Below are 57,671 nucleotides of genomic sequence, written 5' to 3'. Positions count from 1 at the left end.
ATCAAGGTCAAACGATCGGATTGGTTGGTAGTACAGGGTTAGCCACTGGACCACACGTTTGTTACAGATTCTGGAAAAACGGAGTTCAAGTGGATCCATTAGGACAAGTTTTACCTAATTCTGAGCCGATGGATAAAAAAGATATTCCTGCTTATAAAGAATATATCCAACCACTGAAAACGGAGTTGGACGCAATGATAAAAGAAAAATTTAATCAATAATAGCTGTTTTAAGTCAAAATGTTACATACAATTGATCCTACTAGTACTGCTGCATGGGGTAAACTACGCGAGCACTTTGAGCAAATGAAGTTTATTAAAATGCAAGATCTCTTTAGAGAAGATCCTAGTAGAGGGAATTCATTTAATATTCAATTTGATGATTTTTTACTTGATTACTCTAAGAACAAGATTACGAAAGAAACGTTATCTTACCTGATTGAATTGGGTGAAGAGGTAAAGTTAAAACAAGCAATAAATGCCTTGTTCACGGGAAGTAAGTTGAATAAGACAGAAAATAGAGCCGTATTACATACGGCTTTACGCGATTTTACTCCAAACGCTTCTATTGTAGTAGATGGAGTGAATGTTTTGGATGAAATACACCAAACAAGAAACCGCGTGCAAAATTTTGTTACAAAAGTGATTGATGGAACCTATACTTCTAGTACAGGTCAATCATTTACAGATGTAATTAATATTGGAATTGGAGGATCAGATTTAGGACCTAAAATGGTTGTGCAAGGACTTGAAAATTATCGCAATCACTTAAAGACACATTTTATCTCTAATGTTGACGACGATTATTTATATGCGGTATTGGATAAATTAAATCCTGAAACTACCTTGGTTTTACTTGTTTCTAAAACATTTACTACACAAGAAACTGTTTTAAATGCCGATAAAGTAGTTCAATGGTTATCTGCTAAAATTAAAAAAGAAGCAATAAGCACACATCTAGTTGGTGTAACGGCAGAGATTGACCGTGCAGTAGCCTACGGAGTGAAAAGTGAAAATGTTTTCCCTATGTGGGATTATGTAGGTGGGCGTTTCTCTTTGTGGAGTTCTGTAGGATTATCTATTGCTTTAGCTATTGGTTATTCCAATTTTGAAAGACTATTGAAAGGGGCAAATAAAATGGATGAACATTTTAGAACGGCTTCTTTCGAAAATAATATTCCAGTTGTTTGCGCTTTACTTAGTGTATGGTATAATAATTTCTATGGATATGAAACAGAGGCTGTAGTTCCTTATAGTCAATTCTTAGAAAAATTTCCAGCTCATTTGCAGCAAATGATCATGGAAAGTAACGGAAAAGATAAAAACCGTGAGGGAAGTTCAATCCAATACGAAACAGGAACCCTGATTTGGGGAGAAGTTGGGGTATCTGCTCAACATGCCTTTTTCCAATTGTTTCATCAAGGAACAAAAATTGTACCCGTGGATTTTATCGGTTTTGTTCATCCTTTTTCTGACAAAGATACCAACCACAATATCTTGATGTCTAACTTTTTTGGACAAACCGAAGCGCTGTTAAATGGAAAAGGTGCTACACAAGAGGGAGAGAATGAAGATCCATTGATTCAAAATTTTAGAGAATTTAGTGGAAACAAACCCTCAAATACACTTTTGATTGATAAATTAACGCCAGAATCGCTAGGAGGACTAGTCGCTTTGTATGAACACAAGACTTTTATACAAGGTGTGATATGGAATATTTACAGTTTTGACCAATTTGGTGTCGAATATGGCAAGGTGTTAGCAAAAAATATTCAAGAGGAAATTATTTCGAATAATGTATTGAAACACGATAGTTCTACCGCGTTTTTGCTGAATTATTACTTGCGAAATAGAAGAGTTTAGAATTCAATAAATTGGGTTGCACGTTAAAATTAATAATTTCGTAACATTTAAGGAGTATCTTTTTGTACATTTGCGGTGAAATTAATTTATCACTTACACTTACAAAATGAGAAACTTGAAGAACTGGATGTTGTTTATCGTAATGGTGATTACGTCAACATCTGCATTTTCACAAAACAAAGTAAAGGGTACGGTTATCGACGGTGAACTTAATATGAGTTTACCTGGTGCAACTGTATTAGTGAAGGGAACACAAAATGGAACATCTACAGATGCAAATGGAGTGTTTACTTTAAATGTAACTGGCGATAAAGGAGAAGTTGTTATCTCTTTTATTGGTTATCAGTCTAAAACAGTGGCTTTCAAAGTTGATGCAAACAAAGTTGCAAACATTGGAAACATCGTTTTAAACCCAGATGAAAACATGTTAGCGGATATCGTTATCATGGGAGTTGCGGACGTTGCTAAAGACCGTAAAACTCCAGTTGCTGTATCTACAATTAAAGCAGCAGAGATTCAAGAAAAATTAGGATCTCAAGAATTTCCTGAAATCTTAAACACAACGCCTTCAGTGTATGCATCTAAAGGTGGTGGAGGGTACGGAGACTCGAATATTAATATTCGTGGATTCGACCAAAGAAACGTTGCTGTATTAATTAACGGTATGCCTGTTAATGATATGGAAGGTGGAGCTGTATACTGGTCAAACTGGGCTGGTTTATCAGATGTTACTTCTGCAATGCAAGTTCAACGTGGTTTAGGTTCTTCTAAGATTGCAATTTCATCTGTTGGAGGAACTATTAACGTGTTAACACGTACTTCTGACGCACACGAAGGAGGATCTATCTCTGCAGGTGTGGGTACAGGTGATTACTTCAAAGGATTAGCTTCTTATAATACAGGTGTATTAGAGAATGGTTTATCTGCTTCAGTATTATTAGGTTATACAAGAGGAAGTGGATATGTTGAAGGTACAGGATTCGAAGGGTATAACTATTACTTAGGTTTAGGGTACAAATCAAAAGATTCTCGTCACAATGTTCAATTTACATTCACTGGAGCTAAACAAGATCACGATCAACGTTCTACTTCAGTTTCTATCGAAAATATCCAAAAATGGAACGATGGGAAAATGGACAAGAGATTTAACCCTGATACTGGATTCTATAACGGAGAGCGTTTTAACTTCAAATCGAACTACTACAATAAACCAGTGATGTCAATTAACTATGACTTCAATATCAACGAAACTTGGACTTTAGGTGCTGTATTTTACGGATCTTGGGGTCGTGGTGGAGGAACTGGAACAATTGGTGGTGGACCAAACGGTTACAGAGATTTCGGTACAGAAGTTAGAGATGCTAACGGACACGTGCGTTTTGACGATATCGCTGCTTGGAATAGAGGAGAGAAAATCGCAGATTGGGGTAATACAGGAAATCCTTTAGTTGATGATCCTAATAACCCAGGTCAACAAGGTCATTATGTAATGGCTTATGATTCAAGAAATAAAAGTAGAGGTGGTTGGGCACGTCGTTCAAGTATCAACTCACATGACTGGTACGGAACCGTAATCAACATGAATGCTAAAGTAAATGAAAACTGGACAGTTGATTTTGGTTTAGATGGACGTATTTACAAAGGATACCACTACCAATTATTAGACAATTTGTTAGGTGCTGACGGATATTATGTAAATAATAATAAAAATAACGGAGGTCAACATTATGTAGTTGGTCAAACGTATGATGCTAAAGCGTCAATGAACCCATGGGTAGACTGGAACAATAGAGAAAAAGTAGGATACCACAATGACGGAAACGTAAAATGGTTAGGAGGATTTGGACAAGTTGAATACTCTAAAAATGACCTTTCAGTTTTCGTTCAAGGTGCAATCTCTAACCAATGGATGCAACGTGTAGATTACTTTAACTACGATCGTTCTACTGAAGCAGGAGCAAAAGATTACAAAACTGACTGGGAAAGTATCTTAGGAGGTAGTATTAAAGGGGGAGCAAATTATAACATCAACGAAAACCACAATGTATTCGTGAATTCAGGTTATTTCTCTCGTCAACCGTTTATGAATAATGGAGTGTATTTGAACAATACAAATACATTAAACCCGAACCTTACTAATGAGAAAGTATTAGGCTTTGAAGCAGGTTACGGATATAGAAGTCATAAATTAAGAGCAAATTTAAACTTGTATAGAACTTCTTGGAAAGATAGAGTAACTCGTGCGACAGGTAGATTTGATACTGAAGAAATTGGATCTAATGGAAAACCAGTTCAAGTTAACGGATATGCTACTTTAGTAGGAGTTGAGCAAATTCACTCTGGTATGGAGATGGACTTCATTTACTACCCTGTAGATAAATTAACTGTAACAGGATCTTTCTCATGGGGTGATTGGAAATATGCATCAAATGTAACAGGTACATATTACAATGAAGAAACAAATGAACCAATTTATGTTGAGCCAGGAAACCCTGCATCAGGATTCAAAACGCATACATTGTATATCGATGGAGCAAAAGTAGGTGGAGCACCACAGTTGATCGTAAACTTAGGAGCTAGCTACGAAATCGTGAAAGGATTAAAAATCGATGGTAACTACAGATACAATGATAACTTCTATGGATCTTTAGCAATTGATAAAGCGGATGCAGAAGGTAAAAGTGGTTCGATGAAGTTACCTGCATTTAACTTATGGGATGCTGGATTATCTTACAGAATGGAAGTTGGTAAAGCAAAACAAAATGCATTAACAATGCGTTTCAACGTGAATAACTTATTCGATACGACTTATATTGCTTCTGCAAGAACAAATATCGAAGCAACTCCAGAAAGTACAACTTGGAAAGGTGTTGATGTTCGTAACGAAGTTATGTTAGGAGCTGGTAGAACTTGGAACTTTACAATGAGATTTAATTTCTAGTAAATTTTCTAAATGATAATATAAAAGGATGGTTAGTAATAACCATCCTTTTTTTGTTGGTGACCTTGCCATTTTTTTGTAAGTTGGGGTACATACAGATTTGTGTATAAACGATATAAAATAAAACAATTTGATGATGAAGAGAAAACACGTAAATAAAGAATTAACGGTTTCCGAAATCTGTTTTGGCGGAAATGTATTTGGATGGACATTGGATGAAAAAGCCTCGTTGCGTATGCTAGATGAACTGCATGAACAAGGCATTAATTTTATCGATACGGCTAATAGTTATTCTCATTGGGTAGCAGGAAATGTGGGTGGCGAATCAGAACGCATTCTTGGAAAATGGTTCGCTGAAAGCAAAAAAAGACAAGATGTGGTATTAGCAACTAAAGTAGGTGGCGGTATGCAAGGGGTTGAACGCGGATTAACGAGACAACAAATCATTGATGGAATTGATGCTTCTTTGACTCGCTTGCGCACTGATTATGTTGATCTATACTATTCGCACCATGATGATTTGAACGTAGGAGTTGAAGAGATTATGGGAACATACCAAGAGCTTATTCAAGCCGGAAAAGTTCGCGCTCTTGGTGCTTCTAATTTAAGTGGGGAGCGCTTGATGGCGAGTAATCAAATAGCTTTAGAAAAAGGATGGACACCTTATATTGCGTTGCAACCTCTTTACAACCTCTATGATAGAGAAAAATACGAATCAGAGTATAAGAATATAGTGTCAGATACAAAACTCGCTGTAATGCCTTATTTTGCTTTGGCAAGTGGTTTTTTGTCTGGCAAGTATAAATCAACAGCGGATCTAGAAGGTAGCGCTCGTAAAATGATGATGGAACACTACTTAAATGATAGAGGATTGCGTATTTTAGATGGACTAGCTCAAATCGCTTCCAAGCATGGGGCAACAAGTGCTGAGGTGGCTATTGCGTGGTTGCTGTTTCAAGAAACGATTACATCACCTATTGTCAGTGCAACGAATGCCGCGCAAATGCAAAGTTTGATTCGAGCTACCCAAGTTAAATTGGATTCAGATGATTTAACGCTATTGGAAGTGTGTAGTGCATGGAACTAGAAGAAAAAGGTTTTCTTCCAGTAAAAATAACAGGTATAAAAAAACGCGTTTGTATAACTATACAAACGCGTTTTTTTTTATTAAAAAGAAACTAAATCAAGCGTTTTGCTTCCAGTTTCTTGTTTGCCGTAATAGTATTGGTCTTTGACCTTGAACACAACTTTGTATTTTGGATCCTTAGGATCAAAATTGTTGTAGTATCTTAAATCGGCTAATTTATCTTCTGGCAGGGTCAAGGTTGGATTAGGCTCTAACTCACGTGTTAGCGCTCCCGTGGCAATCATTGCTGTAGCATTGTAGTATTCATTGAAAATACTTGTTCGATTTGGTGAAACCATCAAATAAGCAAAGATATCTCTGCCAGGAGTTAGCGTTTTTTTCAAGTCTGATACTCCACCAAACGTTAGGATATAACTGTCCTCATAAGGATAAGCCGCAATAGCTTGAGCATTGTAATCCATCATGTTAAACAAAAAACGCTTGGTTTTTGTAAAGGAACTAGCTTTGTCTCGACCAAAAGCATTATCGGATATTTTTGAAATATCACCGATTAAAAAATCTGCTTTTTCCTTTTTGTCTAAACGAAACGTTTTGATGGGTACTCCAGCAAGATCGCGAATAATAAAGTTGATGTACTCTCTCGTAAAACTTGCTTGTATTAGTTTGTCATCAAACATAAAAGAGTTAGAATCAAAAATTAGGGATTTTGATATATCGTAATTTTGGTTGAAGACTTGTGTGTTTGTTTGTTTTGTAAGTAAATTAACAGATAAACAAATTGTTCTTAGTTTGGAGTTGTCTAAAGTAATATACAAGTTGCTGTCAAATACATAGAGTTTTCGTTTTGCAGAAGCTTTTATTAATGAGGTACGTTGATTGGCGACAATAGGAGTTACCATAGACGATTCTTTTCGTGTTTCTTCTCTTAGTACGCTATATAAATCGGTTTTTTCGTTGTGTCTATTGAAAAACTTCTGATCCGAAAAATTTAAAAGTGTACTCGATACAAGCGAAAGATTTGCATCAAACTGTAAAAGCTTTAGGTAATTGGAGTTTTTGACTACTTTGAGTATATAAAAAGATTGTTCATAGGTAATATAAGCAAGAACCTGTTCGTTGTCTTCCTTTATGGAATAAGACTTGGCTGTTGTTGTGCTTTCTTTTAAATCGGTATGTAAGGCGTAAACTTCCTTTTGACTCATTCAAAAGGTAGTTAGGACATGATCATCTTTCATTAGATAGGAAGCAAAAGTTCCCTTTGCTTGATGTAAAGGGATCAGTAAAGATTGTTCAATGTTGAGATCTTTAGATAACTGAGCAAATTGCATGGAAGTCTCTTCGAAAAGGAAAAAGCAGTTTTTTTCGCCTCGGTTAAAATGATAGACAGCATTGATATTGGCTAAATCCGTTGGGATTTTCGCTTCTACAACCTGTGCTTGTCCTACTGTTACAAAGCTTAATAGTATCAGTGTTGAAAAAAATTTAATCATAAGGTGTTTTGGTTATTTAACACAAATATAAACTTTGTTTTAGTCTCTGCAAGCAATAAAAAAGGGAACCGATAGGCTCCCTTTTTTATATTTAATTAATAGTTGCTCCGTTTTTTACACCCTCTTCATCTGGGTTGACGAATACTAATTTACCATTAGCATCTTCTGTCATCAAGATCATTCCTTGACTTTCAACACCGCGTAAAGCTCTAGGCGCTAAATTCGCAAGAACAGTTACACGTTGACCGATGATATCTTCAGGTTTAAAGTGTTCTGCAATTCCCGATACAATGGTTCTCACATCGAGTCCTGTGTCTACTTTTAACACTAAAAGTTTATTGGCTTTCGGCATTTTTTCTGCTTCGATAATCGTTCCTACACGAAGGTCCAATTTAGCGAAATCGTCATAGGTAGCTGTTTCTTTTTGAGGTTCTACTACCGCATTTTCAGCTTTATTTGCTTGCTTAGATGCTTCTAAGCGATCTAGTTGTTTTTGAATTTCTTCATCCTCAATCTTAGCAAATAATAGTTCCGCTTCTCCAATTTGGTGTCCCGCCTTTAGTAAAGGTTGATCAACCTCTACAGCCGACCATGCGATTGGCGTTTCTAAGCGCAAGATTGATTTTAATTTTGTCGCAGTAAACGGCAAGAAAGGCTCCGCCAATGTGCTTAAAGCAGCAGCAATTTGCAAAGCAACATACATTTGTGTTTGTACGCGATCTGCATCTTCCTTGATTAACTTCCAAGGCTCTTCATCTGCTAGATACTTATTCCCTAAACGAGCTACATTCATCATTTCACCCAAAGCTTCTCTAAAACGGTAGCGGTCAACCGAACTCTCAATCACTGCTGGATAGGCTCTTAACTCTTGTAACGTTGCAATATCCACCTCAGAAAAAGCATGAGGTTGAGGAACTACTCCGTTGTAATATTTATTGGTTAATACCACTACACGGTTGATGAAGTTTCCAAAAATAGCAACTAATTCGTTGTTATTTCTCGCTTGGAAATCTTTCCATGTAAAGTCATTGTCTTTTGTTTCAGGTGCATTAGCAGTTAGTGCATAACGCAATACATCTTGTTTGCCTGGAAAATCTTCTAAGTACTCATGCAACCAAACGGCCCAGTTTTTAGAGGTAGACAATTTGTTTCCTTCTAAGTTTAAGAACTCATTAGCAGGTACATTGTCAGGTAAGATGTAGCTTCCTTCAGCTTTTAACATTGCAGGGAAAATCACACAGTGGAAAACAATATTGTCTTTTCCGATGAAGTGAACCAATTTAGTGTCTTCAGATTTCCAGTAAGGTTCCCAATCTTTTCCAACGCGTTGTGCCCATTCTTTGGTTGATGAAATATACCCAATAGGAGCGTCAAACCATACATACAATACTTTTCCGTCAGCTCCTTCCACTGGAACAGGAATACCCCAATCTAAATCGCGCGTCACAGCACGAGGCTTTAAACCATCATCTAACCAAGATTTTACTTGTCCATATACGTTGGGTTTCCAGTCATTTTTATGCCCCTCTAGGATCCACTGACGCAAGAATCCGTCGTATTGATCTAAAGGTAAAAACCAGTGTTTCGTTGATTTTAATATCGGTTTACTTCCTGTAATCGTCGATTTAGGATTGATTAAATCCGTTGCATTTAGTGAAGTACCACATTTTTCACATTGATCTCCATAGGCTTCTTCATTCGCACATTTTGGACAAGTTCCCGTTACAAAACGATCGGCCAAGAATTGTTGTGCTTGCTCATCATATAATTGCTCCGTTACCTCTTCAATAAATTTTCCCTCGTTATACAATTTCTTGAAAAATTCAGATGCTGTTTGATGGTGAATAGAAGAAGAAGTACGCGAATAGTTGTCAAAAGTAATACCAAAATCTTCAAATGATTTTTTGATTATACCATTGTATTTATCGATTACCTGTTGAGGGGTAATACCTTCTTTTTTTGCTTTCATAGAAATAGCCACCCCGTGTTCGTCGCTTCCACAGATGAAGGCAACATCTTTGCCTTGCATTCGCAAGAATCGAGCATAAATATCAGCTGGAACATAAACACCTGCTAGGTGTCCAATATGGATTGGCCCATTGGTATAAGGCAATGCCGCAGTTAGCGTATATCTCTTCGGATCTTGTATCATAAACTATATTCTATATGAAATTAATAAGAATGCAAAAATAAACAATATTGCTGGAAGTTGAATGGATTATTTTGAAGTGTTTTTTTTCGCTTTTTACCCAAATTGGACAACAAAAAAGGCAAAATCAATTTGATTTTGCCTTTTTTACGGATATTAAATAATAAAATAACTACATTATGGTAGTGGTTGTCCCACTTGAATATCACAACGGTGTCCTGGTTGCCCATGTGGAGGATTGATTTTTCCACTACTTGCTGTTTGCCCTTGCTCTTGCATGATACGACCTTTTGCCTGATCATTAACCAAGAAAGGTTGACCTTGACTTGATGGTGCAGGTGCAGGAGTAGCTGATGCTTGCATGCCTCCTCCAGCAGGAGCATCTAATGGTGTTCCTACAGGAATGTCACAACGGTGCCCTGGTTGCCCATGTGCAGGATTCAACTTACCGCTAGCTGCAGCTGCTTGATTCGTTGTGGCTGGTGTACTCGCTACAGGTGTAGTTGTATTTTGTGCAGGGGTAGCTTCTTCTGCTGTTGCAGGAGTAGACGTACTTGCTGGTTGTTCTGTCGAAGCCCCATCAATGGTTATATTAGAGGGCTCTTTACCTGTGTCTTTACAAGCTGTTAAACTTAAAAGCAACAAGGATGATACTGCAAATAAATAGTTCTTCATGATTAGTTAATTGGTTTGTATGGTAAACTTAACTATTTTTAATTGGAATAAAAACGATTAGAAGTTAAACCTTATTCTTTATTTGTGTTTTTTTCTGTACTGCTTTCTTTCAAATCTTCTTTCATTTTGAAAGAAGTCATGCCAGAAGAGCTGTTTTCTTTAGTTCCGTGCATGGGAATTTGAACGGGTTGTGCCGTTGTTGTCGTAGTCGGTTGTTCCAACTTGATACGCGTTGGCTCTTGTGTTTCTTTACTTTTATCTGTACAACTCCACAGTGTGAGAAGTACAAAGGAACTAAAAAAGAGAAATGATGCTTTCATGTAGTTGAGTTTTAAAATAGTATTAGACTATGCCGAGGTTACCTCTTGTATTTCTAAGTTGGTCAATGCAACTTTCTTTTTCTTTAAAAACAAAAGATACACTGCTGAAAAAATCCAAGCAAACCAAAACAGGTAAAATCCCATATGGAAATTGCTCTTCATATATTTGTGTGACGTAGTCGTAAAATCAAGATAGGTATAGTAAGCTGCACCAAGACCAATTAATATCGTGAAGACAGCTACCGTATTGGCTATTTTACTCGGGGTAAAATACTTGAAAAAGGCAAGAATGAGGATCAGAAAAGTTTGAACGGCAAAAAGAAGCAAAGCCGTTTTCCAAGGAGATTTAAAAACCAAATACTCTTTGTATACAAACGTAATACCCATTCGACCGATAAAGGACATTTTCGAAATTAAAAACGCCATAAGTATAGCCAAAAGCGCTTGGATTAAAACCAAGATAAATATATTCTTTCCCATTTGTTACTTTGTGATTTTCCAGCCCGTTTCTTCAGAATATTTCATTTTGAATTTTCTAGTAATAAATTCAGTATGAGGTGATTTGTCTTCTTTAAGAAAATGAAAAGGCGTAGGGCTCTTCTTCAGCATAACCGTTGCTGTTGCCGATTTTTTGCCCTTGGTATCTAATTGAAACCCATTGTCTTTATCGACCAAATACTCAATGGTTTTAATTTTAATTTTATTGTTTTTTTGCTCTAAGACAAAAGGGTGAGCCTTCTCCGTTAGTTTGATGGTTCCTTGCCATAAACTATCTTTAGAGAGAAAGCGTTTCTTTGTTGAAAAATCTGAGAGACTTAGGTAACCGTCATCCGCCAATTGTTGGTATTGTTTGATAAGTTCTCCGTCTTTTTTGGTTCTTAATTTTGTTTCTCCAACTGTAAAGGTCGTGCTTTCATAGATGGGTTGTGTTTCCATATAAGCCTCAATAGCTGTAATTGCCTTAGAGGGATTTAAAGACTTGTTATCACACGAGATAATGGTGGTTGCCAACAAGAGTACGCTGAAAAAGGATAAGGTGATTCTACGCATTTTTTATTTCAAATGTACAAAAAAGTGAACGTCCGCGCTGTATATTTTTTAAATCAGTTTATTTTTTATAAAACAAAGACAATCAGGAAGATAAAAAGAGTGTTGTTAAAGAAAATAAGCTAATTATTTGACTGTTGAAGTTCTTTTTTTTTAGAATAATTCCTACATTGGGTGTTTAAAGTAAAAGAATGAAAAAAATAGGTATTTACACTGTGTTGAGTTTGGCTTTATTAGGCTGTACACCCAAAGAAAAGGATAAAAAAATAGAAAAGGAACTTGTTACAACCGCACCTCTGGTGTTAAGTTTAAAAGAAGCGAAAAAGATCATTGCTTTGCCGTTGCACTGCCTTCAACAAGAGTATCCGAATAAGTTAGGACAGGTTTTAGGAGCTGATGCGGATTTAAAAACACCCAAACAATTGCGTCCTATTTTTTATGGTTGTTTCGATTGGCACTCAGCGGTTCATGGGTATTGGTCAATTATTGAATTGATGAAGCGCTTTCCAGAGCTTGAAGAGCAGCACCATATTCGCGAGCGATTAAACACACTGATTACGGCAGAAAACGTACAAGTAGAAATGGCCTTTTTTGAAGATCCTAATAATAGAACTTTTGAACGTACCTATGGTTGGGCTTGGCTTTTTCAGTTACACGGAACGTTATCTACCTGGGAAGACCCTGATGCACAGCGTTGGGCAAAATTAATAGAACCTTTAGCTGATATACTAATCGAGCGCTACCAAGAGTATTTACCAAAATTGAATTATCCAATCCGCACGGGAACACACGACAATACAGCCTATGGATTATCCCTCTCTCTAGAATATGCACGCTTGATGAAAAAAACTGCGTTTGAGACGCTCTTAATTGAAACGGCTAATCGCCTGTATGCAAAAGATGTTGACTGTAACTTAGCTTTTGAACCGAGTGGACATGATTTTTTATCTCCTTGCTTGGAAGAAGCGCGTTTGATGAGTAAAATACAAGATGAAGCGACGTTTAGAACGTGGTTAACCGCTTTTTTACCTGCTGTTTTTACTGCGGATTTTCAATTAGCTGTAGGGCAAGTATCCGATAGAACCGATGGTCATCTCGTCCATTTGGATGGATTAAACTTTAGTAGAACTACTTGTTTGACTGATTTATCTAAAAAATTACCAGAATTAGCTCATTTAAGAGCCATTGGAAAACAACATTTTGATGCTTCTTTTGGCAACATAACAGATGATGACTATATGGGAAGTCATTGGTTAGGAACCTTTGCACTCTATGCTTTAGTACATCAATAAAAAAAAGGTTTCGCTTGCGAAACCTTTTTTTTATCCTATTCTTAACCCATTTTTTACGGGTTTGTCTAAGCTCATTAGGGTTACTTCTTTTCCTTCTACTGCTCCCATAACCAAACATTCACTCATGATATTGGCAATTTGTTTGGGTGGAAAATTGACCACAGCAATGACCTGTTTTCCAATTAACTCTTCAGGAGTATATAATTTTGTAATCTGGGCTGAGGTTTTTCTCATTCCAATTTCTTCTCCAAAATCAACTACTAATTTATATGCAGGATTGCGGACTTCTTTGAATTCTTCGGCTTGAATAATCGTACCAACGCGCATTTCTACTTTCATGAAATCATCCCACGTTAGCGTATTATTGTTGCTGTTTTCCATAATTTAAGTTTTGTGTAAACTCAAAAATAAGGAAAAATTAAAACATAAAAATTGTCAAATGCGAAAAAGATGAAGTTCAAGAGGTCGATTTTAAAATAAAGTCAACTGTGTATCCTCTTCCATCGGTTGAGATAAAAAAGGATAATAATGAATGATGTCAAACTGTCGACGCTCCGTATTGAGTCGACGAAGAACAACTAAATCACAACAAAAAGAAAGTTGAGGTTGCTCAAACAAAGCATATGCTTGCTGTATTTTGGTGTCATCGAGCTTGCGTCCAATAGATAAGTGAGGATCTGTACATTTATAAGCATTTTTTAGCTGTAAGGTACGAAACAATTTTTGTGCGTATGTCTTTAACTGTGGTTTGGCTAGTGGATCTACCTCCAAAAAAAAAGTTCCATTAGGGTAAGTACCAAAAGAAGATAAATGCGTTTCTACCGGTGTAAATCCGTTACAACAACGGGTAATTTGTTGATGCATGCGCTGAATGTCTTGTTCACTGGCTTGAAATTCAGCAATCGTTAAATGGGCTAATGAATTTTTACTGTTGAACCAACCAATAACTTCTCCCAATTGTAATTTCATCGCTTTGACTTGTTCTATTAAAGCAAGATCAGGTTGAAAACAAAGGGAATATTTATCGCTATACATAATGGTTTACAGTTTACGGTTTATAGTTATCAGTTAACTTTTTGATTTAATGACATATATATTCTTTAATCGATAATCTGGCGAAAAAGCAACTTGCGAAAAATGAAAAAGAAAATCTAAAGGTTATCGGTTTAGTTCTAACACTTTCACACCTCACCATCACATCATCACACCTTTTCAACAATTAAAAAAACGCTCTCAACTGTACGCTTCCCGTGTGAATGGTTGAGGTTGATTCATTGCTTCGGCCTTGGTAATTCAAACTCAAATCTAAGTAATTTGTTAGATTTTTTTGAAACATCAAACGCCAAGTCATGTTTTTTCCTGGTTGTAATCCCTCAAGCATTTGATACCCAATAGGGGAAAAAGCATTTCCAGTAAAGGTATTTTGAAAAAAGGACAATTCTCCATTCACTGTAAATAATTTTACTTGATTGAATGTGAAAGAAGAGCCAAGACGGTGTTGCTGTAAATTTTCAAAATCAGCGGTTTGATTTTTCTTTTCTTGAAACGTGTAGAAAAGATCAACCTGAGCCTGTGAGGAAAATAAATAAGATAACTTGGTTTCGAAACCTTGAATTTTTAACTCGTAGTTTTTACTGGCATAAGAAGGGGATATAGTCTCTTGTTTGGTGGTTTTACCCAAAAGATCAATCAACCATGTTTTTCGAATCAAGTGATTATATCCCAATTGATGGGTTTGGATTTTATTTTCAGTTGATCCATAAGATAACAGATTTTTGTTTTTGGACTTGGTATACATATAAGTTACACTATGGCGTTTTTTTCCGCGGTTATAGTATAAGTAATTGTTGAAATTCTCTAATAAACCAACCATTTCTTCCTTGTCAGTTGTAAAAGGATGTAGTCGGAGCTGGTTGCCTTTTTTTAAGTCTTTTCGATCTATACTATACGATGTTTGATTATAAAAGAAAGCCAAAATCCGTTTAATTCCTGTTGCGTTTTGCCATAAAGCCGCAGGATTTAACGTTAAGGTTTGCGTTAGTTTATTTTGATTGGTTGGTAAGAAAACCTGACTAGGCAAATATAAGCGTACATATTTTCCTAAATCAGGGTAAGGAGCTAGTTCAAATTCTTCCAGTTCTTGAATGCCATTGTTGTTGTAATCAATCCACATGTATTGTCCACGACCTGGTTCAACTTCTAAGTACGTAAATTCTTGTTGGGCAATCGTTCCAGAACTTATTTCATATAATGTGTGAGATTGTACAAAACCTTTAAAATATTGATCGCGGTAGGTTAAGATACTATTGATGGTGTTTTCCGTTGGTTTATCTTCCGCAACAGGACGAACAGAGCGATAGTTTGCATAGAGATTCAAATCACGCGTTTCTGATTTCAACAGTTGAGACTTGACGTAAAAAGTATGCGCTTTTGAGAAGCGTTCAAGTTGATTGTTTTGGATGCTATCGTTGAGCCTGAATTGATAACCTAATTCAATATTTTGCCCTAAAGAGTCTCCTTTTCCTACAAATAAATCAAGAGAAGAATAACGGTGACTCATCGGATTGAGTACTTGTGTTTCCTGAAGTGTTTCTTTGTTTTGTTCAAAGGCAAGACGTGTACCCACATACGTAGATTCCCAGCTGTGTTTAACCTGAGAATGACTCTGTATAAAGGTGGTCTTTTGTAGTAAACCATCGGCTTGCATGAGGCTGTTTTTTGTTTCAATTAGCCAAGGCTTCGATTGCCAGTTGGCCATTAGGTTTTGGCGATAACCCTTATAATCATCACCAAAGTTGAGCTGTTCAAACAGGTATGTGGCGGTTGCTTTACCCGGAATTTTAAATTCAAGACCACCGGTAAGTAAGCTTTGATTGCCTGTGGTATACTGTAAATTCCAATCGCGATCAAATTCAATGGAAAATAGATTTTCTAAGGAATGAAAATTCTTGTGAATAAACTGAACATCTGTTAGCACATTAAGTTGTGCTTGGTCACGTGTCCATAAACGCTGTTTTCCCTTTAGAGCAGTAGCCCAACCGTTGTTTTGTTCCTGATCCAAGGAGGAAAATAGATTGGCATCGTGATTGCTAAAAGCGAGTTCGACATCCAACGACGTTTTTTCTGATGGACGATATGCTGCATTAAATGTGGCAATGGTATTTTTAATTGGAGCAACAAGCTTTACTACAGGAGAATAATTTCCCTGTGGAACACCGTGAATAGGAGCTACATATTCATAAATACGTCCGATGGATTGCGTGCTTTTTAGTATATAATCTCCCTGATTATTACCAACTGCCGTAAAGGTTACTTGGTAGAGCTCGGCATCAGGATTGGTTGAAAAAACAAAATAAGGTTGTCCATCTGTAGTTTGTTCTTTGGTATACAATACTTTATTTTCAGAATAGGTATCTCTATAGGCAGAAGGAGCAATCATTTTGTTGGGATCATTACCAGCTTGTTTGAGGATGTCAATTTGCTCTTCGGTTAAGCTTTGCTGTAGCGTTTGATTTTTTAAATCGGTTTCCGTAAATACGGTAACACCAAATTGCCAAGCTTGCGTTTCGTGTTGGATATTGCCATAGCCAACAAAACGCGTATAGTTGCGGTCAGTATACTGATATTCGATTGCTATTCGCATGTCTGAGGTAATGGGGTAACGCGTTGTAAATCGCAATTCACCCGAATTGTAATCGATCACATAGTCGTTGTCTTCCCCTCGTTGAAGCAGTAAACCATTGACATACACTTTTTCTGAACCAGATACAATTAGGATGTACAATTCGCCATTACTCCCTTTGAGCTTATAAGGTCCTTGGTTGCCTTCTTGCCCCGTAAAAGTACTGCGCGTGTATTGTCCTCTAGCCAATGCTGCCGCCGCTTCGATTGTTGTTTTAGCTTCGTCTTTTTCAAAGACAAAACGCGTAGATAATCCTTGTACTTTTTTGTTGAAGTTTAGAAAACGACGCGCTCTATTTTCTAAGAAAATGTCTCCTGCTCGAATGGACCAATCATCTGAGAATAGTTCAATAAATATTTGATCAAATTCATTTATTTTTTGAGAGTACCCACCATATTGCAAGGGAAGATTGTTGTCTTGAATGGAGGCGCGAATCTTAACGCGATCAGACAAATTTCCTGTGATTTGTAAATCTAAATTCGATGAGGTAACTGCACTTTGATTGGTTCCCATGGTCAGTCCTCTTGATAAGCTTCCCATGGTATTTAACCCTTCAAACGGTACAAAAGCAGGTCGATTGTTGGTCTGATGTTGATAGGTAAAACTACCCGCTTCGTTGGGAACAATACGCGAAGTATCATAGTAACTAATCGGAGAGGTAAGAAAAGAGGGAAGCTCTAAATAGTAAAGAGTTAAAGGAAATGCAAAAGTTGTTTGTAACAACGTAATGGTATTGGTTTTAAAATCAACTTGATAAGCTGATGATGGAACTACTACTTGCTGTGCATCTCGAATTTCAAAATAACTATTGTTTAATGGAGCAGAGGGAAGCTGAAATGTGGTTTGATTTTCTTCCCAAATCTGTTGTTTATACAGCGAGTTTCCTTCTTGTGCAAAAGAACAAGAATACCAAAAAAGGAAAAGAAATAAAAAACGCTGTAGCTTCATCTATGTATAAACTCCATTTCGTCAAAAGTAGTGTATTTATCATAATATTTAACAATGATATCTACAGCCGAAGAATGAAGCGCATAACGGTATGCCGCACGGAAGAATTAACTCAATACTCGATTATTGTTGTACGCTGTTTACTTCAAAAACAATTTTTTTGTGAAAAAATCAAGAGCTATACTGTGCTTTGTAATCTTGTTCTACTTCTTCATACGGGACTTCTTTTCCCTCTTTGTTGTAAAAAGTTTCTTTTCCTCCTTGATGTCGGTAGCGATGGAGCTTGCCGTCTTTGTAATATGTCCATTCATTACCTAGTGAGTCGCCTTTTGAATTGAGCGCCCCATCTTCATAATAGCTGATGTATGCATTTAACTGCAGATTGTCTTTGTAATTCGACTCCGTTTGCAATTGTCCATTTTCGTAATAAAACCTTGCTTTTCCTTGGCGTTGACCTTCTACATAATAATATTCATAGTTTAATTGTCCGTTGTAAAAATAATACCTCCAAAAACCGTTTTCTTTGTTGTCTTTAAATTGGATGTCGTATTCTTTATTTCCATTGGGATAAAAGGTAGTGGCCTGGATGTGTTCCCCCTGTTTATATAGATGAATAGCAGTTATTTGTTTGCCCAAGTAATTGAGAGCTTCACCTGTATAGGGTTCGTTGGAGTCTTTGCTGTAGGATAGTCCTTTAATTTCGACTAAATCATCTAGGGTGTATTCTTTTTTATGACATCCTAGTACAAGGGTTAAAGACATAATAAATAAAGTTGTTTTTTTCATTTTCTCCTTGATGTCGGTAGCGATGGAGCTTACCGTCTTTGTAATACGTCCATTCATTACCTAGTGAGTAGCCTTTTGAATTGAGCGCCCCATCTTCATAATAGCTGATGTATGCATTCAACTACAGATTGTCTTTGTAATTCGACTCCGTTTGCAATTGTCCATTTTCAAAACTGTTGATAATTAAATTGACACTGTAATCTATGGTTTCTCCTGTAAATAGTGTTTGGGTATTTGGTACATAAAATAAACCCTTACTTTTAACTAAATCCTCTATGCCATACTCTTTCTTTTGACAGCTTTGAATTAGGAGTAGAAACAGGAAGGGTGTGATACTATGCCTTATCTTCTTTGTATAAAAATTTCGTGTTGTGTTTGTACAAAGCTGTTTCCTGCGCTGGACAGCAGAGGTAAGGTAACGTAAATATAGAGCTTGCTGTTCTGGCTAATTTTGAAATTAGACAATTTAAACGATTTCATTACCGAAATTCCCTGCTCCACAATCGTTGGTTCAACTAAAGAATAATCGTTATATAAGTAATTGTTTATATTGGGATTGATAAGTAAAGTGATGTTTGTTGGAGCTCCAAGATATTCCTTATACAAATAGCTCAATGTATATCCTTTGAGGTCATTGTTGCCTTTCACGGATACTTGCGCTTGAATATCAACGGTATCATCAGTATACACATCGTAGAATCCATAGACAAAGGAGGTAAACATTGTTGTTTTAACTCCGCGCTCGGTGGTTGGATTGGGATATTTAAGGTTGAGGGAACCTGCAGGAGATAGTTTAGCAGATCCTTCTTCAGAATGAATAAATCTACTGTAAACGATTCTCCTCTCATCTAGATAGCCAAACTTCGTATTGTACGAAGGCATTTTGTAGGGTAAAGTCATCACTTAGTTAGTTATGAAGTTAGATACTAGTGAAGTAGCTTTTTCTAGTAGAAAACTAGGCTAAGTCACTCTTTTCAGGAATGTAATTCCCGAAAAGAGTACTACCATTTACCATGCCAAAAAGCATTTATTCTTTAGTCACCATTTGCATGGTTTCTCTGTTGACTTGTTTCAGCAATAAAGTTTTATCTTGTAAAATGCGATCCGCTGAGGTTTCGTCAAAATGGCGAATCGTATAGAGAGAAACATTCTCGTTATAACTCACGCGGTATTGATCGTTTAGTTTTTGACGCAATTCTTCGAAGTGATTGAACTTGTCTTCCACACAAACCGAAAAGCTAATCGCTGAGTTTTGAATGACATTAACTTTGATGTTGTATTCACAAAACAGTTTAAAGATATCACTGATATTTTGTTCCATGATGAACGAGAAATCTTTCGAAGACAGTGAAATCAACAACTGGTTTTTCTTGACAATAAAACAAGGAATAGCAGGTTTTAAATCCGCTCCTCTTGAGACCGAAGTTCCCGCTAGCGTAGGGTTTACAAACGATTTTACATAAAGAGGAATTTCCTTTTGACGAAGTGGTTGTAGGGTTTTCGGATGAATAACAGAAGCTCCGTAAAATGCTAGTTCAATCGCCTCTTGGTAGGAAATTTGTTCTAATAATGTTGTTTCTTCAAAATAGCGTGGATCCGCATTGAGTACACCCGGTACATCTTTCCAAATGGTAACGCTCTCCGCATGTAAAGCATAAGCAAAGATAGCTGCTGAATAATCTGATCCTTCTCTTCCTAAAGTGGTAGAGAAACCATTGTAATCAGAACCGATAAATCCTTGTGTGATATACAATTCTTTTTTGTCTATGGCTTGTGTAATGGCATCACAAGTGATATCCCATTGCACATTAGCATCGCGGTAGGTTGTATCTGTTTTGACTAAATTTCGAGCATCAATCCACGTGTTGTCAATGGCACAAAATTGTAAATAATGATGTAAAATTGTGGTAGACAACAGCTCGCCATAACTGACAATTTGATCGTAAACAAAATTGTAGTTAGGAGATTTATTGTTGAGTAAAAAAGAAGTTAGCGATTCAAACAAGGCTTCTACTGCGCCATATACATCGTGATTTAAGTCGGTAAACAGCCCGTGTAGAATATCGAGGTGATAGGTTTTGACAAGTTGTACGGATTCTGCCAAATCAAACCGATTCTGAAAGTAATTATGCACGACTACTTCTAGTGCATTGGTCGTTTTTCCCATGGCTGATGCAATGAGTAAACTATCCGCATAACCTACGGTGCGCAGTACATGGGCAACGTTTTTTACATTGTCTGCATCTTTAACTGATGCACCGCCAAATTTGTATATTTTCATGTCCAACTAATTTGTTATAAAGGCGTGAATTCCTTGTTCATCCATTTGTACAGTGTACCAATCTTCCAATACAGTAGCACCAGATTTTTTGTAAAATTCAATAGCAGGGGTATTCCAATTTAAAACAACCCATTCCACGCGTTTGACCTGTTTTTCTTTTGCTATCTCTATTACTTTTTTATACAAGGCTAAGCCAGCACCTGTTCCTCGAGCTTTTTCTGTTACAATTAAATCTTCTAAATGAATGGTTTTTCCTTTCCATGTAGAATAACGGTAGTAAAAAAGTGCCATACCGATAAGTACGTTGTCCTGCTCAGCTACCCACACTTGAAAAAGGGGATGCGAACCAAAACCATCGCGAATTAGATCTTCAGCCGTGATGATTACAGCGTCAGGCTCCTTTTCAAAAGTGGCTAATTCTTGAATTAAATTTAGTACAGCTGGCATATCAGCTGGAGTAGCTGTTCTAACATTCATCTCTTTTGTTGGATTTATGGTTAATAACTTCATTTGAATGACAAAATTAACGATATTTGCACAGCAAATACACAACTAAAGAATCATTTTTCCATGACAACAAAAAGACATCAAACCCTAGGGGAATTTATCATTGATAAACAAGAAGATTTCAAATTCTCTTCAGGAGAGCTTTCTCGTTTAATTAACTCTTTACGACTTGCTGCAAAGGTAGTTAGTCATCAAGTAAACCAAGCAGGTTTAGTTGATATTGTAGGAGCTTTTGGTACAGAGAATGTACAAGGAGAACAACAACAAAAACTAGATGTTTACGCGAATGAGATTTTTATCAATACCTTAGTTAATCGCGAAATTGTATGTGGAATTGCTTCTGAGGAGGAAGATGATTTTATTACCATCCAAGGTAAAAAAGGAGATAACGATAGTAAATATGTGGTGTTGATCGATCCTTTAGATGGATCGTCTAATATTGATGTGAATGTGTCAGTAGGAACAATTTTTTCTATTTATCGTCGTGTAACACCTGCAGGAACTCCAGTGCAAATGGAAGATTTCTTGCAAAAAGGTGAAAACCAAGTTGCAGCAGGATACATTGTATATGGATCTTCTACGATGCTGGTTTATACAACAGGAGCTGGTGTAAATGGCTTTACTTTAAATCCTGCAATTGGAACATTCTATTTGTCTCATCCTAATATGAAGATTAAAGAAGATGGAAGTATTTACTCGATTAACGAAGGAAACTATATTCAATTCCCACAAGGGGTAAAAGATTATTTAAAGTACTGCCAAGAAGAACAAGGAGATCGTCCGTATTCTGCACGTTATATCGGAAGTTTAGTTTCGGATATTCACCGCAATATTTTAAAAGGAGGTATTTATATTTATCCAACAAGTACAAAAGCACCAAAAGGAAAATTGAGATTGTTGTATGAATGTAATCCAATTGCTTTTATCATGGAACAGGCAGGGGGGAGAGCCTCAGATGGCTACCAACGTATTATGGAGATTGAACCGACAGCTTTACATCAACGTGTTCCATTTTTCTGTGGAAGTAAAAATATGGTGGAAAAAGCAGAAGAATTTATGGCTTTACACCAATAAAAATAAAACATTAAAAAAAGGGGTTTTACACGTGTAAAACCCCTTTTTTTAATGTTTCAGCTGTTGAATTTCTGTGATAAAAGTGTCAATGTCAACACCTAGAACTAGAAGAGATAAAGCTTTATTTACAATTAAATCAATATCTCCGGTAAAGCCTAATGCAGCAGTAAATTTGCGCAAAATGTCTTTTTGTTTAGGTCCTAACACATGATTGACATATACCATACGAGCTAAATCATATAAACGCTCAATTCGGTTAATCTCTAAATACGGGGGATTAACAGGGTATTTTTCGGGATTGGCCATGATTTTCTCATAGTCTTCAGCTGTGATATCTAATTTATCCGCTAATTCGTTTAGGAATTTAAGTTCTTCTTGACTGATATCTCCGTCAGCTAAAGCAACGCGTACAATGGAAGCAAAATGTCCTTTGTTACGCTCTTTAAAGTCACTGTCATATAAATCTAAATAAGCCATAATACATTCTTTTTTGTTGTTAATTGGTTTAAGGTGTTAATTAGAAGTAATGTACAAAATTTCTTTAGATAAATGCGTGTATTAATTAAAAAAATAATAGTGAAAAACACAGGTAAAAAGAGGGGTTATCGCACTTTTTTATCCCGAGTAAAGAATCAATTACACCAGGATTCTATATTATTTCAAAAGAGGATAGAGAGTCAAGTGAAACTTATGCGTATTTTTGTCGTATATTAAGAGTTATAAAATGGAGGTTTATGTCAAATCCTAAAGTAACTAAGTATGATAAAGCTTATTTGCGTATTGCACGCGAATGGGGACAATTATCATACTGTAAACGCAAAAAAGTTGGGGCAATTATAGTCAAAGATCGAATGATTATATCCGATGGATATAACGGAACACCTACGGGATTTGACAATTGTTGTGAAGATGAAAACGATCAAACTTATTGGTATGTTTTACATGCAGAAGCGAATGCCATTCTAAAAGTAGCTAGCTCAACCCAAAGTTGTCAAGATGCCACCTTATATATTACGATGTCTCCCTGTCGTGATTGTAGTAAACTAATACATCAAGCAGGAATTAAACGCGTGGTTTATGTAGAGGGGTATAAAGATATGGCAGGTATCGATTTCCTGATTAAAGCAGGTGTTGAGGTTGTTCATATAGATGATTTAGAGTAATAAAGGATATGAAAAGAATTTTTTGGCCCCTAATCATTGCAATATCTATTTCACTAGGAGTACTCTTAGGTGGATTTTTAGTGTCTGCCTCTCAACGAACTCAAGGTAATTTCTTTACCAATCACAATAAATTAAAACTAAATCGACTACTTGACTTTATCGAACAAGAATATGTGGATCAGGTCGATACAGATTCTATTGTAGACCGTACGGTTACTACAATATTAGAACAATTAGATCCCCATTCTGTTTATATAGGGAAAGAGTTGATGAAAGAGGTTACAGAATCCATGCAAGGGAGTTTTGTAGGTATTGGGGTACAATATTATCTGTATCAAGATTCTTTAGCCGTAATTAAACCTCTTGAAGGAGGACCTTCTATTCAAGCGGGTATTTTGGCTGGTGATCGCATTCTAAAAGCAAACCAACATCCGTTGTATGGCAAAGAAATTTCTTCAGATACGATCTCCTCAGTACTTAGAGGAGAAGAAGGAACAGCTCTTACACTAGAAGTTTATCGTAAAACCACTAAGGAAAGAAAGAATATTGTAGTAAAACGAGAACCGATACCCCTAAAAAGCGTAGATGTTGCGATAAAGTTAGACAGTCAATATGGCTATATCAAAGTCAACCGATTTGCTAGTACTACTTACGAAGAATTCCAAGCGGGGTTACTCCAATTAATTGAGGAGGGAATTGAAGGGTTGATTATTGATTTACGCGATAATAGTGGAGGCTATATGGATCAGTCGAGTAAGATTTTAAACGATTTTTTGTTGACGGATCAAATCATAGTGAAAACGATTAATCGAGGAGGACAAGAAAAAGTAACCAAGGCAAAGAGCACCAATTTATTTACAACAAAACCACTGTATGTTTTAGTGAATGAAAATAGCGCTTCAGCGAGTGAGATTATTGCAGGTGCTATTCAAGATAATGACAGAGGAACGATTGTCGGACGACGTACATTTGGAAAGGGATTAGTTCAACGCGAATTAATGTTAGGTGACGGCTCAGCCATTCGATTGACAACGGCTCGTTATTATACTCCATCGGGTAGGTCTATTCAAAAAAATTACAAAAACGGTATCGAAGATTATAACAATGATTTCCGTTCGCGTTACGAACACGGCGAATTGTATGCAGCAGATAGCATCAAGGTAGCAGATAGCCTCCAATTTAAGACGTTACAAGGTAGGATTGTTTATGGAGGAGGGGGAATTGTGCCAGATGTGTTTGTGCCAATTGCCAGAAAACACGGAGAAGAAGCCATCGTGATGATGATGAAATCTGGTATGGTGAGCTATTATGTCTTCCAAGAGATAGATAAAGAACGTCAAAGGTATAAGGAGATGACAACCGAACAACTCATCGAACACCTTCAAGCTGATAAAAAAGAATATAGTGACTTTAAAGCGTATTTAGAAAGTAATAAGTTGTTCTTTAAATTTGATCGCCATAAAGAATTAGTAATGCATTTTCTGATTGCTGAATACTTGAATCAATTAAAAGATCAAAAGGATTATTATCAATGGTTGTTGAAAACAGATCCGATGGTTTTGAAAGTAACTAACAGTTAACGGTTATCGGAAGTTTGTCGGCTAAAACCTATTTTTCATTTTCTAGAAAAATAATATATTTCAGTAAACTTTACCCATAACAGATCACTCATAACAGATCACTCATAACAAAAAAAAGGGGAATTTCTTTTCGAAATTCCCCTTTTTGTATATTACCAAATTTTCACTCGATCTTCTGGTTTGATGTAAAGCTTGTTTGTTTCTTTAATATCAAATGCTTCGTAGAAAGCATCAACATTTTGTAAAGGAACAAAGGCTCTATAGTAACCTGGAGCGTGTGGATCTGTTTTTACTTGATTTTTAACAGCTTCATCACGTGCTTTCGTTCTCCAGATTGTACCCCAAGAGATAAAGAAACGTTGTTCTGGTGTATATCCATCGATTAATCCTGGATCACCGTTCTCTTTTAAGTAGATTTTCAATCCGTCGTAAGCAGCATTTACACCACCTAAATCTCCAATGTTTTCACCTAAAGTAAATTTACCATCTACAAAAACACCTGGAAGTGGCTCTAAAGCACTGTATTGAGAAGCTAATTTATCACCTAGTGTAGTAAATCTTTCTAAATCAGCATCTGTCCACCAGTTGTTCAAGTTACCATTTTTGTCGTAACGAGCACCTGAATCATCAAAGCTATGAGAGATTTCATGTCCGATAACAGCACCGATACCACCGTAGTTGATCGCCTCATCTGCTTTATAGTCATAGAAAGGAGGTTGTAAGATAGCTGCAGGGAATACGATTTCGTTATACAATGGGTTGAAATATGCATTTACCGTTTGCGGCGACATTCCCCAACGAGATTTATCTACAGGTTTACCATAGTCTTCTCTATTTTTAGCTACTTCCCATTTCGATGCATTTCTCATGTTTTCGAAATAGTTTCCTTTATTAGCAGGAGATTTGATATCCATTTTAGAATAATCTTCCCATTTGTCAGGGTAACCAATTTTAACGGTAGTCGTAGCTAATTTTTCTAAAGCTCCTTTTTTCGTTTCTTCAGCCATCCAAGGTAAGTTTTTGATGCGCTCACCAAATGCTGTTAATACGTTTTTGATCATTGCTTGTGCTTTCGCTTTCGCTTCAGCAGGGAATTTTTTAGCCACGTATAATTGACCTAAAGCTTCTCCAATTGTGTTGTTTACAACAGCAAGAGCTCTTTCTTCAGCTGGTCTTTGTTCTTTAGCTCCTTCTAATGTTTTAGAATAGAACTCCCAGTTTGCAGTTTCCATCTCTGTAGATAAAGTACTTGCATAACCGTTTACTAACGTCCATTTTAAATACGCTTTTACATCATCGATGTTTTTAGCTGATAAAATGTCGTTTAATGCTTTCATATATTTAGGTTGATCTACAACAACTTTGTCGATGTTTTTCAATCCTGTAGCTGCAAAATAAGCAGTCCAATCTACTACTGGAGCAATTTTTTGTAGCTCAGCAATCGTCATTGGATTGTATGTTAAACGGCTATCACGACGCTCTACTCTTGTTAAACGAGGTTCAGCCATCTTTGTTTCGATTGCCAGTACGCGTTTTGAATCAGCTGTTGCCTCTTCCTTTGACTCACCAGCCATTTCTAACATACGAGCTACGTGTGCCACATATTGGTCGCGTTTTTCTTTCATGTCTGCATCTTGCAATACATAATAATCGCGATCAGGTAACCCTAATGAACCTGTACCTAAATAAATGGTATTTTCATTTGAGTTTTTCATATCTGCATACACATAGGAAGAGTATAATCCCAACCCACCTTCGTCTGCTAAATCATTGATTAATTTAGTAACGTCAGCCGGATTTTGAATCGCGTTGATTTGATCCAAGTATGGTTTTAATGGAGTTACACCTACACTGTTACGCGTAGCATTGTCTAAGTAAGACTCAAACAAAGCAACTGCTTTAGCTTGATCCGATTTAGCATCTAGATTATGAGCTGCTGCTGCTTCTTTTAAAATAGCTAGAGCGTCTTTATCTGTGTTTTGTCTTAATTCATCAAAACTTCCCCAACGCGTTCTGTCGTTTGGAATTTCTGTGTTATCATACCACGTACCGTTTACAAAACGGAAAAAGTCATCACCAGGATTTACACTTAGATCCATGTATTCTAAGTTAATTCCGTGATTTTCTTGATCTGCAACTTCTTCAGTTTTTTTGCCATCTTTACAAGCAACTAATGAAGCTAGAGCAAGACCAGAGGTTAATAATACTCTTTTTTTCATTTTTATTTCAGTTTTTACTTTAATTCAAGTTTAAACAAAAATAGAAAATATCTTTTTAGTAATTTCTATTTGGACCTATAAATTGATTTTTTGGGAATAAATCTTCCTTTTTCTATTGATTTGCTGGTTTTATACAATTATATAGGGAAGGAATAAGGACATTTTGTAAGCGATGGTTTTAAGCTCCCTTTAACGTATTTATAGGTTGGAATTTGTAAGTTTGTAGGAAACTCAAAAATATCATGTTTCAATTTTTTAAACGCTATAGATATTTCTTTCTATTTTTCTTTTTGATGAGTTGTGGAATTCTCGTTTTGTTTTACAATGCATTAAAATATAGAAAGAGCTTGCCAGTATACACACCTTCAATGGTTAATCCAGAAATGGTAGATAGTTTAATTCAGCACGAGGCAAATAAACAAAGGCATCGCATTGCTCCATTTACTTTTATCAATCAAAATGGAGATACTATTACCAACAAAGATTACGAAGGACATATTTACGTGGCAGATTTCTTCTTTACTACATGTCCTACTATTTGTCCAATCATGGGCGATAACATGGAGTGGCTTCAAGAAAAGATTAAAGCTGTACCCGGAGTGAAGTTATTATCACATACGGTCACACCGGATATAGATAGTGTACCTGTATTAAAAGAATATGCGTTAAAAAGAGGGGTAGATGATGCGGTTTGGAATTTGGTCACTGGAGATAAACGCGATATCTACTTTATGGCAAGAAATTCTTATTTAGCCGTGAAGACAGGATCACCGGATGAAATGTATGATATGGTACACACAGAGAATTTTATTCTAGTGGATAGTGAAGGACGAATTCGCGGGTTTTATGATGGTACAAATCTCGATACCAAAGACCCTGAAAATAAGAATATGCAAGAGTTGTGGGAAGACATCCAGTGGTTGTATGAACACGAAAAGAAATCGAAGTAAAAAATCAATAATAGAACAGGAATAGCCAGGTCGAATTTTCACCTGGCTATTTTTTTAGTTGGACGAAAAATCCTTGAAAATAGGGTGTGTACAAGACGTTGATTTAGTAGTATTTGGACTAATTAATCCCAAAATAGTGTTCGAATTCTTTTTTTATTCCTTACTTTTGCAATGTGAATTAAATCTAAATAAGGTGAATACAACGTTAGACTTATTGAAAAGAAATGAAAAGGGCGTTATTGCTGATTTTGATATGCATAAAGTTCCTTTAAAATTATTAGAAATGGGATGTTTACCAGGTAATGCTGTTGAGCTTTTGGAAGTAGCTCCTTTAGGAGATCCTATTTATTTCTGTATCAATGATACACATCTATCGATTCGCAAAGAATTGGCAAGGGAAATTGTGGTTAGCTTAGAAGGTAATTTCAAATAGTAGGAGAACGAGTAGATGAAAAAAGATATTAAAGTTGCCCTAATAGGTAATCCTAATGTGGGTAAAACCTCTGTATTCAATGCTTTAACAGGTTTAAATCACAAAATCGGTAACTATCCTGGTATTACGGTAGATAAAAAGTCAGGTACAACTAAATTAAACGATGAGGTAACCGCTACAATCATCGACTTGCCTGGAACTTATAGTATCAACGCAAGCTCGGAAGACGAACGCATTGTATTGGATTTATTGTTTGATCCGACTAATGAGGATTATCCAGATGTAGCCGTTGTTGTTGCCGAAATCGAAAACTTAAAGCGAAATTTATTGCTGTTCACCCAAGTGAAAGAATTGGGCTTCCCAACGATCTTAGTCATTAATATGGCAGATCATATGGAAGAAAAGGGAATTAGCATCCAAGTAGCTGCCTTAGAAAAGAAATTGAATACCAAAATTGTTTTAATGAGTGCCAAAAAGAAATTGGGTATTCAAGAATTAAAACAAGCGGTAGTTGATTATAAAAATTACTCCATTGAACCTTGTTTAAATGCAACGGATGTTGATCCGGATTTCTTTGGAAAATTAGCCTTGACTTTTTCTAACTTTTCGGTATTTAAATTGTGGATGATTTATTCACAAGATATCACTATTGGAAACATTGGAAAGAAAGATATAGAAGCCAAGGGCATTCATTTGTCTGACAGTGAAATTAAAAAATTACAACATAAAAAAACCATCAAGCGCTATCAGTTTATCAATGATACGCTGAAGGAAACCTATACGCGTGATACATCCAAAGCTACGGGACTCCGCTCTAAAGTGGATCGAATTCTAACGCATAAAGTATATGGATATTTGATCTTCTTCGGTATTATGATGTTGGTATTCCAAGCGATTTTCGAGTGGTCTAGTATTCCGATGGATTGGATTGACGAACAATTTGCCAATTTGAGTTCATGGGTACACGAAGTAATGGAACCAGGTAAATTAACCGATCTGATTGCCGATGGTATCGTACCGGGTATTGGAGGGGTAATGCCATTTATTCCGCAGATCGCCATCTTGTTTATGTTTATCTCTATTTTAGAGGAAACAGGATATATGAGCCGCGTGGTTTTCTTGATGGATAAATTAATGCGTCCGTTTGGATTGAGTGGAAAATCTGTAGTGCCTTTAATCTCAGGTAATGCTTGTGCAATTCCAGCGATTATGTCTGCACGTAATATTGAGAACCCTAAAGAGCGATTGATTACGATCTTAGTAACGCCGTTTACGACTTGTTCTGCTCGTATTCCTGTATATATTATTATCATTGCATTAGTTATTCCAGAAACGCGTTTATTTGGATTTTTAAGTTTGCAAGGATTGACGTTGACGTTGTTTTACTTCATCGGATTTTTAGCGGCTTTAGTGTCGTCATGGGCATTGAGTAAATACATTAAAAGTGAACGCAAGTCGTATTTTGTTATTGAAATGCCAAATTACCGCACACCAATTATCAAAAACGTCGTGGCGAATATGTACGAAAAGACTAAAGCTTTCGTCGTAGGAGCAGGAAAGATCATCTTTGTGTTGTCTATTATCATTTGGTTTTTAGGGGCGCATGGTCCTGGTGATAATTTTGAAAATGCAGAAGAGCACATGGCTCAAGTACACCAAAACAAAGAGGTGTCTGAGGAGGAAATGAGCGAATATGTTGCCAGTTACCGCTTAGAAAATTCGTATATAGGAATACTTGGTAAATCGATCGAACCGATGATTAAACCGTTGGGATATGATTGGAAAGTAGGGATTGCTGTATTGTCGTCTTTTGTTGGGCGTGAAATTTTTGTCGGAGTTTTAGGAACGATTTACAATGTAGGTTCTGGAGATGAAAATGACGAAGATGGACGTATCAAACAAAAAATGGCAGCTGAAATATGGCCCGATACTGGAGAAAAAGTATTTACCTTGGCTAGTGGGGTTTCTCTGATGTTTTTCTATGCCTTTGCCATGCAATGTACTGCAACAGTAGCGATTGTGCGTAGAGAAACAAAATCGTGGAAATGGACCATTTATCAGTTGGTCTTTATGACGGTTCTCGCTTATGTGGCAGCGTTTATAGCCTATCAACTCTTAAAGTAAAGCGATATGAATTATCAAGAAATTATCGTTTACGCCTTATTGCTTTTTGCCATTGGTTATTTTGTCAAAAAGAGTTTTGGTAAAAAGAACAACAAAAAAGGCGGTGGCTCTTGTGGGAGCGGAAACTGTGGATGTTCATAACAAATATATAGCTTGAGGACATCCTCATTTTAATAAGATAAAAAAAGCAGCAATAGACTTGGGTTTATTGCTGCTTTTTATGTTAGAAGATGATGTCTTATGAATAAAAATTTTGTGATTATGTGTTGAAATTACTTGTACCTCTAAAGTCTATATTAAAATAGGTACTAGATTTTAAAAATCATTTTGATTATGAGGAATTAATTTCTCACTCTATTTTATCTTAACTAGATACTCTTTTAAAGATCGCAGTATGATTTATTTGAATACAGTTAGAGATTGATTGAGAATGTTTGTTTTTGTTTAGTAAAATTTTAAATATAATTTAATATTATTTGTAGTTTTAGGTATTATTAATAACAATAATGCCTTTTTAGATGATAAAAAACATTTTTTATTGCTTATTGCTTATTCTTTTCTCTCATAATCTACTTGGACAAGTGTTCTCTTTACGAGGAAAAGTTCACAATACGGATGGCTTTCCTCTGTCATTTGTTACCGTCCTTTTATTGAAAAAAGATAACATCCCTGTAGCACAAGCTTATACGGATAGCTTGGGAGAATTTTCACTGAATCAAGAAAAAGGAAGTTACGCATTGAAGGTTTTGTGGTTTAGTTCTTCTCTAGTTAGTAGAGATATTGAGTTAGATCAAGATCTTAATTTGGGAGAATTAATTGTAAATGAGACGACTAATCTTGATGAAATTGAAATAAGAATAAAGAAAAAAACTTTAGAAAGGAAGACAGATCGAATTGTATTTAATGTTTCTCAATCTATTTATTCAAGTGGATCTAGTGCTTTAGAGTTATTAGCAATTACACCTTTAGTCTCAGTTGATGGACATGGAAATGTTTCTATTGTCGGAAAGAACAAAGTAGGGATCTTAATTGACGATACAATCCTTTATTTAACTGGGACGGAACTCAAAGTATATTTGAATACTATCCGTACTGAAAATATAGAGCGGATTGAGGTAATCACTTCTCCTTCTTCTAAATATGATGCACAAGGTAATAGTGGGTTAATTAATATCGTATTAAAAAAGAATACAGAGAAAGGGCTTAATGGCAATGTAACTAGCTCAATGCAACAAGCAACCTATTTTAGTTTTTCAAATGGTTTAACGCTTAATTATCAAGGAGAAAAAATTAGTTCGTCGTTTTCAGTAAGACAATATTATACGTCTATTAAAGCACAGGAGTACTATGATATTATAGCTCAGCAATCTTTGAGGTCTATGGATAGACGCAGAGATTTTTACAAAGGGATTGGTATAGATGTTAGTTTAAGATATGCATTATCTACTAATACTAAACTTGGAGTTATTTATAATTATGGAGCAGCTATTAATACGAAAGAAGTTTCTAACCGGTCTGTTTTTTATGAAGAGATTACACCATTTAAGGACCTGAAAACTTTAGCGCATCACAGGAATACTAACCCCATGCATACATTAAATCTATATTCGCAAAGTAAACTATCTGATCAGGATGATTTAGTCGATATCGGATTAAATTATTTTGAAAGTAATTCTACATCAACCATTAATCTTACTACAGATGATTTTTATAAAACGTTGAATCACGATGTGATCAAAACTCATTCTGATATTGATTACCAGATTCTTTCTGCTACTGCTGATTTTGTTTTGAATACTAATTGGGGCTTATATTCATTTGGTGCGAAATACGCAGTGATGCGCAATAATTCAAATGTTGGATATTTTAATTGGATAGCTCAGGGTTATCTTAAAGATTCTTCTAAATCAGCTGTGTTTTCTTATAATGAAAATATTTATTCTGCTTATTTAGATTTCGCTAAAACATTTTTTAAGTCTTGGGAACTTAAGTTAGGATTACGATATGAATATACGATTAGTCAAGGTGTTTCAAAGTCGATGGATGAAGCAAAAAAAACAAATTATTACAACTTTTTTCCTTCTGTGTATTTAAAGTATAATGCTAGTGAATCAGATGTTCTGTATATGTCCTATGCTAAGCGTATTAATAGACCTAGTTTTAGAGAAGTCGACCCCTTTAGGTGGTATAGTACACCGAACTCATATTCAACGGGAAATCCACTACTGTTGCCATCTTATAATAACAATTTTGAATTTGGATATCTCTTGCATGATTTTCTATCATTAGACCTTTATTATCAACAAGTAGTTAACGAGTTTGGACAAATATCAAATTTTGAAAACAGTGTAGAAGTTTCAACCTATTTTAATTATTACAATCAAGAAAGTATTGGTTTCAATGTAATGTATACTAAATCATTGATTGATTTTTTGGAGCATAGCGTTTCTTTAAATTTAGCTTATGTACATGCGAAATCGAAGATGAATACTATTATTGGAGAAAAAGGAATTGCTTCAAGTTATTATCTCAATAATACGTTAATTCTGAAACCGGAACAGAGGTTTCTATATGTTAATTATTGGCATAGACTTCCTTCAAAAAAAGGGAATAGTTCTCTTAGAAATATGGCTTCATTTGATATAGGAATTAAATTTCTGTTTTCTAAAAAAAATCTTGCTTTAAATATAGCTGTTAATGACATATTCCAGCAGCTTAGAGCCAAAGGAAAAAAACAATTTAGCTCAAATCAACAGCAGTTCGATAATTATTACGATAGTAGAAATATTACTTTTTCTGCTACCTATACGTTTGGTAAATCAAAGAATTCCTTAAAAGATAAAACAATTGACTTTGAAGAGACTTCAAGGGCAAATTGAGAATGAATGTTTGCAAACCTAATACCAACAAGGATCTAATGTATTAAAACTTTGATCAAGTTAATTTAATTATATATTCTATTTGTTACTTAAAAATAGTCAATATACGTATTGAAGTTATTAAGAATTAGCTAATCTTACTGTTGGTACTAAAATGGATGTGAATATCAGACCAGATTTTATTAAAAAAAAAAACTAAAACTGTTATTATAATTGCTCATAGATTATCCACAGTAAAGAAATCAGATCAAATAGTAGTTTTAGAAAAAGGAGAAGTTGTAGAACTAGGGAATCATGATAAATTAATATCCAATAGAAAAACATATTATAATTTGATAAAAAATCAGTTGGATCTTGGTGTTTAAAAAATTGTTGTAGAGGCTCTTGTGGGAGCGGAAACTGTGGATGTTCATAACAAATATATAGCTTGAGGACATCCTCATTTTAATAAGATAAAAAAAGCAGCAATAGACTTGGGTTTATTGCTGCTTTTTACGTTAGTAGATGCATCATAAGAGAACGATTAATTTTTAGGTTTCTTTAGTTTTTGTAGCGTGTGAACGATTTCCAGCACTTGATGAACGTCAGATGCATTGAGAAAGAATTCGTCCGCGTTTTCTGTACAATGTTGAACGTAGTAATAGAACAAGGCGTTGATACTTTGCGCATAAGAGGCAAAATCGGGGTTGAGGTCATACAGCTCTTGCAACAGCGCTAAGTTGTGGCTATCGTTTTTGGATAGCATGTGGGGTTGAGGTTTTGTACTCATATTGTTAATAAATAGGAATATTAAAACCCATGCAGAGTAGGTGTCCTACGCTATTAACAGCGTTACGGTTGTTTCCAATTCCGTCACCTTACTACATGGGTAGAATCTTGTTCAAATGTCATAAAGTTAATATTTAGGAATATTAAATCTAAAATAAATTTTGCTAGTTTAAAATATTAACTGATTGTTTTTTAGTTAGTTATTTGAATTGTGAATGAGATTATAGGCTTTGATTTCTTTTTTTAAAGGAAGGAGGATTGGTGATAATTTTCAAGAAGAAATGGCAAGTGAAAGATATACAGTTATTGTAACTAATAGATTTAGTTGTGATGATGAAATATTGAATGCAATGTCTAAAATAGATACACCTAATTCACTCATTTTGTTGGAGAAAGGAAGAAGTATGCTTTTTTCTTTTAAAAAAAGAAGGTAATCTCAACTATTCGGATTCAAAAGAATATGTTGTTGAGACGGAAAAGAAAGATAACTACTTGTTTTGTATGTCTTACGTTATGGATGAAATTTGAATAAAATCTAATGTTGATCATACTATTATAGATATGCTTCAGAAGAACAATTATGTTCCGTACAAAGGGGTCATATAATCGAATGTGATTAAATATATTTCAAAAAATAAAAAAGCAGTTGCAAACCTCGGTTTATTACTGCTTTTTATGTTAGAAGATGATGCATCATAAGAGAACGATTAATTTTTAGGTTTCTTTAGTTTTTGTTGCGTGTGAACGATTTCCAGCACTTGATGAACGTCAGATGCATTGAGAAAGAATTCATCCGCGTTTTCAGTACAATGTTGAACGTAGTAATAAAACAAGGCGTTGATACTTTGCGCATAAGAGGCAAAATCGGGGTTGAGGTCATACAGCTCTTGCAACAGCGCTAAGTTGTGGCTATCGTTTTTGGATAGCATGTGGGGTTGAGGTTTTGGACTCATAATACTTGAATTTGGAAATATAAAAGCCTGTAAAGTTTAGGTGTCCTACGCTTCAAGTAGCGTTGCGGTTGTTTCCAATAGCGCCACCATCCAATTACAGGCAAATTTTTTTTGTGGTGTAAAACTTGAAATTTAGGAGTACTAAAGATAATGTCTTAATATTGTTTTTTTGTCTTTTAATCCACTGTATTTTAGTTAGTTATTTGAATTGTGAATGAGATTATAGGCTTTGATTTCTTTTTTTAAAGAAAGAAGGATGGGTGAACATTTTCAAGAAGAAATGGCAAGCGAAAGATATACAGTTATTGTAGCTAATAGATCTAGTTGTGATGATGAAATATTAAATGCAATGTCTAAAAATAGATACACCTAATTGACTCATTTAGTTGGAGAAAGGAAGAAGTATGCTTTTTTCTTATTTTTTTGTTTTAAAAAAAGAAGGTAATCTCAACTATTCGGATTCAAAAGAATATGTTGTTGACACGGAAAAGAAAGATAACTACTCATTTAGTATGTCTTACGTTATGGATGAAATTTGAATAAAATCTAATGTTGATCATACTATTATAGACATGCTTCAGAAGACCAATTATGTTCCGTACAAAGAGATCATACAATCGAATGTGATTAAATATATTTCAAAAAATAGAAAAGCACCAATAGACTTGGGTTTATTGCTGCTTTTTATGTTAGAAGATGATGCATCATAAGAGAACGATTAATTTTTAGGTTTCTTTAGTTTTTGTAGCGTGTGAACGATTTCCAGAACTTGATGAACGTCAGATGCATTGAGAAAGAATTCATCCGCGTTTTCTGTACAATGTTGAACGTAGTAGTAAAACAAGGCGTTGATACTTTGCGCATAAGAGGCAAAATCGGGGTTGAGGTCATACAGCTCTTGCAACAGCGCTAAGTTGTGGCTATCGTTTTTGGATAGCATGTGGGGTTGAGGTTTTGTACTCATATTGTTATTGTTTAAGAATAGTGTAAAAACCGTAAGGTTTAGGTGTCCTATGCCAATAACAGCATTGCAGTAGTTTCCGAATGTGCCACCTTGCCTTACGGGAAAGTCTTTTATGAAGTATAATGTTATTGCTTTAGGAAGATCAAATATACAGTGTTTGAGAATTTTTAAATCACTTAACCTATTGTTTATTAGTTGGTTATTTGAATTTTGAATGAGATTTTTAATAGTGGTTTGAATTGTTTAAGAAGATACGAAGGTAGTGAGAGAGTGAGATGTAAGTTGTTTGTTGTACAGTTGATACAAACAACAGTTAACCAGATTTAGGGATCACTCATAACCGATAACAGATCACTCATAACCAAAAAAAAGGCTAAGTGATGTTGTCGCATCCTTAGCCTTTGAGTAATTTATTGAATTGTTATTTATTTGTTCTTAGTAGAAGAGTCCTAAAACAAGTGAAGGACATAATCCGAATACCACTACTGCAGCTACTGCAAGTAAACCTACGATGGTGTAGGATAGAGGTACTTGAATTGGTGTTGGTTCTGTCTCTGTTTCTTCCCCCTGCTTAGCAAACATCAAGATGATAATTTTTAAGTAGTAGTAGATACTGATAAACGAGTTGATTACCCCGAAGATAACTAAAGTGATGAATCCGTTTTTCACTGCTTCTGTGAATAAGAAGAATTTTCCGAAGAAACCAGCGAAGATTGGAATACCTCCCATAGATAATAAGGCAACCGATAAGATAACCGCTAAAAGAGGGTTAGATTTGCCTAATCCTTTAAAGTTATTGATATGTTCGTTGTCTTTTCCTTTTGTTACAATTGTTAGTACCGTAAAAGCAGCGATACCTGCAAAAGCATATGAAGTAGCATAGTAGAAAAGATTTGGAGTAGCACTACCTAAAGCGGTCAACGCCATCATCATAAATCCAGCATGTGAAATACCTGAGTAAGCTAATAGACGTTTCATATTATCTTGACGTAAGGCCATGATATTACCCACAGACATAGTTAAGATTGCAATAACAACGATTGCTGTTGTATAGTGCGAAGGCATTTGGTGTAGCAAGTTGATCGATACTTTGTATAACGTAGCTACAGCGGTTACTTTTACCAACGTACTCATCATTGCAGTAGTTAGGTTTGGTGCTCCTTGGTACACGTCTGGTGCCCAGAAGTGGAAAGGTACGGCTGCTATTTTGAACAACATACCGATAATCACCATCGTTACCCCTAAAGCATACCAAACAGGCATAGGGTTACTTGTTGTTAACTGGGTAATTTGAGCCAAGTCAAAAGATCCTGTAGCACCATAGATCAAAGCAATTCCGAATAGAACTACCCCTGAAGCAAAAGATCCTAACAAGAAGTATTTCATGGCAGATTCGTTACTCTTGATATTCGTACGATCTGATCCACAAAGAATGTATAAGGTAATAGAAAGAATTTCTAATCCCACAAAAAACATGGCCATATTTCCGAAGCTTACCATGGAGATAGCACCCATGAGCAAGAATAATTTCAACGAAATATAGTCTGATATTTTAGAAAATTGCGTTTGATAAAAATCTTTACTCAAGCCAACTAACAAGATGGTTAGGGCAATAAATAAAGAAGAAAATGCGCTTGAAAATTTCGTAGTTACAATCATATTGTTGTAGTGGCCTTCCACCACGTCAATATTGCAAAGCGTGTAACCGAGAATTCCCACTAGTCCTACAATTGTTACAGGGATGATTAATTTTCTCAAATTAATGATCTCTGCTAGTAGAACGATAACCGCTAATACTCCAACTGCTATTAATGTATTCATCTTTTATATTTTGGAATGATGGTTTCAGAATAAGCTGAATCTCAATTGTTATTTAATATAGGATACGATTTCAACCAAACTTGGCGTAATTAAATCAGTAATTGGTTTAGGGTAAACACCAAGGAAAATTACCGTGATGACTAAAACACCTAAAACAATTTTTTCGTTTAACGTTACGTCAGTAAATACTTTGGCATTCGTTTCACCTAACATAGATCTTTGGAACATGCGCAACATATAGAAGGCACCGAAAATAATACTTGTTCCTCCGATGATCGCGTACCAGATATTGATTTGCGATAGACCGAAAAGCAAGCTAAACTCACCGATAAAACTAAATGTTCCTGGTAGACCAATAGAAGCAAATAGTAAGATCATGAATAGAGATGCGAATTGAGGCGCTTGTTGGCGAATTCCTCCCATTTCGTTAATCGCTCTAGTTTCGAATCTGTTGTATAAGATTTCAGCAACGTAGAATAAACCTACAATTACGAAACCATGGGCTAACATTTGATATACTGCACCTAGCAAACCATCTAAAGTTAGAGTATATGCACCAGCAGCAATTAAACCAACGTGTGCTAAAGAAGAATAAGCGAAGAAACGCTTGATGTTTACTTGTTTTAACGCAACGATCGATCCGTATACTACACCGATGATACACAATACTAAAATTGTCGGCATTAAGTCTTTCGCCGCTGAAGGCGTAATAGGCAATTGCCAACGGATGATTGAGTACAATCCCATTTTCAACATAATCCCCGATAGAAGCATCGTTCCAACCGTAGGAGCTTTCTCATAAGTAGAAGCCTGCCAAGTATGGAAAGGAAAAACGGGAATTTTAATTGCATAAGCTAAGAAGAACGCTAGGAAAATCCAGTATTGTTCTTGGCTTGTTAAACTTACCTTGTATAAATCTGTAAGTAAGAAGCTACCTGCTTTTTGGTATAAGTAGATAAAACCAACCAACATGAATAAAGATCCTGCGAACGTGTAAATAAAGAATTTGAAAATTGCTTTTTTACGTGCTTCGAAGGTATCATTCCCCCACAGTAAAGCGATGAAGTAGATTGGAATTAAAGATAACTCCCAGAAAATATAGTATAAGAATCCGTCTGCAGCTAAGAATGTTCCTGTCATAGCAAATGCCATGAACATTACTAGACCGTAGAATAGATTTGATTTTTCAATGTGATTTCCAAAAGAAGATAAAATGATTAGCGGTGTTAACATCGTTGTTAATAAAACAAGGGCTAAAGCTAATCCATCCGCTTTTAGGGCAATGTGAATGTTGGGATTCATGATCCATTGCGTGGTAAAACCGGCATTTACTCCTGAATTGTGTTGGCAAATGATGGCAATTGTTTCTACAAATGCGACTAACCCGAATAGCAAAGCAATTTTAGGGGCAAGTGTTTTATTTGCTAAAAACGTAGCAAATGCTCCAACTAATAACGTTAATAATAATATAGTTACGTTCATCTCTCTAAATTAACTTGCAATGAATAAATAATACAACATCAAACAGATTCCGAATACAAAGGCGAATAAGTACAATCCGATATTTCCGTTTTGTGCTTTTTTTCCTTGTAAAGATAATCCGTCTGCTATTTTTCCTAATCCATAAATGGTTTCTGACAATACAACTTCAACAACGTCTCTAAAGAATACAGAAAGGGTGTAAATTGGTTTTACAATTACTTTCATGTAGATTTCGTCAATGTAATATTTGTTGTAAAGTACTTTGTGGAATCCTGTCATTTGTTCATCTGCAGGAGGAAGTTCTCCTTTTTTGATGTACTTGCTATAGGCAATAAACAAACCGATACATGCGCCAATAACAGCAACAGCCATTAGGATATATTCTGTTGTTCCTAAAACGTGTGGATGTGCATTTGCACTGTTCACGATGATTGGTTCTAAATAGCTATTTAACCAGCTATTTCCAGGTAAGCTAATTACTCCACCCACAACAGATAAAATACCTAAAATCCACAAAGGGATCGTGATAGCTGCAGGGCTTTCGTGTAGGTGATTTTTTTGTTCTTGTGTTCCTCTGAAATTCTTGAAGAAAGTAAGGTACAACAATCTGAACATATAGAACGCGGTCATGATAGACGCGATAGATCCGATTACGTATAGCACAGGGTTATGACTGAAAGCCGTTAATAGGATTTCGTCTTTCGAGAAGAACCCTGAAAAAGGAGGGAACCCTGAAATGGCAATAGTTGCTAAAAGGAAAGTGGCGTAAGTGGCAGGCATAAATTTCTTTAATCCACCCATATTTCTCATGTCTTGTTCACCACCCATGGCATGGATAACAGATCCAGAACCCAAGAATAAACAAGCTTTGAAGAAAGCGTGTGTTACCACGTGGAAAACAGCGATTTCGTACGCACCAAATCCCACGGCCATAAACATTAATCCCAATTGAGATACCGTTGAATAAGCCAATACTTTTTTGATATCCGTTTGCACCAATCCAATAGTCGCTGCAAATAAAGACGTACAAGCACCAACTATGGCAATGATATTTTGAATATGCGGCGCTAAGTCAAATACAAAGTTTAATCTTGTGATTAAGAAGATACCCGCAGTTACCATGGTTGCCGCGTGAATTAACGCCGATACAGGAGTTGGTCCTGCCATCGCATCAGGTAACCATGTATACAATGGAATTTGTGCACTTTTTCCTACAGCACCAATAAAAAGGGCTAAAGCAGCCCATCCGATCCACATATTGATTTGGTGGTTAGTACCATTCATCAATGCTTCTTTGATAGTCATATAGTCTAGTGATTGGAATAAGAAAGCCAAGATAAATACCCCTACTAAAAAGCCTAAATCCCCGATGCGGTTCATAATGAATGCTTTCTTAGCAGCGTCGTTATACGATTGGTTTTTATGCCAAAATCCGATTAGTAAATAAGAACACAATCCAACACCTTCCCATCCGATGAAAGTGATTAATAAGTTACTTCCCGTAACTAACACAATCATAAAGAAGATAAATAGATTTAAATAAGCGAAAAACTTAGCGTAGTTCTCGTCATTTTTCATGTAGTTCGTCGAGTACCAGTGAATCAATGTTCCGATTCCTGTAACGAATAACAACCACAATAGGGAAAGTTGATCGAGTAAGAAGCCAAAAGTAACGTTGAAGTTAGCTAAAGCCATCCATTCGAATAGTTCAATTTCAATTGGTTGTTTGGAATTGTTTACTTGAATAAAAGCAAGTAATGAGATGATAAAAGAAATTAAAACTGCTACAGTTGCAATAATTCCAGAACCATTACCTAATTTTTTTCCGAAGAAAACATTAACCAAAGACCCTAGTAAAGGGACTAATAATAAAAGTAAAATTACGTTTGTATCCATAAGGAATTATCCTTTTAAGTTCTTTAATTTATCAATATCAATTGCGCCGATATTTCTGTAAATCGATACTAAGATTGCTAGTCCAACAGCAACTTCTGCTGCGGCAACCGCCATAGTAAAGAAAACAAAAACTTGTCCTTGTGCGTCTTGGTGATAGGTTGAAAAAGCGACTAATAACATATTCGCTGAGTTCAACATAATCTCAATACACATGAACATTACAATTGCGTTTCTTCTGTATAATATTCCGAATACTCCGATGCAGAATAATAAGATTGATAAGTAGATGTATTTATCAATACCGATGATTTCAATTACATTTTCCATACTTATGCTACTTTTTCAGATTTATCTTTTTTAGAAATCAATACCGCTCCGATCATCGCTAATAATAAGAGTACTGCGATCATTTCAAATGGAACTACATATTCATTCAATAATACTTTTCCTAATACGTGAACCGACTGGAAGTCTTGTCCGTGATTAGCATATTGAAGTTCATACGCTTGATTTCCTCTTAAAGTAATAGATAACAATAATAATCCTACTAAACAGAAAGCAATTGTTGCTACCACTTTAGAAACTAAAGGTTTTGATACTTCGTGGCTGATATTTAAGTTCATTAACATGATTGTAAATAGCATTAAAATCATAATTGCCCCAGAGTATACCATAATATGGATCATACCTAAAAACTGAGAGTTTAATAGGATGTAATGACCTGCTATTGAGAAGAAACTAACAACCAACCACAAAGCGCTGTGAATAGGGTTTTTACTCAACAACGTTAACGCTGCACTTCCGAGTGTGATTGTCGAAAGGATGTAAAATAAAATTTCTATCATAATTACGCTTGATTCTGTTTGTTCGTATTAGCAATAGCTGCCTCTAAAGGCATAACCAATTTATCTTTTCCGTAGATAAAGTTTTCACGAGTGATATCTGCTTTAGTAATCTCTCCTGATTTCGTTAAGTAAATTGCTTGTTTAGGGCAAGATTCCTCACATAAACCACAGAAAATACAACGCAACATGTTGATTTCGTAGATTTCAGCATACTTTTCCTCGCGGTATAAGTGTTTTTCTTCCGGTTTGCGTTCTGCTGCTTTCATTGTGATTGCTTCTGCCGGGCATGATAAGGCACATAAACCACAAGCCGTACAGCGCTCTCTTCCTTCGTCGTCGCGCATTAGGGTATGTCTACCACGGTAAACAGGACTAAATGGACGTGTTTGTTCTGGATAAGAGATTGTCACCTTTTTCTTAAACATGTGTTTTAAGGTAACCATCATTCCTTTGAAAATCGCAACCAAGTAGATGCGCTCACTCCAAGTTAGTTTCTTGTTCGAAACCATCTTTTTTCTTCCTGATAAAGAATATGTATTAGTTGATGACATGTTTAATTAGTTTAATAGTAAGATTACAACTGCTGTAACGATTAAGTTCAATAATGCCAATGGGATTAATGTTTTCCATCCTAAGTTCATCAATTGATCATAACGGAAACGCGGCAATGTCCAACGCACCCACATATAAACAAAGATGAAGAAAAATATTTTGATGAATAGAGCGAAAATACCCAATACGTTAGCAATATTAACTCCCCAATTTTCTACTGCCCAAGCCATACCTGGATAGTTAAATGCTCCGAAGTATAACACGGAAATGATAGCAGAAGAGATGAATAAATTCGAATATTCGGCGAATAAATAGAATCCCATTTTCATCGAAGAATATTCCGTGTGGAATCCACCAATTAGCTCTTGCTCACATTCCGCTAAGTCGAAAGGTGCTCTATTAGTTTCGGCAAACGAACAGATTAAGAAGATTAAAAACCCGATAGGTTGATAAAATACGTTCCAGTTCATTCCCGTTTGTTGTAGGGCAATTTCTCTCATACTCATGCTTTGTGTTAACAACAACAAAGAAATAAGGGAAAGACCCATTGCAATTTCGTAAGAAATCATTTGTGAAGCTGCGCGAATACCACTCATTAAAGAGTATTTATTATTCGAAGCCCAAGCTCCAATCATAATTCCATATACACCAACAGATAATACCGCTAGGATATACAATAACCCGACGTTAATATCTGCAGCTTGTAAGATAATCTCTCTGCCAAAAAGAACAAATTTATCCCCCCAAGGTAGCACGGCACTGGTCATTAGAGCCAATGTCATCGCTAGGAAAGGACCAAATTTGAATAAGAATCGGTTAGGCGTTGTTGGTTCATACTCTTCTTTAGCGAATAGTTTTAAACCATCGGCTAAAGGTTGTAGCATACCTCCTTTACCTGCACGGTTTGGACCTAAACGATCTTGTATCCACGCTGCAATTTTTCGTTCTGCTAACGTTGCATACATCGCCATAAGCATTGTGATTGCAAATACAACCACAATAATAATTGCTTTATCAATAATAATTGCTTTATCCATTTTCTACCGTTTTATTCTTTAGATTCATCGTTTGTCAAAGGAATAGCCTTCATACTGATCTTTTTGCGATCTTGCTCACGTCCTTCTAAAATCTGTTTTTCTGTTTTGATCACAACATGATCTAATTTTTTGGTGTAGTTGTTTTGGTTGATCACAGAGAATTTCTCGAATTTACGCGGTCCTTCAATTACCCAATCACTTGTTTCTTTATGGTCAAAACGACAAGTGTTACAGATAAATTCTTCCACTTCGTGGAATTCGTCTTTGCGAGCAGTTACGCGCTGAATTTCTTCTCCAAACATCCAAAGGGTTACTTTACCTGAACAAGTAGGGCAGTTACGGTGGGCATTGTATGGTTTATTAAACCAAACACGTGATTTAAAACGGAAAGTTTTATCTGTCAATGCTCCCACAGGACATACGTCTATCATGTTTCCTGAGAACTCATTTTCGATAGCAGCTGAGATATACGTCGAAATTTGCGCATGCTCACCACGACCACATACCCCATGTACGCGCTCATCTGTTAATTGCTCTGCTGTTTTTACACAACGGTAGCACAGAATACAACGATTCATGTGTAATTGGATGTTGTTTCCTATATTTTCAGGTTCGAAAGTTCTCTTTTCCTCTTGGTATCTTTTTTGTTCTTTTCCGTGTTGGAAAGCCAAGTTTTGCAAATCACATTCTCCAGCTTGATCGCATACAGGGCAATCTAAAGGGTGATTAATAAGAAGAAATTCTGTTACTGATTTTCTCGCTTCTAAAACTCTTGGTGAAGTGATGCTTTTTACTTCCATACCATCCATAACTCCTGTTTTACAAGAAGCCATTAGTTTTGGCATAGGACGTGGATCTGCTTCGCTACCTTTAGAAACCTCTACCAAGCAAGCTCTACATTTTCCTCCCGTTCCCTCTAGTTTTGAGTAATAGCACATTGCTGGCGGAACTGATTCCCCACCAATCATTCTTGCTGCTTGTAGAATGGATGTTCCTGGTTCTACTTCTATTTCATGTCCGTCTATAGTAACTTTCATAAATTGTGCTTTTTAGCTAAAAAATTAGCGTGAATTATTTATTAATCAGGTGTTTTACGCTCGAAAAAGGCTCGTTGACATAGTGATTTCTGTCTGTTACTTTCTCAGGGAATAAAACGTGATATTCAAACTCCTCTCTAAAATGTCTGATAGCAGCGGCTACTGGCCAAGCGGCAGCGTCTCCTAAAGGACAAATTGTATTACCTTCAATATTGCTTTGGATGTTCCACAATAGATCGATATCTTCCATGGTTCCATGACCTGTTTCAATGCGGTGTAATACTTTTTCCATCCATCCCGTTCCCTCGCGACAAGGCGAACATTGTCCACAACTTTCATGAGCATAGAAACGAGCAAAGTTCCACGTATTTCTCACGATACAAGCCGTATCGTTGTATACGATAAAACCACCAGAACCCAACATAGACCCTGATTCAAAACCACCATCAGATAGCGATTCGTATGTCATTAAACGATCTTCACCATTGGCTGTTTTGTAAATTAAATGTGCAGGTAAGATTGGTACGGAAGATCCACCAGGAATTAGTGCCTTGATGGGTCTGTCATCCATCATACCACCACAGTATTCATCCGAATTGATAAATTCATCTACTGTGATACCCAATTCTATTTCGTAAACGCCTGGTTTTCTAATGTGTCCAGAGGCAGAAATTAGCTTGGTTCCCGTTGAGCGACCTAAACCAATTTTAGCATATTCATCTCCTGAATTATTTACAATCCACGGAATATTAGCAATCGATTCTACGTTGTTTACTACCGTTGGATTACCCCATAAACCACTTACCGCAGGGAAAGGTGGTTTGATACGAGGATTTCCTCTTTTTCCTTCTAAAGATTCAATAAGAGCCGTTTCCTCTCCACAGATATACGCTCCAGCACCACAGTGCACATGTAAATCTAAAGAGTAATCCGTGCCTAAGATATTCTTTCCTAACCATCCCGCAGCATACGCTTCTTTGATGGCTCTTTCTAAGGTTTTGAATACCCACATATATTCTCCGCGAATATAGATATACGACAAGTTTGCCCCTAAAGCATAACTTGCTGTAATCATTCCCTCAATCAATAAGTGAGGGATATATTCCATTAAGTATCTATCTTTAAATGTTCCTGGTTCAGATTCATCGGCATTACACACTAAATGTCTCGGTTTACCCGATTTTTTGTCGATGAAACTCCATTTTAAACCTACAGGGAAACCTGCACCTCCACGACCTCTTAGTCCTGATGCCTTTACCTGTTCTGTAATATCATCTGGCGCCATTGTTTTCAATGCCTTTTCAACCGATGCATACCCTCCATTTTGACGGTATACCTCATATGATTTTATCCCAGGGATATTGATTTTGTCTAATAATATTTTTGTCGCCATATTACTATTTGTCGTGAAGAATTACTTTTCCTGCTTTACAATCCTCAATGATTTGGTCGATTTTTTCACGCGTTAAGTGCTCTTTGTAGAAATCACCTAACTGCATCATAGGTGCATATCCACAAGCACCTAAGCACTGAACACCAACCACTGAAAATAACCCATCAGGTGTTGTTTCTCCTGGTTTAATACCTAATTTTTCACAAGCATATTCCATCATATCGTCTGCTCCGCGAATGCCACAGCATGAAGTTAAGCAGAATTCGAACATATACGTACCCATTGGTTTTTGGTTGTACATCGTGTAAAACGTTACTACTTCGTATACTTCGATTGATGTAATGCCTAAGATCTCCGCCACTTTATCCATTAATTCCACACTTAACCAGTTGTCATGTGCGTCTTGAGCCGCGTGTAGAACTGGTAAAAGAGCTGATTTTTTTTTGTCAGCAGGGTAATGGCTCAACAATTCGTCAATGCGTTGTTGAAGTTCCGGCGTGATATTTATATTTTGTTTGTATTTCTTCGTTTCCATGATTTAAGCGTCTAATTCTCCTGCAATGATGTTTAAACTTGATAAAGTAATAATCGCATCTGATAACATACCTCCTCTTACAATGTCATTGTACGCTTGGTAAATGATAAAACAAGGTCTTCTGAAATGCAATCTATAAGGGGTTCTACTACCGTCTGTGATCAAGTAGAATCCTAGCTCACCATTACCACCTTCTACACAGTGGTATAATTCAGTTACAGGAACAGGAACTTCGCCCATCACAATTTTGAAGTGATAAATTAAAGCTTCCATATTCGTGTAAACATCTTCTTTTGGAGGAAGATAATATTCAGGAACATCAGCGTGATAAGGACCTTCAGGCATTTTATCTAACGCTTGACGAATAATTTTTAAACTTTCCCAAACTTCGGCATTACGCACGCAGAAACGGTCATAACAATCACCAGAAGTTCCCACGGGAATTTCGAAGTCGAAGTCTTCATAAGAGCAATAAGGAGAAGCCACGCGAACGTCGTAATCCACACCAGCCGCGCGTAAGTTAGGCCCTGTAAATCCGTAGTTGATAGCCTCTTCGGCTGTAATACCTCCAACGCCAATGGTACGATCCATGAAGATTCTGTTTCTAGTCAATAAACCTTCAAATTCGCTCCAAATAGCTGGGAATTCAGCTAAAAATTCATCTATTTTTTTGAATACCGTTGGGCTCCATTCTCTTTCGAAACCACCAATACGTCCCATGTTTGTCGTTAGACGAGCACCTGAAATTTCTTCGTAGATTTCGTATATTTTTTCTCTGTATTGAAATACGTATAAGAATCCTGTTAGCGCTCCTGTATCTACACCCATTACAGAGCTACAAATAATGTGGTCTGCAATACGTGCTAATTCCATAATGATCACGCGCATGTATTGCACGCGTTTTGGAATGTCAATACCCAACGCTTTTTCAACAGTCATCCACCAAGCCGTATTGTTAATAGGCGAAGAACAATAGTTCAAGCGATCCGTTAATACGTTGATTTGGTAGAAAGGACGGTTTTCGGCAATTTTTTCAAAGGCACGGTGGATATAACCCACAGTTCCTTCTCCATCTAAAACCTTTTCACCATCTAATAAGATAATATTTTGAAAGATACCATGCGTAGCAGGGTGTGTAGGACCTAAGTTTAAGATTTGTAACTCTGTACCATCTTCGTTAAACTTTTCCTCAATAAGCTTCGCGTATCTCTGTTCCGGTGGTAATAATAAATCTGACATAATTCTTGAATCTTACTCCGTTATTAACAATTGTGAATCGTTCTACCAAAGAAGCGATCGTCTTTATCTGTTCTTCCTTCATCTTCCATTGGAAATTCTTTGCGCAAAGGGAAAGATTCCATTTCGTCCATATTTAAAATACGTTTCAATTGCGGATGATTCTTGAACTTGATTCCGTAGAAATCGTAGGTTTCTCTTTCTTGCCAGTTGGCAGATTTGAATAGGTCAACAACAGAATCAACCACTGGATTTTTACCGTTTAAATACGCTTTGAAACGAATTCTTACGTTGTCCATCCAATTGTGCATATGGTAAACCGCTGCAAATTGACGATCTTCTTCAGAATCAGGGTAGTGTACCCCGCAAACATCCGTTAGAAAGTTGAAATTCATTTGGTCATTTTCTTTCAAAAACTCAACAACGGCATGAAGTGTTTCAGGAGCTACTTCAAAAACGAGCATCTCGTGTTGTTCGTGAAATTCTTTAACCGACAAACCAAATTGATCGATTAAAGCCTTTTGAATGGTTTGATTATCTAATGCCATATCTATTTACTTTCTATGTTATAAGATTTTAATAACTCATCATATTCTTTGGTACCTCGTCTATAAACCGATTCTGCTTTAACGATCTCATGCAATCTCATCACGCCATCAAGAATCTGTTCAGGTCTAGGAGGACATCCAGGAACATATACATCTACAGGAATTACTTTGTCTATTCCTTGTAAAACAGAATATGTATCAAAAATACCCCCTGAAGAAGCACAAGCACCAACGGCAATTACCCATTTAGGTTCAGCCATTTGTTCGTATACTTGGCGTAAAATCGGAGCCATTTTTTTTGAAATTGTACCCATTACCATCAACATATCCGCTTGTCTGGGAGAGAAACTCATACGTTCCGATCCAAAACGCGCAATATCATACGTTGCTGCCATGGTAGCCATAAACTCAATTCCACAACAAGACGTTGCGAAAGGCAAGGGCCACATAGAGTTTGAACGAGCCAAACCAACAACTTCACTCAATTTTGTAGCAAAAAAGCCTTCTCCCACATAACCTTCAGGAGCCTCTACTGTTTTATATTTTTTATCGCTCATCTTCCTAGTATTTTAATCCCATTCGAGACCTTTCTTTTTAAATTCATATAATAGTCCAACTAATAACAGGAATAAGAAAATTCCCATTTTAGCAAATCCGTCCCATCCCAATTCATGAAAGTTCATCGCCCAAGGGTAAAGGAATACTACTTCAACATCAAATAAAACAAAGAGAATAGCAACTAAGAAATACTTTACGTTAAAAGGAATACGCGCATTTCCTAGCGATTCGATCCCACATTCCCAAGTACTGTCTTTGATTTTTGATTTTTTTCTAGGTCCTAGTTTTCCTGAAACCCATATCGTCATGGATACAAATCCCGCAGCTAGTGCGATTTGCATTAAAATTGGTATAAAATCGAGTTGACTTGATTGCATAAGTACAAGTTTTATATTAGATACAACATACAAATATAGAGCCCTAGATCGTCTTTACAAAGCTTTGGAACTCTTGGTCTTGTGCTAAATGTTTAATATAGCCCAATATGTATTTAGATTAATTATAAATAGTGATTAAGGGAATAAAAAAAGCTACCTAACGCGAGTTAGATAGCTTTACTGTAACGGAAAATTATATATATTTTCTTAATCTTCTATCACTTGTACATTAGTGGCAATAAGCCCCTTTTTACCTTGTTCCTCTTCGTAAGAAACGCGGTTACCTTGTTCTACATTCTTTGTTTTTAAACCTGTGATGTGAACAAAGATGTCTTGTTTAGTAGCTTCATTAGTAATGAAACCAAATCCTTTGTCTTCGTTGAAGAATTTAATTACGCCTGTGTGCATTTTAAAAAAATAAAAATATTAGAACACCAAATATATAGTTTTTTTAGTGTCTAAAGGGATTGAATTTGAATTTTTTATTAAAAAATATTCTCACTTGTGTTTTTTTTATTTTTTCGAGTGTTTTCAACGGTTTAAAAGGGATATTTTTAGAAAAAAAGAGAGGGAACTAAATTTAGTTCCCTCTGTGAATAACGATATAATGTGATTCTTATTCTTCTTCTAATGGTTTCATGTGAAAAGATTCCATGAAAGCAGTTGTATAATTACCTGCTCTATAGTTTGGATCATCCATCAATTGTCTGTGGAATGGAATTGTTGTTTTAATTCCTTCGATAACAAACTCATCCAAAGCACGTTTCATTTTGTTGATTGCTTCTTCTCTTGTTTGAGCGGTTGTGATCAACTTCGCAATCATTGAATCGTAGTTTGGTGGAATAGAGTATCCCGAATATACGTGCGTATCTAAACGTACACCGTGACCTCCTGGAGCGTGTAAAGTTGTAATTCTTCCTGGAGAAGGTCTGAAGTCGTTGAATGGATCTTCAGCGTTGATACGACACTCAATAGAGTGTAATTTCGGTGTATAGTTTTTTCCAGAGATTGGCACACCAGCAGCAACTAAGATTTGTTCGCGAATTAAATCGTAATCAATTACTTGTTCTGTGATTGGGTGTTCTACTTGGATACGTGTATTCATTTCCATGAAGTAGAAGTTGCGATCTTTGTCCACTAAGAACTCAATCGTTCCTGCTCCTTCGTATTTGATGAATTCTGCTGCTTTTACAGCGGCTAATCCCATTTTGTCTCTCAATTCATCTGTCATGAATGGAGAAGGAGTTTCTTCTGTAAGTTTTTGGTGACGTCTTTGGATAGAACAGTCTCTTTCAGATAAGTGACATGCTTTTCCATAAGAATCTCCTACTACTTGGATTTCGATGTGACGTGGGTCAACAATTAGTTTCTCCATGTACATACCGTCGTTTCCAAAAGCAGCAGCTGCTTCTTGACGTGCACTTTCCCAAGCTCTTTCGATTTCTTCTTCTTTGAAGATTTCGCGCATCCCTTTACCACCACCACCAGCAGTTGCTTTCATCATGACAGGGTATCCGATTTCTTTAGCTGTTTTTTTAGCGTGTTCTAGTGATTCCAATAATCCGTCAGATCCAGGAACCGTAGGTACACCAGCTAATTTCATCGTTTCTTTTGCTGTTGCTTTGTCTCCCATTTTCTCGATCATCTCAGGAGATGCACCGATAAATTTTACTCCGTGCTCTTGACAGATTTTAGAAAACTTGGCATTTTCAGCTAAGAAACCATATCCAGGGTGAATCGCATCAGCATTTGTGATTTCAGCTGCAGCGATAATGTTGGAAATTTTTAAATACGATAGGTTTGAGGGAGCTGGTCCGATACATACGGCTTCGTCAGCAAAGCGTACGTGAAGACTGTCAGCATCTGCAGTTGAATAAACCGCTACAGTTTTAATCCCCATTTCTTTACACGTTCTAATGATGCGTAAAGCAATTTCACCTCTATTAGCTACTAATATTTTTTTAAACATCTTCTGAAATTTTAAATTCTAATTTTACTTTTCTTCTTTGCAAGCAGAGAAGGGTTGTCTAATTTCTTAAGATGGGTCAACTAAGAATAAAGGTTGGTCAAACTCAACAGGTGACGAATCGTCAACTAGAATTTTTACGATTTTACCTGATACTTCAGATTCAATTTCGTTGAATAACTTCATTGCCTCAATAACACAAACTACATCTCCAGGTTTGATTACTGTTCCTACTTCTGCGAAAGGAGCTTTGTCTGGTGCTGGCTTTCTGTAGAATGTTCCGATGATCGGAGACTTTACAGTGATGTATTTAGAATCATCTCCTGCTGGAGCTGCTGCTGCTGGAGCTTCGCTTGCAACAGGTGCAGCTGTAGTAGCTACAGGCGCTTGTGGCATAGATTGAGCTACTGGAACTTGTTGGATATACGTTGTCTCAGTGCTTCCTGTTTCTGTCGTTTTGATGGTGATTTTAAAATCATCCATTTCTAATTTTACTTCTGTAGCTCCTGATTTAGCTACGAATTTGATTAGGTTTTGAATTTCTTTAATGTCCATACTAATGTATTGGTTAGTTGTTTTTTCTAAATTAATTAACTATTGTAAGCCCACTTTAAATATATCGATCCCCATGTGAATCCTCCTCCAAATGTAGCAAAAATGATGTTATCACCTTTCTTCAATTGGCTTTCATAGTCACATAATAATAAGGGTAAAGTAGCAGAGGTTGTATTCCCGTATCGTTCAATGTTCATTAAGACTTTAGATTCGTCTAATCCCATTCGATGTGCAGTTGCATCGATAATGCGTTTGTTTGCTTGATGTGCTGCCAACCAATTTACGTCTGTATGCGTTAAATTGTTGCGTTGCATGATTTTTTCACTCACATCAGCCATGTTTGATACGGCGTATTTGAAAACAGTTTTTCCATCTTGGAACACATAGTGTTGTCTGTTGGCTACTGTCTCAGCGCTTGTTGGTAAAATAGAACCACCAGCGTCAATTTTTAAGTATTCTCTTCCGATTCCGTCACTTCTTAGGTATTCATCCATAATTCCGTAACCATCGGTATTGGGTTCAAATAGTACGGCTCCAGCAGCATCTCCAAAGATGATACATGTTGCGCGATCAGTATAGTCAATGATTGAAGACATTTTGTCTGATCCAATTAACAATACTTTCTTGTATTTACCAGATTCAATATAAGCAGAGGCAACAGACATCCCGTATAAGAAGCTTGAACAAGCAGCTTGTAGATCAAATGCAAATGCATTAGTAGCGCCAATTTGTGAAGCTACATATACACCTGTGATGGCTACAGGCATATCAGGGGTGGCCGTCGATAATAGCACTAAGTCTATTTCTTTTGGATCTACTCCTGATTTTTGAATTAAGTTTTCCGCGGCTTTAATAGCCATATGCGAAGTTCCTTTTCCAGGTTCTTTAAGAATTCGTCGTTCTTTAATGCCTGTTCGAGAGGTTATCCACTCGTCGTTAGTTTCAACCATTTTTTCTAAATCTGCGTTGGTCAACTTTGTCTCAGGCAAATAACAACCAACAGCAGTAATGGCTGCATGTATTTTTGTCATATGGTGTTGCTTTACTTTATAAAAACATTCCAAAAAGAAGCGAAAATTACAAAAAAAAAACGAATTGAAGGGTTTTTAAGTCTTAAAACTCGTTCTCTCAGTAAATTTCAACAAAAAAAAACTCTCACACATTGTGAGAGTTTATTGTGTTTTTTTCAAAAGCTTATGCTTCTACTTCTGTTGTTTTGTCAATTACAACTTGTCCTCTGTAGTAAAGTTTTCCTTCGTGCCAGTAAGCTCTGTGGAATAAGTGAGCTTCACCTGTTACAGGACAAGTAGCGATAGTCGGAGCTACAGCTTTGTAGTGTGTTCTTCTTTTATCTCTTCTTGTTTTCGAGGTCTTTCTCTTAGGATGTGCCATTTTACTATATTATTTATCCGTTAATAGTTTTTTTAATTTTTCCCATCTAGGGTCTATATCTCTTTGGTCTGATTCGCTTTCTGTTTCTTCTTCCAGCTCATCTTCCATTTCATTGTCTTGTTCATCGTCTTCAAATAAAAAGTCGAATTCGTCTTCGTCAAACTCATCGTCTTCGGCTGCTTCAGGGCTTACTCTTTTGGCAGGGATGGATAAAACAACTAATTCGTAAATGTATTGTGAGAGGTTAATCTCATATTCATTCATCGGTATAATTAGTATTTCATCGTGATCGTCGTTGTACTCTTCTCCAAATTTGACTATGAGGTTTAATTCATTCTCTATCGGAAGATCAAAGTCTTCATTTGTGACATCACAAGGAACGTTGACCACTCCTTTTACCTTAAAGTACACCTCTAAAAGGGTAGCTTTTTTATTTAAAAGAACGCTAATATTTGCTTGTATACGATTGAAATCGTCATAGGCGTAGTTTTTGAAAAACTCGTTATCTATTTGATATTCAAAAGTATGTTCTCCATTTTTCAATCCTATAAAGGATATCGAATATGTTTTTTCAGTATTCATCAAATACATGATTTGAGCGTGCAAAGATAAAAAATTATTATTATTACAAGCTAATTATCAAATTTTTTTGTATTATTTTCTTTTTCTTGGGGCATAAGCGGATTGCTTTTTGCTTCGATGTTTCTGTTTCTGTTTGTGAAAACATCCAAAGCTAAGTATAGCGCTTCGCGAAAAGAAGTAGGGTCAGCAAGGTTTTTTCCTGCAATATCATAGGCTGTTCCGTGATCAGGCGAGGTTCTGATTTTGTTTAAACCTGCTGTGTAATTCACTCCTTTGCTAAATGATAACGCTTTGAATGGCGCTAAGCCCTGATCGTGATAACACGCAATGACAGCGTCAAAGCTGTTGTATAGTTGTGATCCAAAAAAGCCGTCTGCTGGAAATGGACCGGAAACAAGGATGCCTTCTTCTGCTAGTTTTGTTATCGTTGGTTTGATTATTTCTTGTTCTTCTACGCCGATTACACCCTCGTCTCCTGCATGTGGATTCAGTCCTAAAACTGCAATGCGCGGATTGAAAATGTTGAAATCGTTCATTAAAGCTTCTCGTACAGTTTTTACCTTTTCCTCAATGCGTTTAGCCGTAATGGCTTGTGGGACATCTTTTAAAGGTAGGTGATCTGTTAACAATCCAACTTTTAGATTGTCACTCACTAAAAGCATTAATGCATTGCCTTCCAATTGCTCATTGAGGTAATTGGTGTGACCCGGGTGTTGAAATTCTTCTGATTGACTGTTGTATTTGTTGATTGGTGCGGTAACTAAGATGTCAATTTCTCCGTTTTTTAACGCCTCTGTTGCTGCAACAAATGATTTAATAGCATAGCTACCCACTACTGGATCGTTCACACCAAAATTAATATTGACGTTCTCTTTCCATAAGTTTAATACATTCAGCTTGCCTGGAATGGTTTGATCTAAACTGTCAATGCCCTGAAAATTCACATTGCTATTGATGTTCTTTTTAATATATGATAAGGGTTTTGAACTACCAAAGATAACAGGTGTACAAAGCTCAAGCATTCTATTGTCTTCGAAACATTTAAGGATAACTTCGGGGCCAATCCCGTTTAAATCGCCGATTGAGATTCCTACCCTAACATTTTCTTCTTTATGGCTCATAGTTTCGTATAAATTATTAGTAATTTTGAAAACAAATTTAATAAAATAAATGGAGTAATGTTTACAGGAATTGTTGAAGAAATTGCAATCATTAAAAATAGTGTCAAAGAAAAGGAAAATATACACCTAACGGTATCGTGTTCTTTTGTGAAGGAATTGAAAGTGGACCAAAGTGTTTTGCACAATGGAATTTGCTTGACAGTAGTGGATATAAAGGATGAAACCTTCACCGTGACGGCGATCAAAGAAACGATAGATGTGACAACTTTAGGAAAATGGACTGTTGGACAAGAGATTAATTTAGAGCGCGGAATGTTAGCTAATGCGCGTTTGGATGGCCATATTGTGCAAGGTCATGTGGATGCCGTTGGAACATGCGTGTCTATTGTTGATGCAGAAGGTAGTACGTATTACGGATTTGAATACGATAAACAAATAAAACATACGACGATATCTAAAGGATCTATCACCATTGATGGTACTAGTCTAACGGTTGTAGATTCGGGTATCAATACTTTTAGTGTCGCGATTATTCCCTATACAAAAGAACATACTATTTTTAAACACTATCAAGTAGGAGACAACGTAAATTTGGAATTTGATGTAATCGGAAAGTATGTAGAGAAATTATTACAGATTAGGAATGTTTAAGAATTCGGTGTTAAAAATTCAAAGTGTTTGTTAAGATATATTACATTTGGAAGGTAAAATAGTAATATGAGAATGAATGTGCAAAGTCAAAACTTTGTTTCAATGACGGATGAAGAGCTGGTACAGTTCATTATCCACAATGGAAATACAAGTTTATTTGGTATTATCTATGATCGCTATGGTCAGAAGGTGTATCAAAAATGCTTGGGGTTTGCTGAATCCCGGGATGCTGCAGAAGACTTGACGCAGGATGTTTTTGTCAAATTATACCTTAATTTAAAGTCGTTTAGGGGAGAAGCTAAATTTTCAACCTGGCTTTATTCATTTACGTATAATCATTGCGTGAACTATTCAAAGTCTATTTTGAAGCGGCAACGAGATAATATCGAATTACAGGAAGAAGCGATGTATGTTTCTACTGTAGATGAGGAAGTGTCTGACGAAGAAATCTTTTCACTAACGGTGGAAAAGCTTCAAGAAGCACTTGGTTTAATCGACCCTGAAGATAAAATCGTTTTATTGATGAAGTATCAAGATGATAAATCAATAAGAGAAATAGCACTACTGCTCGAATTAGGAGAAAGTGCCGTTAAAATGCGATTGCACAGGGCTAAAAAGAAGATTGTGGAATTATATAATTCGTTGTCATAATGGAAAATCCCTTTAAGAAAATACTGCAAGACGAGAAATTGCCGGACTATCTGAAAGATCGGGTGATTGACAATTTGAATTTTATTAAACTCTCTTTGGATGTTTCGGAATTATATACGGTACAAGTGCCTAAAGTAGTTGAATCATTTATTGGTGATGTTGATAGAGAAGAAGAAAAGAAAATAATAGAAAAAATTAAAAAAGAAGATCATGATGGAGAAATTATATAGTTTTGAATATCCCAGTGAGATGATTAACGACGTGATGAACTCACTGATAAAAGGTGTTTTTGGTTTTCTACTCATTGCGGGATATGTCCTGTTGTGTTGGTTGTTGTTGAAGCTTTTTTCCTATATCCTTCGAAAAGTATTTAAGCTAATTCGCTTAGAGAAAATTCAAGACGGATTAGATGATAATGAGTTTTTGAGCAAAATTAAGATTCGCGTGAAAGTCGATGCAATCATGCTCTTTTTCGTTAAGGTCTTCTTGGTGTTCTTAATGGTGTTGATTGGAGCAGAGTTGTTTGGCTTAGAAATCGTATCTCGTGAAATTGGAAACCTAATGATGTTTGTTCCTAAGCTATTCGTTGCATTGTTGATCTTTATTGGTGGACTATACTTCGCTTCTTGGATCAAGAAAGTTATTGTTGAAGTGCTGAAAGCAGTTGATTTTGTTGGAGCACGTATGATCGGAAATATTTTGTTCTATTTGATTTTGATTTTTGTTGTGATTACAACATTAAATCAAATGGGAATTGATACGTCTATCATAACGAGTAATATCTCCATTATTATAGGAGCAATTTTATTAACAGTGGCACTGTCTTTGGGCTTGGGTGCAAAAGATGTAGTAACGAAGTTGTTGTATTCTTTTTATGCAAGAAAGAACTTAGAGATTGGTCAATATGTGTCTATTGATGGATTGCAGGGATATGTGATTTCTATTGATAATATCTACTTGTGTTTGCTGGTAGAAGGTAAAAAGAACTATATCCCGATTAAGACGGTTTCAGAAAGCCACATTGAAATATTAAAATAAAAGATGCCTTCGGGCATTTTTTTTTGGATAGAAGTGAGAAGAGAGAGGAAAAGAGTGAATTTTTCTTTTTTAGAAAAATAATCTTTTAATAAGAATTTGTACGTCCCTGATATAGGTTGACCATAAAAAGTCAATTTTTATATGAAACCCAATGTCAAAATTATTCAAAAAAGTCGTGTTTATTCAGAAGAATTTAAACGCGAAATAGTTTCCTTATTTGAAAA

Annotated in this window: 57 protein-coding genes (1 of these 57 running past the window's edge); 17 read left to right on the top strand and 40 right to left on the bottom strand. The window is 36.1% G+C overall.

Translation table 11 applies throughout. The features are described 5' to 3' along the window. From H4K33_RS12910 to H4K33_RS12895, 4 genes are all read left to right on the top strand, one after another. A protein-coding gene (locus H4K33_RS12910; protein WP_182649659.1) for a peptidoglycan DD-metalloendopeptidase family protein crosses the window boundary here: on the top strand, positions 1-221 show its 3' portion. The gene continues 1,003 nt to the left of window position 1, outside the view; the window shows 221 of its 1,224 coding nt (coding positions 1,004-1,224); its start codon lies beyond the left edge, outside the window; the stop codon is at positions 219-221. Between the two features lie 18 nt (positions 222-239). Further along, positions 240-1,862, top strand: a complete 1,623-nt coding sequence (gene pgi, locus H4K33_RS12905; protein ID WP_182649619.1) for a glucose-6-phosphate isomerase — start codon at positions 240-242, stop codon at positions 1,860-1,862. 106 nt (positions 1,863-1,968) lie between these two features. Continuing rightward, a complete protein-coding gene (locus H4K33_RS12900) occupies positions 1,969-4,803 on the top strand; it encodes a carboxypeptidase-like regulatory domain-containing protein (protein WP_182649617.1) in 2,835 nt (944 codons plus the stop codon). A gap of 133 nt (positions 4,804-4,936) precedes the next feature. Further along, positions 4,937-5,890 (top strand): aldo/keto reductase, encoded by a 954-nt coding sequence (locus H4K33_RS12895; protein WP_370576680.1) that lies wholly within the window; start codon positions 4,937-4,939, stop codon positions 5,888-5,890. 80 nt (positions 5,891-5,970) lie between these two features. Here H4K33_RS12895 and H4K33_RS12890 read toward each other — a convergent pair whose 3' ends face one another. The 7 genes from H4K33_RS12890 to H4K33_RS12860 all read right to left on the bottom strand — a co-directional run bounded on the left by H4K33_RS12890 (position 5,971) and on the right by H4K33_RS12860 (position 11,574). After that, positions 5,971-7,092, bottom strand: a complete 1,122-nt coding sequence (locus tag H4K33_RS12890) for a hypothetical protein (RefSeq protein ID WP_182649615.1) — start codon at positions 7,090-7,092, stop codon at positions 5,971-5,973. Next, positions 7,093-7,380, bottom strand: coding sequence for a hypothetical protein (locus H4K33_RS12885; protein WP_182649613.1), 288 nt, complete (start codon positions 7,378-7,380; stop codon positions 7,093-7,095). Positions 7,381-7,471: 91 nt separating this feature from the next. Then, complete coding sequence (metG, locus tag H4K33_RS12880; RefSeq protein ID WP_182649610.1) at positions 7,472-9,532, bottom strand: methionine--tRNA ligase; 2,061 nt, start codon at positions 9,530-9,532, stop codon at positions 7,472-7,474. Positions 9,533-9,706: 174 nt separating this feature from the next. Beyond that, positions 9,707-10,204 carry a hypothetical protein gene (locus tag H4K33_RS12875; protein ID WP_182649608.1) on the bottom strand — a complete coding sequence of 166 codons (498 nt, stop codon included), beginning with the start codon at positions 10,202-10,204 and terminating at the stop codon, positions 9,707-9,709. Between the two features lie 71 nt (positions 10,205-10,275). Beyond that, positions 10,276-10,524 carry a hypothetical protein gene (locus H4K33_RS12870; protein WP_182649606.1) on the bottom strand — a complete coding sequence of 83 codons (249 nt, stop codon included), beginning with the start codon at positions 10,522-10,524 and terminating at the stop codon, positions 10,276-10,278. A gap of 27 nt (positions 10,525-10,551) precedes the next feature. Continuing rightward, a complete protein-coding gene (locus H4K33_RS12865; protein ID WP_182649605.1) occupies positions 10,552-11,004 on the bottom strand; it encodes a cytochrome d ubiquinol oxidase subunit II in 453 nt (150 codons plus the stop codon). 3 nt (positions 11,005-11,007) lie between these two features. After that, positions 11,008-11,574 (bottom strand): hypothetical protein, encoded by a 567-nt coding sequence (locus H4K33_RS12860; RefSeq protein WP_182649603.1) that lies wholly within the window; start codon positions 11,572-11,574, stop codon positions 11,008-11,010. A gap of 188 nt (positions 11,575-11,762) precedes the next feature. Between H4K33_RS12860 and H4K33_RS12855 the strand changes: the two genes are divergently transcribed. After that, on the top strand, positions 11,763-12,863 hold the full coding sequence (locus H4K33_RS12855; protein ID WP_182649601.1) for a DUF2891 domain-containing protein: 1,101 nt from the start codon (positions 11,763-11,765) through the stop codon (positions 12,861-12,863). 30 nt (positions 12,864-12,893) lie between these two features. Here H4K33_RS12855 and H4K33_RS12850 read toward each other — a convergent pair whose 3' ends face one another. The 7 genes from H4K33_RS12850 to H4K33_RS12820 form a co-directional block, all read right to left on the bottom strand. Next, positions 12,894-13,244 carry a tRNA-binding protein gene (locus H4K33_RS12850; RefSeq protein ID WP_182649598.1) on the bottom strand — a complete coding sequence of 117 codons (351 nt, stop codon included), beginning with the start codon at positions 13,242-13,244 and terminating at the stop codon, positions 12,894-12,896. A gap of 90 nt (positions 13,245-13,334) precedes the next feature. After that, positions 13,335-13,898 (bottom strand): 2'-5' RNA ligase family protein, encoded by a 564-nt coding sequence (locus H4K33_RS12845; RefSeq protein ID WP_182649597.1) that lies wholly within the window; start codon positions 13,896-13,898, stop codon positions 13,335-13,337. 184 nt (positions 13,899-14,082) lie between these two features. Beyond that, complete coding sequence (locus tag H4K33_RS12840; protein WP_182649595.1) at positions 14,083-17,493, bottom strand: hypothetical protein; 3,411 nt, start codon at positions 17,491-17,493, stop codon at positions 14,083-14,085. Between the two features lie 171 nt (positions 17,494-17,664). Beyond that, positions 17,665-18,336 (bottom strand): toxin-antitoxin system YwqK family antitoxin, encoded by a 672-nt coding sequence (locus H4K33_RS12835; protein ID WP_182649593.1) that lies wholly within the window; start codon positions 18,334-18,336, stop codon positions 17,665-17,667. A gap of 285 nt (positions 18,337-18,621) precedes the next feature. Continuing rightward, on the bottom strand, positions 18,622-19,179 hold the full coding sequence (locus H4K33_RS12830; RefSeq protein WP_182649591.1) for a hypothetical protein: 558 nt from the start codon (positions 19,177-19,179) through the stop codon (positions 18,622-18,624). 127 nt (positions 19,180-19,306) lie between these two features. Further along, entirely contained in the window at positions 19,307-20,560 is a 1,254-nt protein-coding gene (locus H4K33_RS12825; protein WP_182649589.1) for an aspartate kinase, read from the bottom strand. Positions 20,561-20,566: 6 nt separating this feature from the next. Further along, entirely contained in the window at positions 20,567-21,037 is a 471-nt protein-coding gene (locus tag H4K33_RS12820; RefSeq protein WP_182649655.1) for a GNAT family N-acetyltransferase, read from the bottom strand. Positions 21,038-21,130: 93 nt separating this feature from the next. Between H4K33_RS12820 and fbp the strand changes: the two genes are divergently transcribed. Continuing rightward, the gene (gene fbp, locus H4K33_RS12815) at positions 21,131-22,141 is read left to right on the top strand and encodes a class 1 fructose-bisphosphatase (protein WP_182649587.1); all 1,011 of its coding nucleotides are present in this window, start codon (positions 21,131-21,133) and stop codon (positions 22,139-22,141) included. A gap of 48 nt (positions 22,142-22,189) precedes the next feature. On the opposite strand, the gene H4K33_RS12810 is transcribed toward fbp, so the two are convergent. Beyond that, positions 22,190-22,618, bottom strand: coding sequence for a TerB family tellurite resistance protein (locus tag H4K33_RS12810; RefSeq protein WP_182649585.1), 429 nt, complete (start codon positions 22,616-22,618; stop codon positions 22,190-22,192). Between the two features lie 257 nt (positions 22,619-22,875). Here H4K33_RS12810 and H4K33_RS12805 point away from each other — a divergent pair, with 257 nt between their 5' ends. Together H4K33_RS12805 and H4K33_RS12800 are read left to right on the top strand one after the other, a co-directional pair. Beyond that, positions 22,876-23,304 carry a dCMP deaminase family protein gene (locus H4K33_RS12805; protein ID WP_182649583.1) on the top strand — a complete coding sequence of 143 codons (429 nt, stop codon included), beginning with the start codon at positions 22,876-22,878 and terminating at the stop codon, positions 23,302-23,304. A gap of 8 nt (positions 23,305-23,312) precedes the next feature. Beyond that, entirely contained in the window at positions 23,313-24,884 is a 1,572-nt protein-coding gene (locus H4K33_RS12800) for a S41 family peptidase (protein ID WP_182649581.1), read from the top strand. Between the two features lie 152 nt (positions 24,885-25,036). On the opposite strand, the gene H4K33_RS12795 is transcribed toward H4K33_RS12800, so the two are convergent. After that, complete coding sequence (locus tag H4K33_RS12795; protein WP_182649579.1) at positions 25,037-27,103, bottom strand: M13 family metallopeptidase; 2,067 nt, start codon at positions 27,101-27,103, stop codon at positions 25,037-25,039. A 242-nt stretch (positions 27,104-27,345) separates the two neighbouring features. Between H4K33_RS12795 and H4K33_RS12790 the strand changes: the two genes are divergently transcribed. From H4K33_RS12790 to H4K33_RS12770, 5 genes are all read left to right on the top strand, one after another. Then, positions 27,346-28,053, top strand: a complete 708-nt coding sequence (locus H4K33_RS12790) for an SCO family protein (protein WP_182649577.1) — start codon at positions 27,346-27,348, stop codon at positions 28,051-28,053. A 193-nt stretch (positions 28,054-28,246) separates the two neighbouring features. Further along, positions 28,247-28,486 carry a FeoA family protein gene (locus H4K33_RS12785; RefSeq protein ID WP_182649575.1) on the top strand — a complete coding sequence of 80 codons (240 nt, stop codon included), beginning with the start codon at positions 28,247-28,249 and terminating at the stop codon, positions 28,484-28,486. 15 nt (positions 28,487-28,501) lie between these two features. Then, positions 28,502-30,610 carry a ferrous iron transport protein B gene (feoB, locus tag H4K33_RS12780; RefSeq protein WP_182649573.1) on the top strand — a complete coding sequence of 703 codons (2,109 nt, stop codon included), beginning with the start codon at positions 28,502-28,504 and terminating at the stop codon, positions 30,608-30,610. A 6-nt stretch (positions 30,611-30,616) separates the two neighbouring features. Next, entirely contained in the window at positions 30,617-30,751 is a 135-nt protein-coding gene (locus H4K33_RS12775) for a FeoB-associated Cys-rich membrane protein (RefSeq protein WP_182649571.1), read from the top strand. Positions 30,752-31,128: 377 nt separating this feature from the next. After that, positions 31,129-33,489, top strand: coding sequence for a TonB-dependent receptor (locus H4K33_RS12770; protein WP_182649569.1), 2,361 nt, complete (start codon positions 31,129-31,131; stop codon positions 33,487-33,489). A gap of 523 nt (positions 33,490-34,012) precedes the next feature. Here H4K33_RS12770 and H4K33_RS12765 read toward each other — a convergent pair. From H4K33_RS12765 to pdxA, 24 genes are all read right to left on the bottom strand, one after another. After that, complete coding sequence (locus tag H4K33_RS12765; protein ID WP_182649565.1) at positions 34,013-34,258, bottom strand: hypothetical protein; 246 nt, start codon at positions 34,256-34,258, stop codon at positions 34,013-34,015. Between the two features lie 706 nt (positions 34,259-34,964). Then, a complete protein-coding gene (locus tag H4K33_RS12760; protein WP_182649567.1) occupies positions 34,965-35,210 on the bottom strand; it encodes a hypothetical protein in 246 nt (81 codons plus the stop codon). Positions 35,211-35,928: 718 nt separating this feature from the next. Next, a complete protein-coding gene (locus H4K33_RS12755) occupies positions 35,929-36,174 on the bottom strand; it encodes a hypothetical protein (RefSeq protein ID WP_182649565.1) in 246 nt (81 codons plus the stop codon). A gap of 435 nt (positions 36,175-36,609) precedes the next feature. Further along, positions 36,610-37,995 carry an NADH-quinone oxidoreductase subunit N gene (locus H4K33_RS12750; RefSeq protein ID WP_182649563.1) on the bottom strand — a complete coding sequence of 462 codons (1,386 nt, stop codon included), beginning with the start codon at positions 37,993-37,995 and terminating at the stop codon, positions 36,610-36,612. 48 nt (positions 37,996-38,043) lie between these two features. Next, positions 38,044-39,477, bottom strand: coding sequence for a NuoM family protein (locus tag H4K33_RS12745; RefSeq protein WP_182649561.1), 1,434 nt, complete (start codon positions 39,475-39,477; stop codon positions 38,044-38,046). 9 nt (positions 39,478-39,486) lie between these two features. After that, positions 39,487-41,373 (bottom strand): NADH-quinone oxidoreductase subunit L, encoded by a 1,887-nt coding sequence (nuoL, locus tag H4K33_RS12740; RefSeq protein WP_182649558.1) that lies wholly within the window; start codon positions 41,371-41,373, stop codon positions 39,487-39,489. Positions 41,374-41,379: 6 nt separating this feature from the next. Beyond that, positions 41,380-41,700, bottom strand: a complete 321-nt coding sequence (gene nuoK / locus H4K33_RS12735; protein ID WP_002989006.1) for an NADH-quinone oxidoreductase subunit NuoK — start codon at positions 41,698-41,700, stop codon at positions 41,380-41,382. A 2-nt stretch (positions 41,701-41,702) separates the two neighbouring features. Further along, positions 41,703-42,218, bottom strand: coding sequence for an NADH-quinone oxidoreductase subunit J (locus H4K33_RS12730; protein WP_182649555.1), 516 nt, complete (start codon positions 42,216-42,218; stop codon positions 41,703-41,705). A 2-nt stretch (positions 42,219-42,220) separates the two neighbouring features. Further along, positions 42,221-42,769 (bottom strand): NADH-quinone oxidoreductase subunit I, encoded by a 549-nt coding sequence (locus H4K33_RS12725; protein WP_002989009.1) that lies wholly within the window; start codon positions 42,767-42,769, stop codon positions 42,221-42,223. Between the two features lie 6 nt (positions 42,770-42,775). Then, on the bottom strand, positions 42,776-43,807 hold the full coding sequence (gene nuoH / locus H4K33_RS12720) for an NADH-quinone oxidoreductase subunit NuoH (RefSeq protein WP_182649553.1): 1,032 nt from the start codon (positions 43,805-43,807) through the stop codon (positions 42,776-42,778). An 11-nt stretch (positions 43,808-43,818) separates the two neighbouring features. Then, a complete protein-coding gene (locus tag H4K33_RS12715; protein WP_182649551.1) occupies positions 43,819-44,844 on the bottom strand; it encodes a 2Fe-2S iron-sulfur cluster-binding protein in 1,026 nt (341 codons plus the stop codon). Between the two features lie 34 nt (positions 44,845-44,878). Further along, the gene (gene nuoF, locus H4K33_RS12710) at positions 44,879-46,237 is read right to left on the bottom strand and encodes an NADH-quinone oxidoreductase subunit NuoF (protein ID WP_182649549.1); all 1,359 of its coding nucleotides are present in this window, start codon (positions 46,235-46,237) and stop codon (positions 44,879-44,881) included. 4 nt (positions 46,238-46,241) lie between these two features. Continuing rightward, the gene (nuoE, locus tag H4K33_RS12705) at positions 46,242-46,772 is read right to left on the bottom strand and encodes an NAD(P)H-dependent oxidoreductase subunit E (RefSeq protein WP_182649547.1); all 531 of its coding nucleotides are present in this window, start codon (positions 46,770-46,772) and stop codon (positions 46,242-46,244) included. 3 nt (positions 46,773-46,775) lie between these two features. Beyond that, positions 46,776-48,011, bottom strand: a complete 1,236-nt coding sequence (locus tag H4K33_RS12700) for an NADH-quinone oxidoreductase subunit D (RefSeq protein ID WP_182649545.1) — start codon at positions 48,009-48,011, stop codon at positions 46,776-46,778. A gap of 23 nt (positions 48,012-48,034) precedes the next feature. Next, a complete protein-coding gene (locus tag H4K33_RS12695; RefSeq protein ID WP_182649543.1) occupies positions 48,035-48,556 on the bottom strand; it encodes an NADH-quinone oxidoreductase subunit C in 522 nt (173 codons plus the stop codon). A gap of 2 nt (positions 48,557-48,558) precedes the next feature. Further along, positions 48,559-49,113, bottom strand: coding sequence for an NADH-quinone oxidoreductase subunit B (locus tag H4K33_RS12690; RefSeq protein ID WP_060875509.1), 555 nt, complete (start codon positions 49,111-49,113; stop codon positions 48,559-48,561). A gap of 12 nt (positions 49,114-49,125) precedes the next feature. Then, positions 49,126-49,491 carry an NADH-quinone oxidoreductase subunit A gene (locus H4K33_RS12685; RefSeq protein WP_182649541.1) on the bottom strand — a complete coding sequence of 122 codons (366 nt, stop codon included), beginning with the start codon at positions 49,489-49,491 and terminating at the stop codon, positions 49,126-49,128. Positions 49,492-49,698: 207 nt separating this feature from the next. Further along, positions 49,699-49,899 (bottom strand): cold-shock protein, encoded by a 201-nt coding sequence (locus H4K33_RS12680; protein WP_182625872.1) that lies wholly within the window; start codon positions 49,897-49,899, stop codon positions 49,699-49,701. A gap of 208 nt (positions 49,900-50,107) precedes the next feature. After that, positions 50,108-51,460, bottom strand: coding sequence for an acetyl-CoA carboxylase biotin carboxylase subunit (gene accC, locus H4K33_RS12675; RefSeq protein ID WP_060875513.1), 1,353 nt, complete (start codon positions 51,458-51,460; stop codon positions 50,108-50,110). Positions 51,461-51,526: 66 nt separating this feature from the next. Continuing rightward, positions 51,527-52,012 (bottom strand): acetyl-CoA carboxylase biotin carboxyl carrier protein, encoded by a 486-nt coding sequence (accB, locus tag H4K33_RS12670; RefSeq protein ID WP_182649539.1) that lies wholly within the window; start codon positions 52,010-52,012, stop codon positions 51,527-51,529. 35 nt (positions 52,013-52,047) lie between these two features. Continuing rightward, on the bottom strand, positions 52,048-53,043 hold the full coding sequence (locus H4K33_RS12665; protein WP_182649537.1) for a beta-ketoacyl-ACP synthase III: 996 nt from the start codon (positions 53,041-53,043) through the stop codon (positions 52,048-52,050). A 163-nt stretch (positions 53,044-53,206) separates the two neighbouring features. Continuing rightward, positions 53,207-53,404, bottom strand: coding sequence for a 50S ribosomal protein L32 (rpmF, locus tag H4K33_RS12660; protein ID WP_133711474.1), 198 nt, complete (start codon positions 53,402-53,404; stop codon positions 53,207-53,209). A gap of 9 nt (positions 53,405-53,413) precedes the next feature. Then, positions 53,414-53,986, bottom strand: a complete 573-nt coding sequence (locus tag H4K33_RS12655) for a DUF177 domain-containing protein (RefSeq protein ID WP_182649535.1) — start codon at positions 53,984-53,986, stop codon at positions 53,414-53,416. A gap of 50 nt (positions 53,987-54,036) precedes the next feature. Further along, on the bottom strand, positions 54,037-55,107 hold the full coding sequence (gene pdxA, locus H4K33_RS12650; protein ID WP_182649533.1) for a 4-hydroxythreonine-4-phosphate dehydrogenase PdxA: 1,071 nt from the start codon (positions 55,105-55,107) through the stop codon (positions 54,037-54,039). A 57-nt stretch (positions 55,108-55,164) separates the two neighbouring features. On the opposite strand from pdxA, the gene H4K33_RS12645 reads away from it, so the two are divergent. The 4 genes from H4K33_RS12645 (at position 55,165) to H4K33_RS12630 (ending at position 57,447) form a co-directional block, all read left to right on the top strand. Further along, the gene (locus H4K33_RS12645; RefSeq protein ID WP_182649531.1) at positions 55,165-55,758 is read left to right on the top strand and encodes a riboflavin synthase; all 594 of its coding nucleotides are present in this window, start codon (positions 55,165-55,167) and stop codon (positions 55,756-55,758) included. Between the two features lie 66 nt (positions 55,759-55,824). Then, positions 55,825-56,409 (top strand): RNA polymerase sigma factor, encoded by a 585-nt coding sequence (locus H4K33_RS12640; RefSeq protein WP_182649529.1) that lies wholly within the window; start codon positions 55,825-55,827, stop codon positions 56,407-56,409. Beyond that, on the top strand, positions 56,409-56,639 hold the full coding sequence (locus tag H4K33_RS12635; RefSeq protein WP_182649527.1) for a hypothetical protein: 231 nt from the start codon (positions 56,409-56,411) through the stop codon (positions 56,637-56,639). The genes H4K33_RS12640 and H4K33_RS12635 overlap by 1 nt, the downstream gene beginning before the upstream one ends. Next, positions 56,620-57,447 (top strand): mechanosensitive ion channel, encoded by an 828-nt coding sequence (locus H4K33_RS12630; RefSeq protein ID WP_255493705.1) that lies wholly within the window; start codon positions 56,620-56,622, stop codon positions 57,445-57,447. The genes H4K33_RS12635 and H4K33_RS12630 overlap by 20 nt, the downstream gene beginning before the upstream one ends. Positions 57,448-57,671: the final 224 nt, after the last annotated feature.

Origin of the sequence: Myroides sp. WP-1, from assembly GCF_014145635.1 — a bacterium.
Taxonomy (GTDB): domain Bacteria; phylum Bacteroidota; class Bacteroidia; order Flavobacteriales; family Flavobacteriaceae; genus Flavobacterium.
This window is presented reverse-complemented; position numbering and strand designations above follow the sequence as displayed.

Bases quoted from the DNA above. Each gene is read 5' to 3' on its own strand.
- pgi (WP_182649619.1), top strand. From the start codon at position 240: ATGTTACATACAATTGATCCTACTAGTACTGCTGCATGGGGTAAACTA.
- H4K33_RS12900 (WP_182649617.1), top strand. From the start codon at position 1,969: ATGAGAAACTTGAAGAACTGGATGTTGTTTATCGTAATGGTGATTACG.
- H4K33_RS12895 (WP_370576680.1), top strand. From the start codon at position 4,937: ATGATGAAGAGAAAACACGTAAATAAAGAATTAACGGTTTCCGAAATC.
- H4K33_RS12890 (WP_182649615.1), bottom strand. From the start codon at position 7,092: ATGAGTCAAAAGGAAGTTTACGCCTTACATACCGATTTAAAAGAAAGC.
- H4K33_RS12885 (WP_182649613.1), bottom strand. From the start codon at position 7,380: ATGATTAAATTTTTTTCAACACTGATACTATTAAGCTTTGTAACAGTA.
- metG (WP_182649610.1), bottom strand. From the start codon at position 9,532: ATGATACAAGATCCGAAGAGATATACGCTAACTGCGGCATTGCCTTAT.
- H4K33_RS12875 (WP_182649608.1), bottom strand. From the start codon at position 10,204: ATGAAGAACTATTTATTTGCAGTATCATCCTTGTTGCTTTTAAGTTTA.
- H4K33_RS12870 (WP_182649606.1), bottom strand. From the start codon at position 10,524: ATGAAAGCATCATTTCTCTTTTTTAGTTCCTTTGTACTTCTCACACTG.
- H4K33_RS12865 (WP_182649605.1), bottom strand. From the start codon at position 11,004: ATGGGAAAGAATATATTTATCTTGGTTTTAATCCAAGCGCTTTTGGCT.
- H4K33_RS12860 (WP_182649603.1), bottom strand. From the start codon at position 11,574: ATGCGTAGAATCACCTTATCCTTTTTCAGCGTACTCTTGTTGGCAACC.
- H4K33_RS12855 (WP_182649601.1), top strand. From the start codon at position 11,763: ATGAAAAAAATAGGTATTTACACTGTGTTGAGTTTGGCTTTATTAGGC.
- H4K33_RS12850 (WP_182649598.1), bottom strand. From the start codon at position 13,244: ATGGAAAACAGCAACAATAATACGCTAACGTGGGATGATTTCATGAAA.
- H4K33_RS12845 (WP_182649597.1), bottom strand. From the start codon at position 13,898: ATGTATAGCGATAAATATTCCCTTTGTTTTCAACCTGATCTTGCTTTA.
- H4K33_RS12840 (WP_182649595.1), bottom strand. From the start codon at position 17,493: ATGAAGCTACAGCGTTTTTTATTTCTTTTCCTTTTTTGGTATTCTTGT.
- H4K33_RS12835 (WP_182649593.1), bottom strand. From the start codon at position 18,336: ATGAATGGACGTATTACAAAGACGGTAAGCTCCATCGCTACCGACATC.
- H4K33_RS12830 (WP_182649591.1), bottom strand. From the start codon at position 19,179: ATGACTTTACCCTACAAAATGCCTTCGTACAATACGAAGTTTGGCTAT.
- H4K33_RS12825 (WP_182649589.1), bottom strand. From the start codon at position 20,560: ATGAAAATATACAAATTTGGCGGTGCATCAGTTAAAGATGCAGACAAT.
- H4K33_RS12820 (WP_182649655.1), bottom strand. From the start codon at position 21,037: ATGAATGTTAGAACAGCTACTCCAGCTGATATGCCAGCTGTACTAAAT.
- fbp (WP_182649587.1), top strand. From the start codon at position 21,131: ATGACAACAAAAAGACATCAAACCCTAGGGGAATTTATCATTGATAAA.
- H4K33_RS12810 (WP_182649585.1), bottom strand. From the start codon at position 22,618: ATGGCTTATTTAGATTTATATGACAGTGACTTTAAAGAGCGTAACAAA.
- H4K33_RS12805 (WP_182649583.1), top strand. From the start codon at position 22,876: ATGTCAAATCCTAAAGTAACTAAGTATGATAAAGCTTATTTGCGTATT.
- H4K33_RS12800 (WP_182649581.1), top strand. From the start codon at position 23,313: ATGAAAAGAATTTTTTGGCCCCTAATCATTGCAATATCTATTTCACTA.
- H4K33_RS12795 (WP_182649579.1), bottom strand. From the start codon at position 27,103: ATGAAAAAAAGAGTATTATTAACCTCTGGTCTTGCTCTAGCTTCATTA.
- H4K33_RS12790 (WP_182649577.1), top strand. From the start codon at position 27,346: ATGTTTCAATTTTTTAAACGCTATAGATATTTCTTTCTATTTTTCTTT.
- feoB (WP_182649573.1), top strand. From the start codon at position 28,502: ATGAAAAAAGATATTAAAGTTGCCCTAATAGGTAATCCTAATGTGGGT.
- H4K33_RS12775 (WP_182649571.1), top strand. From the start codon at position 30,617: ATGAATTATCAAGAAATTATCGTTTACGCCTTATTGCTTTTTGCCATT.
- H4K33_RS12770 (WP_182649569.1), top strand. From the start codon at position 31,129: ATGATAAAAAACATTTTTTATTGCTTATTGCTTATTCTTTTCTCTCAT.
- H4K33_RS12765 (WP_182649565.1), bottom strand. From the start codon at position 34,258: ATGAGTACAAAACCTCAACCCCACATGCTATCCAAAAACGATAGCCAC.
- H4K33_RS12760 (WP_182649567.1), bottom strand. From the start codon at position 35,210: ATGAGTCCAAAACCTCAACCCCACATGCTATCCAAAAACGATAGCCAC.
- H4K33_RS12755 (WP_182649565.1), bottom strand. From the start codon at position 36,174: ATGAGTACAAAACCTCAACCCCACATGCTATCCAAAAACGATAGCCAC.
- H4K33_RS12750 (WP_182649563.1), bottom strand. From the start codon at position 37,995: ATGAATACATTAATAGCAGTTGGAGTATTAGCGGTTATCGTTCTACTA.
- H4K33_RS12745 (WP_182649561.1), bottom strand. From the start codon at position 39,477: ATGAACGTAACTATATTATTATTAACGTTATTAGTTGGAGCATTTGCT.
- nuoL (WP_182649558.1), bottom strand. From the start codon at position 41,373: ATGGATACAAACGTAATTTTACTTTTATTATTAGTCCCTTTACTAGGG.
- nuoK (WP_002989006.1), bottom strand. From the start codon at position 41,700: ATGGAAAATGTAATTGAAATCATCGGTATTGATAAATACATCTACTTA.
- H4K33_RS12730 (WP_182649555.1), bottom strand. From the start codon at position 42,218: ATGATAGAAATTTTATTTTACATCCTTTCGACAATCACACTCGGAAGT.
- H4K33_RS12725 (WP_002989009.1), bottom strand. From the start codon at position 42,769: ATGTCATCAACTAATACATATTCTTTATCAGGAAGAAAAAAGATGGTT.
- nuoH (WP_182649553.1), bottom strand. From the start codon at position 43,807: ATGGATAAAGCAATTATTATTGATAAAGCAATTATTATTGTGGTTGTA.
- H4K33_RS12715 (WP_182649551.1), bottom strand. From the start codon at position 44,844: ATGAAAGTTACTATAGACGGACATGAAATAGAAGTAGAACCAGGAACA.
- nuoF (WP_182649549.1), bottom strand. From the start codon at position 46,237: ATGGCGACAAAAATATTATTAGACAAAATCAATATCCCTGGGATAAAA.
- nuoE (WP_182649547.1), bottom strand. From the start codon at position 46,772: ATGGAAACGAAGAAATACAAACAAAATATAAATATCACGCCGGAACTT.
- H4K33_RS12700 (WP_182649545.1), bottom strand. From the start codon at position 48,011: ATGTCAGATTTATTATTACCACCGGAACAGAGATACGCGAAGCTTATT.
- H4K33_RS12695 (WP_182649543.1), bottom strand. From the start codon at position 48,556: ATGGCATTAGATAATCAAACCATTCAAAAGGCTTTAATCGATCAATTT.
- H4K33_RS12690 (WP_060875509.1), bottom strand. From the start codon at position 49,113: ATGAGCGATAAAAAATATAAAACAGTAGAGGCTCCTGAAGGTTATGTG.
- H4K33_RS12685 (WP_182649541.1), bottom strand. From the start codon at position 49,491: ATGCAATCAAGTCAACTCGATTTTATACCAATTTTAATGCAAATCGCA.
- H4K33_RS12680 (WP_182625872.1), bottom strand. From the start codon at position 49,899: ATGCACACAGGCGTAATTAAATTCTTCAACGAAGACAAAGGATTTGGT.
- accC (WP_060875513.1), bottom strand. From the start codon at position 51,460: ATGTTTAAAAAAATATTAGTAGCTAATAGAGGTGAAATTGCTTTACGC.
- accB (WP_182649539.1), bottom strand. From the start codon at position 52,012: ATGGACATTAAAGAAATTCAAAACCTAATCAAATTCGTAGCTAAATCA.
- H4K33_RS12665 (WP_182649537.1), bottom strand. From the start codon at position 53,043: ATGACAAAAATACATGCAGCCATTACTGCTGTTGGTTGTTATTTGCCT.
- rpmF (WP_133711474.1), bottom strand. From the start codon at position 53,404: ATGGCACATCCTAAGAGAAAGACCTCGAAAACAAGAAGAGATAAAAGA.
- H4K33_RS12655 (WP_182649535.1), bottom strand. From the start codon at position 53,986: ATGAATACTGAAAAAACATATTCGATATCCTTTATAGGATTGAAAAAT.
- pdxA (WP_182649533.1), bottom strand. From the start codon at position 55,107: ATGAGCCATAAAGAAGAAAATGTTAGGGTAGGAATCTCAATCGGCGAT.
- H4K33_RS12645 (WP_182649531.1), top strand. From the start codon at position 55,165: ATGTTTACAGGAATTGTTGAAGAAATTGCAATCATTAAAAATAGTGTC.
- H4K33_RS12640 (WP_182649529.1), top strand. From the start codon at position 55,825: ATGAGAATGAATGTGCAAAGTCAAAACTTTGTTTCAATGACGGATGAA.
- H4K33_RS12635 (WP_182649527.1), top strand. From the start codon at position 56,409: ATGGAAAATCCCTTTAAGAAAATACTGCAAGACGAGAAATTGCCGGAC.
- H4K33_RS12630 (WP_255493705.1), top strand. From the start codon at position 56,620: ATGATGGAGAAATTATATAGTTTTGAATATCCCAGTGAGATGATTAAC.